The sequence below is a fragment of the Corynebacterium sp. NML140438 genome, assembly GCF_001875725.1.
Classification (GTDB): Bacteria; Actinomycetota; Actinomycetes; order Mycobacteriales; family Mycobacteriaceae; genus Corynebacterium.
Genome location: NZ_MLCQ01000019.1, coordinates 112,882 through 170,552 on the forward strand (window position 1 = coordinate 112,882; position 57,671 = coordinate 170,552).

Below are 57,671 nucleotides of genomic sequence, written 5' to 3' on the forward strand. Positions count from 1 at the left end.
GCATCAAAGTTGTAGTCGAAGGCTCCGAGGAGCTCGGTGGCGACGACGGCCTCGGCAAACTTATCGACGCCCACCCCGACCTGTTCAGCGCCGACGCCATCATGATCGCCGACTCGGGCAACGCCGCCGTCGGCGTCCCAACGCTCACCACCTCCCTGCGCGGCGGCGCCCAGATCAACGTGACCGTCGAAACGCTGGAAGGCGCCGTCCACTCCGGCTCCTTCGGCGGCGCAGCCCCCGACGCCGCCCACGCCCTGGTCCGCATCACCGACTCCCTCTTCGACGACACCGGCCGCACCACCATCGACGGCATCGACTGCACCGCCACCTGGAACGGCCAACCCTACCCAGCCGACACCTTCGCCACCGACGCCGGCGTCCTCGACGGCGTCACCCTCAACGGCACCCCCGACGACAACCCCGCCGACATGGTCTGGGCCCGCCCCGCCATCACCATGATCGGCTTCACCTCCACCCCCGTCGCCGACGCCGTCAACGCCGTCAACCACCGCGCCGAAGCCCAATACAACCTCCGCGTCCCCGCAGGCACCGACGCCGCCGCCATCGCCAACGCCGTCAAGGAGCACATCCACGCCCACACCCCCAACGGCGCCCACGTCACCGTCGAAATCTCCGGCGTCAACGAACCATTCGCCACCGACCCCAACCACCCCGCCATCGCCCTATTCGGCGACTGCCTCCAAACCGCCTACGACGGCGCCGACCTCGCCCTCATCGGCTCCGGCGGCTCCATCCCACTCACCATCACGCTGCAGAACCACTTCCCCGACGCCGCCATCGCCCTCTACGGCGTCGAAGAACCGCAGTGCGGCATCCACGGCGTCGACGAATCCGTCGACCCCACCGAAATCGAACGCATCGCGGTGGCCGAAGCGCTCTTCCTGCAGCAGTACGGGAAGTAGCCGGCGTTTCGGCTGGGTTTCGGCTGGGTTTCGGCTGGCTGGGGCGGAGAGGGCGTCGAAAAGCTAGTGCGTCTAAAGCTCCGACGGGTCAATACCGAACTCAGCCAGGACATCCTGGAGGCTGATGCGCTTGCCGCTGTCGGCCAGCATTCGTGTGAGCGCGAGCGCCAGGTCCAGGGCGTCCTGCCGCTCCGCTTCGAGCCGCTCAAACTCGCCCGCAGACATGATGACGGCTACCGGCTCGCCGTCGTCGATGATCACCTTGCGCTCATGCAGCCCCAAGCCGAACACATGGTGCGAAGTGTTTCGCGCAAGATCCGCGAGATCCACGTTGGAAGCAATCAATTCGGTACCCCTAACTGCAATCTATCCTTTTGACCAGGTCATTACCCCAACGGATAGCGTCATCTAAGTCTAATATTTCGACTCCAGGAAGCGTCATGTTCTCCACCGCGGCCGTATAAACACCGTCCCAGTCCTCGCCCCTAACAAATTCGGGCGGCCATGAGTGATCGCCTCTGTACTTGAACGTTTGCTCGCACAGCTCTTTTGTTCTGCTGTAGTCAATTTCTTCATTAGCCACGAGTATCTGCAGATCTACGAGATCATGCGCTCGCTGACTATTAGGAAATGTAGCCGCATGTATTTTCTGTGCAATTTGGTGTTCAGGCTTCATAACCGGTACAGGGTCCGGTGCGTCAAACCCCAGGTCCGTGAACAACGACGAGAGCTCATCCGAAATCTGCTTATCCGCAGAGTCCGCAACGTGTAGCTCGTTATGCGCCACCTCAAACCTCACGGTCTTCCAGTCCTTCCCTTCGTACTGGAGCTTGATATCAAAAGGAGTCATCACATACTGTGGCGGAACCCCTGCGGGGCTGGGCTTCTTCACCTGCTTCACTCTCCCAGTAAAGCCTTGCCATCCCACTTCAAGTTTGCACTCCAGTTCATCCAAGAAGTGGGCTTCGTCCTGCTGTCGCGCGGCATCGAGATCCTTTGTGGCACGAGCTCCACTGCCGTAGCGAACAGCCATCGCACTTCCGCCTTTGATCACTCCCTGTGGAAGCATCTGTGCAACTACAACAAGCGCCATCACGTTCTGTCGCTGTGTCTCACGCGCCTGATCGTTTTCTATGTTTCTGATCTTCTGTCGCAGGGACACAATGTTTACCGGCCGACTCATCCCACCAGCCCCTTCAGCTCCCGATACTGCTTGCCCCGGATGAACCCTTCCTGGTAGGCGTCTTCCACCATCGCCTCCCAACGGTCAGCCATAACCGCCGGACGAACCTCCACGAGTGCCTCCGCGACGGGCTGCGACGGAATACCGTGATATTTCTTCACCTGAGCGTCCGCTGGAGCGGACCTGATCCGCCATGTTCGAGGCACTTTCCGGCGGTGTCGACGCGGCGAAGCTAGATAGACATTCTTAGGATTGAGCTCACCGATCCCGGTAACCTGCAATGTGGTTTCTCCACATGCATGCACGCCAGCACCTAGCGTGAGAATAATTTCGCGGAGAAAATCAAACTCGTCGGTGGCAGGATAGTACGGATCCCGATAAACGCCACGCTCCCGCTTTTCGACGGCCCCTCGCGCCGCAAGCTTCCGCAACTCAACATCAGGCACACCCCGTGCACGGGCAAGGGCCGGAGTGACATACCCATCGTTTTCTAAAGCGATTTGCCGTAGCTTCTCTCTATACGTTGCCATGGACAAACCATACCGTTTTTGGTGCTGTTTGTCCATCAAACTGCTCGCCTGGATCTTCACCGACCCAGCCCAGAGGGCTCAAAGCGTGGGATTGGAAGCGTCGCACTCCTTTAACACCTCGATACGAACAAGGATCACGTGAAGGCCACGGCGCACGAACCCGTCACCCCGAAAAAGTTCCCGCGATCTGCGTGAACCCGGGAACAATCTTCGTAGACAAACGTCGCGACCTGGGGAAACGAAAGCGACAGTCGACCGGAACCGGCCCCACTCGCAAAATCGTTCCCGGGCGTGGGAACTTTTTCAACGGCATGAGGGAAGGGGCGCGGGCGCACGCGGGGAGCCAGACAGGCAGGACGGCCAGGGCGAAAACCGTTCGCAAAATGTCGGGCCTGTGAGTACAGTGAAAATTTGTTGGTCGCGCCACTGATCATGACGCGCCTTGTTTCTAGTTTCGACGGTGCATGGTGGGCAGCTGCGTTGCTGTGGCGCGCCGAAGCTGAAGAAGCTGATGAAGCTGAACAAGGAGGGCCCGGGTTGTGTTGACGCTACTTGTCGCGCTATTCGTCGCGACGGCGGCGGCGCCGTTGTTGATCCGTACGATCGGTAGGTCGGCGTTTGCGCTGGTTGCGTTGGTGCCGCTGGGTGGGTTCGTGTGGATGGTGTACCTGTTCGCAAAGGGTGCCTTTGTGGATGGTGGGGAGATCGTTGCCCGGATTCCGTGGATGCCGTCGGCGGAGTTGAACCTGGATTTCAGGTTGGACGCCCTGGCGGGCTTGTTTAGTTTGATTATTTTGGGCGTCGGCTCCTTGGTCTTGTTGTACTGCTGGGGCTACTTCGATTCGAATCCGCGCAGGTTGGCCAAGTTTGGCGGGGAGCTGACCATGTTCGCCTCCGTGATGTACGGGTTGGTGATTTCGGACAGTTTCTTGCTGATGTACGTGTTTTGGGAGTTGACGTCGATACTCTCGTACATGCTGGTCAGCTATTACGGTGAGCGGGCGTCGTCGCGTCGGGCGGCGATTCAGGCGCTGATGATTACGACGTTTGGCGGGCTGGCGATGCTCGTCGGTATTAACTTGCTGGGCTACAAGACGGGCATTTGGCGGCTCAGCGAGGTCTCCCAGTTTGCGAATATTGAGAATACGCCTGCGATTTCGACGGCAATTGTGCTGATTATGTTGGGGGCGATGACGAAGTCGGCACAGGCGCCGTGGCATATTTGGTTGCCGGGGGCGATGGCGGCGCCGACGCCAGTGTCGGCGTATTTGCACTCGGCGGCGATGGTGAAGGCCGGGATTTACCTGGTGGCGCGCTTGGCGCCGGATTTGGCGGTGGTGAGTACGTGGCACCTGGTGGTGCTTTCGACGGGCGTGTTCACCATGATTCTGGGTGGCTGGTTGGCGCTGAAGCAGCGTGACTTGAAGCTGATTTTGGCGTACGGCACGGTGTCCCAGCTGGGCTTTATCACGACGGTGATCGGCATTGGGTCGCGTGAGGCGACGATGGCCGGCCTGGCGATCACGTTCGGGCACTCCATGTTCAAGGCCACCCTATTCATGATTGTCGGCGCGATTGACCACACGACGGGCACCCGCGACATCCACGAGCTTTCGGGGTTGGCGAAGCGGGAGCCGTTTGTGGCGTTTTTGGCGGCGGTGTCGGCGGCGTCGATGGCTGGTATTCCGCCGTTCTTCGGTTTTGTGGCGAAGGAGTCGGCGCTGGAGGCGGTGCTCAACGAGGAGATGCTGCACGGCATGCCGGGCTACATGACGCTGGTGGCGATCGTCGCCGGTTCCATCTTGACCATGGCGTATTCGCTGTACTTCTGGTGGTCCGCCTTTGCGACGAAGCCAGCACACAACAACGGCGAGTCGGAGGCGGTGCGCGAGATGCACCCGATCGGCCCGACCTTGTGGATTTCGCCGACGGTGCTAACCACGCTGACGGTGGTGTGCGGCATCTTCCCGGTGCTGCTGTCGACGGCGTTCAACGAGTACCTGGACGTGCGCTTCCCCGGCAGCGAGCAGGAGGAGTTGGCGCTGTGGCACGGGATCACGATCCCGCTGGTGCTGACGGCTGTGATTGTGGGTGGGGGCGTCGTCATGTTCTGGCAGCGTGCGGTGCTGAAGCCGCTGCAGACGGGCAAGCCGGCGCTCGGCGACGGTGACGACCTGTGGGACGCCCTGTTGGCGCAGCTGCGGACGGCGTCGCTGCGGTTGACGGCGTCGACGCAGCGCGGTTCCCTGGTGATCAATCTGGGTGTCATTTTTGCGGTGTTGGCCGTGGTGCCGTTGGCGGCGCTGGTGCTGGGCCGCTCGAACGATATTCGGATGATCGTGTGGGATTCGCCATGGCAGGGCTTGGTGGTGTTCATCATGGTCTGCATGGCAGTCTTTGCGACGGTCCAACGCAACCGCCTGTCCGCCGTGGTGATGGTGGGGCTGACCGGCTACGCCATGGCGACGATCTTCGCTCTGCACGGCGCGCCGGATCTGGCGCTGACGCAGGCGCTGGTGGAGACCATCGTGATGGTGGTGTTCATGCTGATCCTTCGCAAGATGCCGACGGAGGTCGAACCCCGCAACGAGGACAACCGGGCGCGTGCCTGGCTGTCCATCGGCACGGGTGTGTCGGTCGTGGTGGTGGCCATGTTCGCGATGAGTGCGCGCACCGCCGACCCGATCTCGGTGTTCATGCCGGACTTGGCGCACGACATCGGCCACGGCCGCAACACGGTGAACGTGCTGCTTGTGGACCTGCGCGCGGCCGATACGTTCGGCGAGATCATCGTGTTGGTCATCGCGGCGACGGGTGTGGCCAGCTTGATCTTCGGCACTGGCAAGTTCGGACGCGCCTCCCGGCGCCCGACGCTGTCTACTACGAAGGCGCGCTGGTTGGCCAGCGGCGTGGACTCGGAGACGGCGCAGAACCGTTCGCTGATGGTGGACGTCGCAACGCGGATCCTGTTCCCGTCGATGATCCTGCTGTCCCTGTACTTCTTCTTCGGCGGCCACAACGCGCCAGGCGGCGGCTTCGCCGGCGGGCTGGTGGCGGCGCTGGCGTTCACGCTGCGCTACCTCGCGGGCGGGCGCCAGGAAATCGAGGAGGCCCTACCTGTGGACCCGGCGAAGCTGCTGGGCACCGGCATGTTGTTCTCCTTCGCCGCGGCGGTGGTCCCGATGTTGTTCGGCAACCCGCCACTCACGTCCGGCTACACCACGGTCACGCTGCCGCTCATCGGCTCCTTTGACGTCACCTCGGCGCTCGTGTTCGACGCCGGTGTGTACCTCATCGTGGTCGGCCTGACCCTGCACATCCTGACCTCCATGGGCGGCTACCTCGACCAAGAGGAAGACAACCGCAAGCAGTACGCCCGCCAGCGCGCGCGTGAGCTGCAGGAGAAGAATAAACGACGCCGCGCTGAGCAGGCGGCGAAACGGTTGGAGCGAGAGAGCCGTCGAGAAGCGGTCACTGGTGACGGTGACGCGACGGCGGGGCGGGGCCGGGCGTCGACAATTGGGGCGCCGGTGCACACCACCGCGCGTGGCCGCGAAAGGAGCGAGTAATGGAAGCGAACCTGTTCCTGCTCATTGGGTCGGGTGTGCTCGTGGCCACCGGCGTGTACCTGATGCTCGATAGGGCGCTGACCCGCATGATCATGGGTGTGCTGCTGCTCGGCAACGGCGCGAACCTGCTGCTGCTGCAATCCGGCGGACAGGCCGGCTCCCCACCGATCATTGGGCGCATGTCCACCCTGTTCGGCGAGCGCACCGCCGACCCGCTCGCGCAGGCGATGATCCTCACCGCGATTGTCATTTCGATGGCGATGGTCGCGTTCATGCTGGCCCTGGCCTACCGCCAGTACCGCTACCGCACCGACGACATCATCGAGCGCGACGAGGAAGACCGCGCGATCGCCGCCCGCCCGAAGACCCCGGCGGCGGCCCCCGACCACGACGCCTCCGACGACCCAGAGACCGGACGCATGAGCTCCGAAGGCGACGCCTTCGGCCCACGCTCCTTCGAAGACCCCGTCAAGGAGGCCGACGATGACGAATAACCTGTTCGAGTTCGCCCACTGGGCACTGCCCGCCATGCCGATCCTCACCGTCATGCCGCTGCTGCTGCCAGCGCTGGCGGCGGCGCTGATCCTGGTCACCGGGCGCGCCGTCACCCTGCAGCGCACCATCGCGCTGACGACTCTGTTCGCGCTGGCCGTCATCTCGGGTGCGATGATCATCATCGCGGACGTCCACGGCATCCAGACCGTCCAGATGGGCGGCTGGGAAGCACCCATCGGCATCACGCTGGTGGCGGACCGGCTGTCCACCATCATGGTGTTCGTCTCCTCCATCGTGCTGTTCGCCGTCATGTGGTACGGCATCTCCCAAGGGCTTCGCGACGGCGGCGACGACGACCCAGTCGCCGTCTTCCTCCCCGTCTACATGCTGCTATGCATGGGTGTGAACCTGTCCTTCCTCGCCGGCGACCTGTTCAACCTGTACGTCGGCTTCGAAGTCTTCCTCGTGGCCTCATACGTACTGCTCACCCTGGGTGCCTCGCCGGGGCGTGTGCGCGCAGGCATCGGCTACGTGATGGTGTCCATGGCGTCCTCCATGGTGTTCCTCTTCGCGCTGGCGCTGATCTACTCCTCCACCGGCACAGTGAACATGGCGCAGGTCGGCCAGCGCATGGCCGAAGTTCCCGACGGCACCCGCGCCGCCATCTTCGCCACGCTGCTCATCGCGTTCGGTATCAAAGCGGCCGTCTTCCCCCTCGACGCCTGGCTCCCCGACTCCTACCCCACCGCCGCCTCCCTGGTCACCGCGGTGTTCGCCGGGCTGTTGACCAAGGTCGGCGTCTACGCCATCATTCGCGTGCGCACCACCATATTTACCGACGGCTCCCTCGACACCCTCCTCATGTGGGTCGCACTGCTGACCATGGTCATCGGAGTGATGGGAGCGCTCGCGCAGAACGACATCAAGCGTCTCCTCTCCTTCACCCTCGTCAGCCACATCGGCTACATGATCTTCGGCATCGCGCTCGGCACCATCGCCGGGCTGTCCGGCGCCATCTTCTACGCCGTCCACCACATCCTGGTGCAGACCTCCCTCTTCCTGGTCGTCGGCCTCATCGAACGCCAGGCCGGGTCCGCGCAGCTGCGCCGCCTCGGCTCCCTGCTCTACACCGCGCCACTGATCGCGCTGCTCTACTTCATCCCAGCCCTCAACCTGGGCGGCATCCCGCCGTTCTCCGGGTTCCTCGGCAAAGTCATGCTCATCCAAGCCGGCGCAGCCGACGGCTCCTGGCTCGCCTGGGTGCTCATCGCAGGGGCCGTCGTCACCTCCTTATTGACGCTCTACGCTATGATCCTCGTCTGGTCCAAAGGCTTCCTCCGCGACCGCGCCGACGCCCCCGAATCCGTCGCTATGGCCCGGCCCGCCTCCCTCGCCGAACGCCACGACACCATCGCCGTCGACGACCGCGCCGACGTCGGCCGCATCCCCGCCGGCATGCTCCTGTCCACCGCACTACTCGTAGCAACGTCCGTATCCATCACCTTCCTCGCCGGCCCGATCTCCGCCATCACCGATCGCGCCGCCGAATCCTCCAGCGACCAACGCATCTACCAACACGCCGTCCTCTCCGGCGACCCCACCAGCCCAACCCGGGACCTCGACGCCTTCCGCCAACCCACCGACTCCGGCGGCGGCAAAGACGCGCTCGCCCGCAAATCTTCTGCGCGGTCGGATGACGGAGAGGACGTCGTCACGACAGAACGAGTCCCCCTCCCCGCCAGCGCAACCGCCGAACCGACAGGAGCAAACCGATGAACCACCTCCTCACCGGCATCCGAAACCGCTTCCGCGGCGGCTTCGTCCTCTGGCTCGCATTCATGTGGGTCCTCATGCAAGGCGACCTGACCTGGGGTAACGTCGCCGCCGGGCTCGCACTCGGCGTACTGATCGTGCTCGTGCTGCCCCTCCCGGCGATCCCACGCAGCGGCAACAAAATCCACTGGGGCAAACTGCTCCTGTTCGTGCTGCAGTGGTTCGCCGACCTCATCGTCGCCTCCGCCAAAGTCTCCTGGCTCGCGCTGCGGCCCGCCGCCCCACCCAAAAACGCCATCCTTCGTGTGCCCATGCGCGTCTCCGACGACCTGGTCCTCTACCTCGCCACCTGCGCCTACAACCTGCAGCCAGGCGGCAGCGTCTCGGACATCGACATCACCAACCGCGAATGGACCATCCACGTCCTCCACGCCGACAACCAAACCGACATCGACCGCGAAATCGCCAACGTAGCCAAACTGGAGCGCCAAATGATCGACATCTTCGAAAGCAGGCGATAACCCATGAACCCCCAGGTATACAACGCATTCCTCATCGTCGCCGGCATCTTCCTCGCCATCGGCTTCCTCGTGCTGGCCTGGCGAGTCATCGTCGGCCCCGACTCCATGGACCGCGTCCTCGGCAACGACGCCATCACCGCATCACTCCAATGCGTCCTCGCCCTCTACATCTGCTGGACGCTCGACACCACCGTCGTCAACGTCATGATGGTGATCGCGCTCCTCGGCTTCATCGCCTCCCTGTCCGTCGCCCGCTTCCGCAAACGCGACAACTCTTAGGAAGGACCCACCAATGACACTCGCATTCTTCCTCGACGCCGCCTCCCTCATCTTCATCCTCCCCGGCGCCTTCATGGTGTTCTCCGCCGCCATCGGCACCGCCCGATTCCAATCCACCATGGCGCGCATCCACGCCATCACCAAACCCCAAACCACCGGGTTGGTCCTCATGATCATCGGCACCATCATCCGGCTACTGAACCCCTCCGCAGGCGGCCTCGCCGGCACCGGCGAGGCTGTCGGCACCCACGAACTTCACGACATCGGCGTCATCCTCATCCTCCTCATCTTCGCCCTGATGACCAACCCCGTCACCGCCCAGCGCCTCGGCCGCGTCGCCCGACGCGAAGGCCTCTACGGCGGGCCCGACACCCTCAGTCGCAACGACCGCCCCGCCGCCTACCACCCCAAGCGCGTCGACCCCACCAAGAAGTAGGGTCTGCTGCCGCTGCCGCCTCGAGTGACAAAAGACGCAACCCCATTTGACATAGCCATTCATAGTAGCTGGTAGAGAAAGTGCTAGATCTATTCGGGTGCGTCTTTTGTCACTGCCAGCTCAGCTCGCGTTGGGCGCGCACACAAAATCCCAGGTCACGCGAATTTCCGCAGGAATGTCGTGCGCAAGTTCCAGACCCGATACAGACCCACTAGGTATTTCGCTTCTCTACAGGGCAAACAGCGTGGTCGGGGTCGTACCACAATACCCGGAATAGGTCACCGGATCGGAAACCCCATAATCGGGTCTCACCAGATAGGCGGAATCGAAACACGCGCTCCTCCGCAGAGGGCAGCGCTTGGATGCGCTTTTGGGCGTCGACACTTAGGGTCGAAACGTGTTGGTCATGGTTCCGGGGTCGTTTCTTCCGGCCGGACATGACGGTCTCAGCAAGGCACTCTTTCCATGTCTTTCGTGAAATGCTCTCCAAAAATGTCAAGAGCTCTTTCGTCTCTTTGGCCTCCAGCGACCATCGGCACAAGCTCTCACCAGGAGGGATGTCCAATTCAGCGACAGTCCACCGAACAGGCATTTCCCGCCAGGCACTTTGTGTCGCCTCACTGGGCACGCTTTTATCGTCTGCCACCGGCGACAAGTGCGGAACGCGCTTACCCCCGAAGTTGTTTTGCTGACGCGCAAGCTTCTTCCTACTACGCTTTCCCCCACCCACGCGAACTACACCGCAGACGCCGACTGCATCGAACTGTAGAAATCCTGCATGACTTCCTGACTCACTTCATGTGTGGAAGGTGCCCCCACTGCAACGCCTTCGCGGGCTTCCCGCCAGGGCCGCTCGCCATGCGCGAGGTCGCTCAACTGTTGGCCAGTGAGATGCCCATAGGCGTCGAGCACAGTGTCGATCGTCTCCCGCTCATCGTTTGTGAGCCGGTGAGCATCGCCGGGAAACATTGCAGGGGTCGCAGTGAAGTGCCCACGGTGTTGGTTGTATAGTTCGCGGCACACTGGGCCGTTCGCCCAGGCCTCGAAACGGGAGCTAAACAGCGGCTTCTCGTCCCAGACCAAGCTCCAAGCCTGTGCGTAGTAAACAAGTTTTTGCAGCTTCATAGTGCTCAGGCTTTCCCCCTGACGCTCCAAAATGTATCTCGCCACATCATTCACGTTTGCCATGCTGTTCCCCTCTCAACACTTATCGACGCCAACTCTACCCCATCAAGCATCAACCAGCCCCTACTTGCACCAAAAGCCCAAGCAGCCTACTCCCAGGTCATTTCCTGCATCTCGGCGCAGGTGGTGGCGACGACGTCGTGCCAGGAGCCGGTCATCTCGTAGATGCGGCGTTGCCGCTGGTAGCCGGCGCCGCGCTGCATGATTTCGAGGACCAGGTTCAGCTCGCGCTCACACTCAAGTTGCGCAGCCACAGGCTGCAGGGTATCCACCAACGTGACGAGCTCGTCGCGGAGCCAGCGTTCGTCGGTGTCGCGGCTGGTGATCACTAATGCGTCGAGGCCGTAGCGGGCCCCGCGCCACTTGTTTTCGGCGACGTGCCAGGGCTGGAGCGTGGGGAGGGCTTCGTCGGCGTCGAGAAGTTGGTCGTAGTAGACGACCAAGCAGTGAGTGAGCGCGACGACCGCGGCGAGTTCGCGAAGGTTGGAGGTGGCGTCGCTGATGCGGACTTCGATGGTGCCCCATTTGGCGGCGGGGCGGACGTCGAAGTGCATGGAACCGGTGTGGTTGATGACGCCGGAGGTGCGCTGATCGTCCATGAATTGGACCCATTCGGCCCAGCTTTGAAACTGGTACGGCATCCCGGCGGTGGGAAGCTGCTGGTAGAGCATGGTGCGGTTGGAGGCGTACCCCGTGTCGAGCCCGTCCCAGCCCGGACTCGAGGCGGAGATGGCCAGCAGGTGCGGGTAGTGCGTCATCACCGCGTTGATGATTGGCCAGACGCGGTCTTCGTGGCTGATACCGACGTGGCAGTGGATGCCCCACAGCAGCATTTGCTGGCCCCAGTATTGGGTGCGGTTGATCATTTCCTTGTAGGAAATTTTGGGGCTGAGGGTTTGCTCGCGGAAGTCGGAAAATGGGTGGCCGCCGCTGGCCCACAGGTCGAGGTCGCGGGCGTCGGCTTCGGCGCGCACGACGGCCAGGCTCTCCGCCAGCTTATCGACGGCCTCCTTTGTATTCTTACACACCGGCGTAACCAGCTCGACCGTGTTTTGGAGGAATTCCCGCTCGAGGTGGACGTTGGGGTTGGTGGCGGAGATGGCGTCGATAATTTCGGGGGCGCGGGGTACCAGGTCCCGCGTCTCCTTATCAACGACGCAGATCTCCCACTCCACTCCCAGTGTCGGCTCGGGGGAACGGGCGAACTCGCGGTATGGATCCATAGGTAGCCAGTCTAAACGTCACGCGCGAGCCTCGCGGGGGTTTTATTCTCCCGCAAGGACGACAGTGATCGCCTCCGGCTTCTCGACGGCCTCCCTCGGCAAACTCGTATTCGCCGGCACATCCGTCGTCGCCCGAGGCGTACCTCCGATGCGCTGCGCCAACTCTGCAGCGATGGCGTCCGCGCCCGGGGTGTTCGGGTTGAAGAACACGAAGGTTTGCGGGAACGCGCCGTAGGTCTGCTCCGGCATGTTCATGACGGCGGCGTCGTTGGAACGGTTCGCCACGTTGTACTGGGTGGCGAGGTCGCCGGCGGTGCGGTTGGCCAGGTCCGGGACGCCCGAGTTGTTGTAGACGTACACCTGCGCCTGCTCACGTGCCAGGCCGCCCGGGGCGGGGGCTGACTGTTCCTGCTCGGCTGGCTTGGTGGCTGGAGCTGGCTGTTGCTCGGTGGCCTGGGTTTCTTCCGGCTTCGCCTGCTCGGATGGGCTCGCCGGGACGGTGATCGCCGTTGTCGCCTGGGTGGCCTGGGCGGTCGTGGCTTCGGTGGTGCCTGGCGCGGCTGCGTCCTGACCGTCGCCCTTGTTCATGGCGTAGATACCCCACAGCAAAAGAAGGGCTGCGACGGCCAGCAGGATCATCGCGACGCCCCGCTTCGGGAACGCCGCCGCCGGCGCCGCTGCCTCCTCGTAGTCGTCCTCGTCGGCGCGGCGGTGGGCGCCCTGGTACTCGTTCTCAGGATTCACATTAGTCACATGCGCCACTCTAAACGTTTTTACAGACGTTTACATCTTCCCACGCGCACCACATCCCTGGTTTCACACTAGGGTCGACAACCGAATTTGGTACTACTGAGCTTAGCGCAGTGACAAATCACGCAGCTAGAGAAAACTAGCCCATTTCTGACCAGCGGGCATGAATGGCTAGCCCAATAGGAGGTGCGTCTTTTGTCACTCGACCCAGCTGGGGTGACACCAAATTCCCTGCCACAGTCCTTGCGACCTGGGGAAACGCCACGGCGCCATACTGGGAAAACAACGAATGTGGTGCCCCTTGCGGTCGGCGGGGAACTTTTTCAGCCGGGGTGGCCGACGACCTGGGAAAACGGGTGCGTTGGTCGACGAGAACCGGCCTCAAACCCAAAGTAGTTCCCGGGCCGGGGAACTATCTCAACGAGAGGGCGAGACGAACTGGGGAAACGTGTATTGAGGGTCGTCGAAGCCTCCGAAAACGCAAAATGGTTCCCGGGCCGGGGAACTTTTTCAGCCGGGGTGGTCCGCGACCTGGGGAAACGAAACCGTTGGCCAAACGGGCGGCCAGCTCACCGGTCGCGGAGGCGCTGCAGGCGGCGTACGAGTTGGGGGAATTCGGAGAGGGCGGAGGGGTCGTCGAGAAGGAGGTTGAGTTTTTGGTAGTAGCGAACCGGTGTGAGCCCGAGCTGCGTGGTGATGGCTTCTTCTTTGGCGCCGATGGCGCGCGGGGCGTGGGCCTCGAAGGTGAGGATGGCGCGGTCCGAATCTGAAAGCTGCTCAGGCATGCCTATTATGGTAGCCATGACCATTCGACCGATCGTTATTTATGGCGACCCTGTCCTGCACAACCCGACGAAGCCGGTGGAACAGCCGGTCGAGGAGCTGCAGGAACTCATTGCGGACATGCACGAAACCATGGATGCCGCGAACGGCGTGGGCCTGGCTGCGAACCAGATTGGTGTGCCGTTGCGCCTGTTCGTGTACCACTGCCCGGACGGCGACACGATGCGCCGCGGCACCGTGATCAATCCGGTGCTGGAGACGAGCGAGATCCCGAAGACCATGCCTCGCGATGACGGCGAGGACGACGAAGGCTGCCTGTCCGTTCCCGGCGAGGGCTTCCCCACCGGGCGTGCGGACTGGGCGAAGGTCACGGGTTTGGATGAGCACGGCAACGAGATTGAGATTGAGGGCACTGGGTTCTTCGCGCGTTGCCTGCAGCATGAGGTCGGCCACTTGGACGGCTTCGTGTACACGGACGTGCTGACCGGCCGCTATAAGCGGGAGGCGAAGCGCGCGATTAAGGCGAATGGGTGGACGGAGCCGGGCAACACGTGGCTGCCGGGCACGGACGAAGACCCGTTCGGACACTAAGGCACCAAAAGACGCAAGATGTTTCGCCAGGAAGCGCCCGCTGTTGGGGGCCGGGTGACGGTCCGCTACCGCACGGAGTCCGGGGTCAATGAGGCGCTCGGGGAGGTCGTGGGCCTGGACCCGTTGCGGGTGCGCCGCCGCGATGGGCGCGAGGTGACCATCACGGAGCCGGTGGCGGTGCGTTCGTTGGCGCCGAGAACGGTTCGGAATTCGGAGATTCGTCGAAAAGAGGTGGAGCTCGCGGAGGCGAACCCGGCGCCGGTGCAGGAGTGGGTTGAGGGGTGGCTGGCCCGTGCGGGCGCCGCTGACCCGCGGGAGAATACGGCGGTGCCGTTGGGCCCGTCGGCAGCACTCGCGCCGCTGCCACTCACCGAGCTCAAGGAGTTTTACGACGCCCACTCGCTGCCCGTGCGCCTGTTGGTGCCGGAGCGCATCGGTAAGGCGGCGGAGAAGCACGCGGCGCGACATCCGGACATGTGGGAGGTCGGCCCGGAGGAGATCGTGGGCGATGACCACCATCGGCGGCGTGTCCTGCGTCTGCGCTAGGGTATTGGCATGCGCATCGCCACTTGGAACGTGAATTCTGTACGTACGCGGGCGGAGCGGATCGCCGCTTTCCTCGACCGCAACGACGTTGATGTGTTGGCCATGCAGGAAACGAAGACGAAGGACGCCACCTTCCCCTACTCCACGTTTGAGGCGGCGGGCTACGACGTCGCGCACGTGGGCTACAACCAGTGGAACGGCGTGGCTATCGCGTCGCGGGTGGGTCTGGAGAACGTGCGCACGCACTTTGAGCGCCAGCCCGCCTTTGCGAAGAAGGGCGAGCCGGTTGTGGAGGCCCGGGCGGTCGGGGCGAGCTGTGGGGGCGTCGATATCTGGAGTTTGTACGTGCCGAACGGTCGCGCAATCGGCGACCCGCACTACAACTACAAGCTGGAGTTCCTCTACTCCCTGCGCGAGACCGTGGACCCGCAGGCGTTGCAGCTGTTCACCGGCGATTTCAACATCGCGCCGCGCGATGAGGACGTGTGGGACATCGCCTGGTTCGAGGGCAAAACGCACGTCACGGAGCCGGAGCGCGCAGCGTTCCAGATGCTGCTGGAGGCCGGTCTGGAGGAGATCCGACACGCGGACCCGTACTCGTTCTGGGACTACAAGTCCATGCGCTTCCCGAAGAACGAAGGCATGCTCATCGACTTCCACTTAGCGACGCCCCCTCTCGCCCACCGCCTGCAGCAGGCCTGGGTGGACGTGACGGAACGCGACGGCAAGGGCGCATCGGATCATGCGCCCGTCATCGCTGATTACGACACCACCGACATCGCACTCGACCAGGTACGGTAGCCATGTTGTCCCTGTTCAGTGGCCTCTCCCTGTGGCAGCTCATCGCCATGGGCATCGACTACGCCATCAAGTTCGTCATGATCGGCGTGGTGCCGTCGAACCGCAAGCCGTCGAGCGCGAACGCTTGGCTGCTGCTCATTCTGTTGCTCCCATTTGTGGGCCTGCCGTTGTACTTGCTGATGGGGTCCAAGTACGTCTCGCAGCGGCGCCACCGCATCCAGAAGGAAGCGCGCACCGTCCTCAACGACGTCTACTCCGACATCCCCGACATCCCCGCCACCGAGGAAACGGTGCCGGAGGTGACCTCGATGATCACGCTGAACCGCACCCTGACCGGCTTCCCCGCCGTACACGGCAGCGCGGTCGCCATGTGGGCGGATTACGAAAAGACGATGGTGCGGATCGCGGAGCTCGTCGATAAGGCGGAAGACTACGTCGACATCGAGATCTACGCGGTGGCCTGGGACAACACTACCGCCGTCGTCTTCGAAGCCCTCGAGCGCGCTGTGGCCCGAGGCGTCCACGTCCGCCTCCTGTTCGACCACATCGGCTCCATGAAATACCCCGGCTTCCGAGCGCTGAAACGCCGACTGACCGACGCCGGCGTCCACTGGCACCTCATGCTTCCGCTGAGCCTGCTTAGGGGCCGATTCCGCCGCCCCGACCTGCGCAACCACCGCAAACTCATCATTATCGACGGCCACACCGCCATGATGGGCTCCATGAACCTCATCGACCGCACCTACCTCACCCGCCAACACCGCGCCGCCGGACGCCAATGGGTCGACGCCTTCGTGGAGCTCCAAGGGCCCATCGTCACTTCCATCGAGGCGCTCTTCGCCGTGGACTGGTACTCCGAATCCGGCGAACCCATCGAGCTCACCGCCCCCTTGGACCTCGGCGCCGCCGCAAACGCGAACCTGGTCCAGCTCATCCCCTCGGGACCGGGCTACCAGGCCGAACCGAACCTGCGGATGTTTAACACCCTCATCCACCACGCCAAAGAACACCTCGTGCTCTGCTCCCCCTACTTCGTCCCCGAGGACTCACTGCTCGCGGCCATCACGACCGCCTGCTACCGCGGCGTCCGCGTGGACCTGCTCGTCGGTGAAAAGGCGGACCAGTTCATGGTGCAGCACGCCCAATCCTCGTACTACCAACAACTTCTCGAAGCCGGCGTGCGCATCTGGGAGTTCCCAGCCCCCTACGTCCTGCACACCAAGTTCCTGCTCGTCGACCCCGCATCACAGGAGCCCGGCGCCGCCGTCGGCGTCCTCGGGTCCTCCAACATGGATATTCGTAGTTTCTCACTCAACTACGAAAGCTCACTCTTAATTTGCGACGGCCCCCTCCTCCGCAACCTCAACCAACTCGCAGACACGTACCTGTCGGTGACGCGGGAGCTCACGCTGGAGCGCTGGAACACGCGGCCGTGGTACCGCCGCTACATCGACAACGTGATGAAGCTGACCTCGGCGCTGCAATAGTTCACTGGCAGTGACAAAGGACGCAATCCCCATCTGAAAACCCGGCAAAAGCCCAGGTCGCGCAAAATCGACTGCGTCTTTTGTCACTCGAACCTTCCGGCGCCCTACATGTTCGCCATCACGGCGGCAGCCGCGCCGCCTAGACCAATGAGGCCGAGCAGCACGCCGACGACAATCAGGATCGTGTTGCGGGTCTTCTCGTCGAGGCCCTTGTCGCCAGTGACTTTGGGGTCCTGCGTGGTTGGGGCCGCCGGTGCCGAGGTAGTTGTCGGCGCTGGTGCCTTGGAGGTCGGCGAGGGAGCTGGGGAAGTCGACGGGCGGGTGGGCTTCTTCAGTTCCTTGGTGTCGGCGACGTCGCGACGGTTGGCGTCCTGGTAGTTGCCGAGCTTACCTTGGGAGAGCAGCGCCGATGCGCGCTGCCCCAACACGGAGTCACCGAGCTGGTTGCTGACTTGGCGGAGTTCTTCTTCGGTGTAGTCGAGGAGGCTGATGTCGAAGAGTTCGCTGAAGACGACTTCGCCGGACTCGTTTTCGATCTGGATGAAGACCGGCACGTAGGAGCCGTAGAGGCGTTGGGTGTCCAGGATTGGGATCTGGATTTCCTTGCGGGACTGCGGCCCGGCTTCCTTGGCGTCGCCGATGCCCTTGACCTTCACTTTTTGGACGGGGGCGAGACGGGAGAGATCTTTGCCGTAGAAGGTTCGTACGGTGAATTCGTGGTCGTTGTATCCACGGTTGCCGATGGTGCCGACCACCTTATTGTCGGTGCGCACGGTGGCGATGCTGTTGACGTCGGCCATGTAGAAGTCGGCTTTGCCGTCGTTTTTGTGCGCGGCGGCGGCGTCGAGTTCGCGGGCATCGCGTTCGATGTCGTGCTTTTGCTCGGTGTCCTTGTCCTCGTTGTTGTCGGGGTCGACGGGTTTGACGGAGACGTCGCCGATGCCGCCGGCTTTGACGTTGAGGTTGTCCCATTCGGATGGGACGGTCCATTCACCGACGTAGCAGTCAGGGTCACCTGCACAGCCTGGGTGTGGCTCCTTTTGGACGCCGCTCATTTCCTTATCGGTGTAGCTGAAAGTAACGAACTGGTAGGCGTAGTTCATTGGGCTTGGTCGGCCGTCGAGCCAGTCGCCGTACTTGGTCCATTCGTAAACGGATTGACGTTTGCCGTCGACCCACAGCATGCCGTTGTGGTTGAGGCCAAGGTTATGGCCGAGTTCGTGCATGATGGTGTTGCGCACTTTATCTTCGGCACCCATGCGCGCGTTTTTGGACACGTAGAAGCTGGTGCCGCCGATGAGGGCGCGGCCGGTAGCGTAGTTGACGGAGCCGTTGGCGGAAGGGGCGTCCATAAGGTCGCCGATGACGCCGGAGCGGAAAATACCTTCGCGCTCTTTGAGCAGCTCAACTGACGACGTGATCAGCTCCGACCCGGACGTTTCGGGCGAGTTGAAGTAGTGGTCCTTGTAGTCCAGTACTGGGCCGCCGCGGTATTCGTCGTCGCGGGCGTCGAAGTTCTTGGAGTAGCCTTTGCCTGCGTCGATGTGCAGGTTGTAGCCGTGCTCGGCGAACTTTTTCACCATTTGGTCGAGGATGAGCCCTGATGGGCGGTACACGTTGGTGTTCATCTTCGAGCAGGCGTCGTAGCGGGCGAAGCCTTCGGGGTCTACGGCGAAGCGGGCTGCTTCTTGGCAGCCTTTGGTTTCCCATTCGGACTTCATCCAGTTCATCTGGAGGAAGATGTCCTTCTTGTTGGGGTCGGCGCCCCAGCGGTGCAACGGCATATCGACGCCGTTCACATTCGCACCCTGCATTTCCCAGATGTCGAGCAGGCCGTCGCCGTCCGAGTCCAAGGCGGCGAACTGGGTGGTGACCTTGAGATTCATTTCGGCGGTCAGTGTCGCACCAAGCTCAACGTTCTGGAGCCAGGTACCGCTGAGAACCTCACCACGCCCGGGGAGCGAAAGTGTTTCAGAGGCGTCCCACGCCGGGAGCTGGCCCGGTTCCTGGGCGGCGGCGAGCGCGGTCGCACCAGGGAAGGTGGCGTCCACGATGTAGGTGGACTTGTCCTCGCCGCGTAGACCGTCCCCGAACTGCGCGGCGCTCATGGTGCCCTTCAGCGGCTTGGCGTAGTTGTACATGCGGATCGCGAGCTCGCGGGCCTCATCGGCGTTGTTGGTCAGCTCGGTAACAACGTGGATTTCGTCGCCCTTGACCGTGAAGGTGCGCTTCATGGTGACCTTGCGCTGCGGGTCGGTGTGCTCGAGGACAGTCACGCCGTCCTCGGGGGACGTCTCAGTCGTGTTCTTCGCGATCGGGGCCACCACTCGGCCGCCGGCCCAACCGATCACACCAAGCTGGCTCTCCAGCTTGCCCGCGATGGATTTCGGGTTCAGGTAGGTCAGTGTTGCCTCGTGGTAGCTCTTCCGGATGTGGACTTGGGTGAAGCTGGCGTCGCCAAGCGAGGTGGTTGGGGACGCTACGGCGGGCACCGCCGTCACTGCGCTCAGCCCGAGCGCGAGCGTCACAGCGCCTGCAATTGCCTTGTTGTGGAAACGCACCCTTTACCTCCTCAAGCCCAGGTCACGCATGAACTTATGGACATTCGATTGAATAACTGGAAATTCTTGTAAAGCGAGCAACGCGCCACCTACCAAGAACCCAAGCGAACCGAGTATGACGATAACCCACCCGGCCGCCGAAGTCCTAGTCTCAGGGGTAGGTGCCGGCGCCGGTTTCGGTGCCGGGGTGCTCGGGGCTGGTGTCGGTGTGGACGTCGGGGCCTCGGTCGTCGGTGGCGCCGGGGTGTGCCGCGGCGCACGCACAACGGCAGGCACCTTCACCGTGCGCTGCGAGCCGTCCTTGAACGTCACCACAACAGGCACCTCAATCCTCGACTTCGGCTGCACCGAAGCATCCGGCAACACCTGCAACGTCCCCGAATACTTGTCGACGTGCACCTGCCACCCCTTGGGGGCGAAGCTGGCGTCGACACCAAACGTGGTCTCAGGGGGAAGCTTCTGGCCCTGCGGCGTGGAGGCGAGCTCGCCGGCCATGACGTAGATGTCGCTCCAACGGGGGCGCTCGTCGTCGGCCGTGGCCTTCTTGCGCAGTTCCGCGGTGATGACCTCGTCGGAGCCGTCGGGGTACTTCACACGCACACGCACGTTGTAGGTGGCGCCGCCCGGCGCGTCCTTCGGCAGCACCGCTGTAATGCGGCCCGTCTTCGTATCGACGCTCACATCCACCCCAGCGTTCTCCTCAATCGAGAACGTCGTGTTTGGTGGCACCGGGGTCAGCATCTCGTAGGACGTGCGGGAACCACCGATGAGTGTTTCGGGCACATATTTCGGCTCGTACACGTCAACGTCCGGATTGCTGTGCTTCACGCCGACGTGGAACGGCACGTCGGTGGAGCTTCCGTCCGGGTAGGACACCGTCACCACGGCGTCCAGCGGCCGTGCACCGTTCTGGGGCGCGCGCACCACCAAGTTGCCGGTATCGCGGTTGACGGTCACGTTCCAGCCCGCAAGGTTTTGGTTCTTCTTCTTGTCTTCGAAAAACAGGAAGTCGGTACCTTCAGGCACATTGCCGACGTCCGTCCGGTGCAGCACAATCGGCGTCCCCGGCAGCACTTCGCGGCCGGTCTCGTAGGTGTGGTTGTAGCGCCCTGCAATCTTGCGGTCAAGAATGTTGAAGTACACCGGGACGTACTGGGTGGACTTATCAGCCCCAAACGTCGCCTTCACCATGACACGTACGACGTCCCCGGCCTTCAGGTTGTCGCCAGTAGCACTGAACGTGACCATGCCTGGCTGTTCGCCGTCCTTAGCCGTTCCCGCCTGCTCCACGACGCTCGCGTTCTCACCCTCGTGAATAGCAAACGATACTTGCGCATCTTCCGGGACCGGCTGGTTGTAGAACTCCGCGGTGCCCTGCGTCACCGTTGCGAGCGGGATGTGGCTGCGCGCCGACTCACCCAAACGCACGAAAACATCCGGATACTGCAGCTTGTACTCCTCGGCGTACGGCGTCGGATCGAGCACGTTGACCCTGATCACTCGCCGCTTCCCCGTCGACAGGGTGACCCAGTAGGTGCGTGTCCCCTTCGTAGCGCTCTCGGAGCGCGGAGGGTTCAGAAACACCTCACCATCCGGGCCGATCTTCATCCACTCAGGGACGGCGTCCTCCACGGAGGCGATCGTCACGCCGTCTTCGACGTCCTCTTTGGTCATCACGTTCGTCTCAAACGATGACCCTGCCCGCACGCTGATCGGCGTCCAGTCCTCCGTGAAATCCGATTCCACGTGGAGCGTTGCCACGTCGCCGTAGAGCGGATCCTTCACCGTGATCTCGAACTTGTGGTTCCGCTTGTCACTGCTACCAACAACCCGAACGTTGCCATCCGGTGTCAGCGACACCTGGTAATCCCCTTCGAAGACAAACTTCGTGTCCGGGTCGAGCGGCTCGGACGGCACAAACTCATACGCCTCGCCAGGCTTCACGCTCTTCGACGTCACCGAGAACCTCGGCTTCTCGTGAGGCTTACTACCCGGCGAAAATGGGTTCGTCCCAAATCGCAACTCGTCCGCGTTGCTGACGCCGTCCTCATCAAAATCGGCAGAGGCGATAGCAAACGCACGCCCGTCCATGCCCACAATCCCGATGAAGAATTCCACCACGTCAGTCGAATTGTCGTCGTAATCAACTTCCACACGCTGCGACGTGATGAACGTATCCTGGAACCACTTCGCCGCCTTCTCAAACTCCGGCTTCGAGTTCCCAAACTCGCGATCATAGGCCTCAGCGAACGTGTCCAGGCCCTTCGCTTTCACTACAAACCGGTTTGCATCCGACACATCAATGAAGGCGTGCTCCACCGCCGCGCCCGGCTTGCCCGTATACCGAATCGTGCTCCCGCTGACCGCAGTGCCACCAAACGGCTTCCCCGTCCGGTACTCCTCGCCCGGCTTCAGCCGGATCAGCAGCTCACCTGGGTACGGGTCGTACTTGTCCGCCTTGTACGACACCGTTGGCTTTGCGCTCGTCGAGGTCGGGACTGCCGGCGGCTTCGGCTGCTCGCTGCTCACCGTAGGAGCGGGAGCCTGTGTCGGCGATGGCGCCGGGGACGGTGCTGGTGTTGGCGTCGTGGTCTGCGGAAGCTTCGGCAACGGCTTCTTCGCTTTGCCCTTATCCCTGGCGTCGAACGGGTTCGCCCCCGACCTCGCCTCCTCGCCGTTCGTCACACCGTCGCCATCAAAATCCCCACCCAGATCATTGGCGAGGCGGCCGTCGAGACCCACCAACCTTAGCGGCAACACCGCATTTTTCTGCACCGAGCCGTCCTTAAACCCGATGCTGTACGTCAGTTCATGGACCTTCGACTGCGCATCCAAAAACTTTTGAGGATTGAACTTATAAATCGAATCCTCCCCCGACAACACCGCATCCTCATAGAAGGTGGAGATAAACCCAATCTCCGGTGCCCTCACACTCACCTGATGGCGCTCACCCTCCCTCTTCTTTTCGCCGCCACCAACAAAATTATTATGCGACGGGTACCACCAACGCCCATTAAACGTAATCGCGTTAGGAAGCTCGCGGATTTCAGCAACCGTCGACAGGTCCCCCGACTCCAACTCACTGCGGGAAACCTTCCCCGGCTGCACCCTCAGTTCCTTGTACTTGAGCGGATTCGTCGACGCAATACCCGCTTCCTCAGCATGCGCCTCCGACGACAAGCCCACCGAGCCCCCCACCCCCGCGACCTGCACCAACGGCGCCACAAGCAACGCCGCCGTAGCGACAACAACGCCCCTCCGCAACCGAGCCCGCGCACACGAACCCGCCCGACGAGCCTCACCTGCCGCCCAGCCGCACTTTTCCGCCACAACGCATCCTTTCTGCAGCAAAAGCCAATCTCACTCCCAGAGTAGTCGCCATCAACTGTTTTGCATAAACCTTCGGAACGTTCTGCTCATTTTCTTATGTGACGGGTGTGGCTAGTGGGGTGAAAAAGTTCCCCACCAAACTCTGCGAGTGACAAAGGACGCACCTTCAAAAATGGCCACCTCCATACCCCCAGGTCACAAGAGTACTAGCCCTTCAAGGTTGCGTCCTTTGTCACTAGCTCTCAAGAATTTGAGCAAACCAGGAAACCAAAAGCTTTCCCAACACGTCTAACCGCTATGGATTACAGATCAACACCACAGCCACACACACTCCAGCAAATCCTCGACTATGCAGAGCAGTGGCCCCACCACATCGCGAGCGGCTACTCTGCACTCGCGCTTTACCGGCTGCCCTACCTCACAGACACGGCCCCCATCACTTTCATCGCCCCCACCAGTAGGAATCGCGCTCCCACCCCCACAACGCCCGGGCTCAAACGCAGAGGAGCCGCAGGAATCGCGCTCACAACAGTGCACCACTTCGGGCAGACCATCTACGCTGCGGCTCCCGCGCACGCTACAGTTCAGGCACTCCAAATGCTGAAGAACGGTGAGCATTCACCCGCCGTCACCACGCCCGAGGGGTTCGCCCCTCTCCTTGCACAAGCAGTGCAGCTAGTGGATTGCGTTCGCAGGCACCTCAACGTTTCGACATCATCCCTGCGCCAAGCCGCACAATGGCGAGTGGAAAAGCGGTGGCTCAACAGGATAATTCGCCTGTCTAGCAAGCTCGCCGACTCTCCTCGCGAGACTGAGCTACGCCTACTGCTCCACACAATGACCAAGAGGCGTCGGCTGAAGCTGAGTGAGCAAGTTCCGGTATATAGAGGTCGCCGCCTCGTGACGACGTGCGACTTCGCCATCGAACCGCTCAAAATCGGGATCATGTACGACGGCCAGCATCATTGGGAGTATGACCAACGCCAGAAGGATGCACGGATCAACTTGGATCTGGCGTTGGAGGGCTGGACCGTGGTCAGGTTTGCCGCCGCTACGTTCCATGAGGTGGTGCCGCGGATGGAAGAATTACTTGACCAGATGTAAGCAGTGACAAAAGACGCAACCTTATAAACATAGCCCTTTTCTGACCAGCTGGAATAAAGGTATACTTTTACAAGATTGCGTCTTTTGTCACTGGCAGCGAAACTAGGCGTCCCGCGCCTCGGTCAGGATGACGCCGATGACCCACAGCGCCACGGCCCAGACGGCGAAGATGCCGAGGGAGGCGCCCAGTTCCCAGTGTTGGGTGGGTTGGTTCATCATGAAGGCGATGAGGTTGTTGAAGGGCAGAAACTTGGCTACGTCTTGGCCGTATTTGGGGATGAAGCCGACGATGGTTTCCAGGAGGAGCATCATGGACAGGCCGATGACGATGGCGGCGGAGGTGTTGCGGACGATCCAGCCGACCCCCTGAGTGAACAGGGTAAGCAGGGCCATGCCGAGCGGTACTGCCCACAGGGCTCGCTGGGTGGCTGAGTTGGTGGTCCATCCGGCGGGGATGGCGGTGGTGAGGTCGGCGAGGACGAACGCGACAACTACGGCCACCAAGGTCCCGATCATCACCCCGACCACGCCGACGCACAGTTTCGCCAGGGCGACTTGCCAGCGTTGCGGTGTGAGTCGGAAGTTGGTGGCGGGGATGCCGAATCGGTATTCGGTGGTGACGGTCATGGCGGCCTGCACGATGACGACGATCCCGATGGTCATGGAGACGGTCGAGACGACGGTCAGGGGTGCGTAGGGCATGCCGGAGGAGTTGGCGAGCCAGCCGAAGAGTGCGCCGTAGATGCCGGCGACGATGGTCATGGCGGCGCTGGTCCACCAGAAGGAGCGGGTGCTGCGGAGTTTGGTCCACTCGGAAAGTATGAGGTTCATGGTTACTTGCCCTCCTGCACTGAGTGTTCGAAGCGGGATGCGAACTGTTCGGTGCCTTCGGTGGATTGGATGTAGGCGTCCTCGAGGGATGCGTGGTGTTCGCTGAGTTCGGTGAGGATGACGCCGGCTTCGAAGGCGATGCGCCCGATGGTTTCGGGGGTGGCGTCGTTGATGGTGAGGTTGGGTCGGCCGTCGGTGTCGGTGCCTGGGCGGATGGTGGCGCCCGGCGCGCCTGCTTCTACGGCCGCCCGCAACGCCCCTAGCCCGTCCCCCAAAGCGCGCACTACGACGCTGGAGCCAGAGTGGGCTTTGATGAAGTCGTGGACGGAGGTGTCGGCGACGAGTTTGCCTTTGCCGATCACGATGAGGTGGTCGGCGGTCTGTGCCATTTCGGCCAGCAGGTGGGAGGACACCAGGATGGTGCGGCCTTCCTGCGCGAGCGCGCGCAGGAGGGAGCGGACCCAGCGGATGCCTTCGGGGTCGAGGCCGTTGACGGGTTCGTCGAGGATGAGGTATTCGGGGTCGCCGAGCAGCGCGGCGGCGATGCCGAGGCGTTGCCCCATGCCGAGGGAGAACCCGCCGACCTTCTTGCCGGCGACGTCGGTGAGGCCGACGAGGGAGAGGACTTCGTCGACGCGGGAGGCGGGGATGCCGGAGGCCTGTGCCTGCCACAGCAGCGACACGCGGGCGGAGCGGTTGGGGTGGACTCCTTTGGCGTCGAGGAGGGCGCCGACTTTTCGGGCGGGCTGTTTGAGGTTGCGGTAGCTGGTGCCGTCGATAAGGCAGCTGCCTGACGTGGGCTTATCCAGGCCGACGATCATGCGCATGGTGGTGGATTTGCCGGCGCCGTTGGGGCCGAGGAATCCGGTGACAACTCCCGGTTTGACGCGGAAGCTGATGTCGTCGACGGCGCGGACGGGGCCGTAGGCCTTCGACAGGTTTTGGACTTCAATCATGCGAAACAGTATGCCTGAGAATGTTTGGCAGTGCGGCACGCAGCCCCGGGTGCAGGGGGAGTTCTTCGAGTTTTTTCAGGGGAACCCAACGCAGTTCGACGCTTTCTTCGTTGGCGGTGGTCTCCAGTGGCTCGCCGGAGCGCACGCGGGCGAGGACGGTGGTGTAGGTCCAGCCGCTGGGTGCGGGGCCGGACGTCACTAATTCCTTTTCGACGTCCACTTCGCCCCCATCGATGCCGCATTCTTCTGCTGTTTCCCTGAGTGCTGCTTGGGAGGCTGTTTCGTGTGAGTCGCGGGCGCCGCCGGGGATGCCCCATGTGTCGCCTTGGGCGGTCCAGGGGGCGCGGTGTTGCATGAGCACGACGGTCTCGCCGTTGTGTGTGGCCTGCAGGAAGAGTCCTGCGGCGCCGTGTTTGCCCCACATTTTTTGTCCGTTGGGGCCTTCGACCCATCCGTTGCCGTCTCCTTGCATGTGTTCCACTGTAGGTCGTTTCCTAGAAATAGGCAGGGCATGGTGGTTATGGTTGAGGAATGACTGTCACGACGCCACCGCCCAGCGACGCCTGGTTGGATGATCTTGCGCTGCATCCGCAGCAGCGCGCGTCGAGTGGTCCGATCCGTGCGCTGCGCAGGTTGGCGGACTTCGCGATCACCACGCCGGGCAAGATGCTGGCGATGATGCTGGTGTTGACGGTGGCGGTGGGCGCGATTGGGTTCGCGCAGAGCCAGTCGATGAGTAAGCGCCAGCACGCGCTGGACGTGCTGGTACAGACGACGGAGCCGATGAGTCACTCCGCCCACGTCCTGCTCACGTCGTTGTCGCAGGCGGACACGGTGGCCACGACGGGCTTCGTGCAAACAGGGTTGATGACGCCGAATGAGGTGAAGGCGTATTTGGCGTCGATAGATCAGGCGGTGATCGCGGCGAGCGACATTTACGAGGGCGCCTCGGAGTTGACGCGGCCGGAGGACCAAGAGCGCATCCAATCCCTGGTGCGATCCATCCAGCGCGACCTGCCGCTGTACGTGGCGTTTATGGAGCGTGCGAAGGTGAACCAGCGCCTCGGCAACCCGGTGGGCGTGTCCTACATGTCGGAGGCGTCCGGCATGATGCGCGAGCGGATGATTACGTCGGCGAATACGTTGTTCGCGCTGACGCAGCGCCAGGTGGCGGTGGAGATGGTGCGCCTGAACGCGCCGCAGTGGGTGCCGCTTTCGGGCCTGGTGGCGGCGCTGTTGCTGCTGGCGGGTGCGCAGTGGTGGCTGTGGCGCACGTTCCGCCGCCGCTGGAACAAGGGGTTCGTGGCGGCGACGGCGGCGATGGTGGTGGCGCTCGCGTGGGTCGCGGGTTCGAATTTTGTGTCGTGGCGCTCAGGCGTCGTCGGGTTTGAGCAGGCAGCCGCGCCGTGGCGCCAGCTTACCGACGCCCGCATCCGCGCCCAGGAGACCCGCACCGATGAGACGATGACGTTGTTGCGCCGCCAGTCCATTGCGGAGTCGACGGAGTCATTCGAGTCCACGTACAAGACGGTGGGCTCCGCGTTGGATAGGGCGTCGGAGGCTCCGGAGGTGACGTCGGCAAGAATGGCGCTGGAGCAGTGGTCGCAGGCGCACGGCGAGCTGGTCTCGACGCTGGACGCCGGCCGCTTTGAGCGCGCCGTTGACGTGCTGATGGTCGATAGTCCCGACCACCCGAGCGCTTCTACCGCGTACATGGAGCTGGACGCGAACATGGTGACCCTGATCGAGGGGTCGCGGGCCGAGATGCGCAACTACATCCACACCTCCCTGGACGCGACACGGCTGGTGTCGACGGTGGTGGCGCTGCTGTCGCTGCTGGCCGTGATCTGCATGTGGTTCGGGGTGCAACGTCGATTCAGGGAGTACGTATGATGCGCAGGGCTGGGTCGTTGTTGGTGGCGCTCGCGGTGGCGGCGGGCCTGGCTGGGTGTGCTCCGAGGTCCTCGCTGGAAGAGCTGCCGACCGGTACGGCGTCCACGGCGCACGAGCCGATCCCGCTGCCGCCCGGCGCGCTGTTGGACGGGGCTGGCAAGCCGCCCTCGGCGAAATTTGTGCCGCACGGCCTGGACTGGGAGGGCTCGCTGCGCCCGCGCGAGGCCGCACCGGAAGATGATCCGGCCCTGGGGCGGATCCGGGAGCGCGGCCGCCTGATCGTGGGCGTGGAGCAGTCCCAGTACCTGCTGTCCTACCGCGATATGGTGCGCGGCGAGCTGCGCGGGTTTGAGGTTGAGCTGGCGCAGGAGATCGCTCGCGACCTGTTGGGGGACCCCGAGGCGGTGGACTTCCGCTTCGTGGACTCGGCATCCCGCGCGGAGCTGCTGCAGGAGGGCCGGGTGGACATTGTGATCAGGACGATGTCGATTACCCCGGAGCGCGCCGCCAAGGTGGCGTTCTCCACCCCGTACTTGAAGTCGCAGGTCAGGATGCTGGCCCCGAACGATCGGGGGATCACCAGCATGGATGATCTGCCCGAGCGCACCGTGTGCGTCGTCGACGGCACCACCCTGCTCAACATCGTGCGCACGCTCGCGCCGCAGTCGCCGGTGCTGCGCACCCGCTCCTGGTCCGACTGCCTCATGGCCACCCAGCAGTTCCAGGCCGACGCCATCATCGCCGACGACGCCATCCTCGCCGGCATGATCGCCCAGGACCCCCACACCGACATCCTGCCGGACGCGCTGGCGACCCAGTACTACGCCGTCGGCATCCCGCTCGGCAACGATTCGGTGGTGCGCCAGGTCAACGCGACCATCGAACGCATCCGCACCGACGGCACCTGGCACCGCATGTTCCAGGAGTGGCTGTCGGATTCCACCACAGACCCCTACCCCCCACCGCTGATGTACCGGGAGGAACCCAATGAGCACGAATGACCCAGGCACCGAAGCCGTCGCCTTCGACCCCTTCGCCGACGACGACGATGACGACCTCTTCGAATACGACGACTCCATGTCCGCCCTCCTCGACGACCTCGAGGCGCTGAGGAAGGAGAAGCAGCAGGAGGATACCTCGCAACGCTCGCGACGCCGCGCCCTCGACCGTTTCCGCGAGCTGCGCGGCACGAAGCGCGAAACCCGCACCGTCGCCGACGGCATGGTCGAACTGCCCTGGGTCCACCCCACCAACCCCACCGACGCCCTTCGGGACCCCTCCACCTTCGAGGGCGTGCCCGCCCCCGCCCTCAAGCCCGGCGACATGGTCGCCGAGCAGTACGAAGTCCTCGGCACCATCGCACACGGCGGCATGGGCTGGATTTACCTCGCCACCGACCACTTCGTCTCCGGACGCCATGTCGTGCTCAAGGGGCTACACTCGGCCCGCAACAAGGACGAGGAGGCCGCCGCCGTCGCCGAGCGCGAGTTCCTCGCCGACATCACCCACCCCGGCATCGTCAAGATTTTCAACTTCATCGACGACCCGCGCGTGCCCGGCGGGTTCATCGTCATGGAGTACGTTGGTGGGCCGTCGATAAGCAGGTGTGAGGTTGACATCGCGATCGCCTACATCCTCGAAGTGCTGCCAGCCCTCGACTACCTGCACTCGCGCGGCGTCGTCTACAACGACCTGAAGCCCGACAACATCATCGTCACCGAAGACCAGGTCAAACTCATCGACCTCGGCGCGGTCTCAGGCATCGGCTCCTACGGCTTCATCTACGGCACCAAAGGCTACCAAGCCCCCGAAGTATCTACCGACGGCCCCTCCGTCCAATCCGACATCTACACCATCGGCCGCACCCTCGCCGCCCTCATCATCAACCTCCCCCATGACGCCGACATCCCCACCCCCACCACCGAACCCCTCTTCCGCCGCTACATCTCCCTCTACCGCCTCATCGCCCGCTGCTGCGCCCCCAACCGCGACGACCGCTTCGACTCCATCCCCCAACTCGAAGCCCAACTCCTCGGCGTCCTGCGCGAAATACTCGCCATCCGCGACGGCCGCACCTTCCCCGCCCAACACTCACTCTTCTCCCCGCAACGACGCACCTTCGGCACCAAACACGTCGTCTTCCGCACCGACCAACTCATCGACGGCATCACCCGCACCGTCACCATCACACCCCAAGAAGTCAACATCGCCCTCCCCGTCCCACTTGTCGACGCCACCGACCCCGGCGCCGCCACCCTCCAAAGCACCACCTACTCCGAACCCTCCGAAACCCTCGCCGCGCTGCGCCAAGCCCTCGCCGAAGACCGCCACCCCGACTCCATCGAAATCCCCTTCGCCGTCGCCCGCACCCTCCTCGACCTCGGCTTCACCACCCAGGCGGGCACCTGGCTCAACTCCCTTGACGAGCGACTGCGGAAGAACTGGCGCTACCACTGGTACACCGCCATCACCAACCTCCTGACCAGCAATTTCACCGACGCCCAAGTCGCCTTCTCCCGCGTCCTGCAAATCCTGCCCGGCGAATCCGCCTCCAAACTCGCACTCGCCGCCGTCGCCGAACTCCTTCTCCAATCCGCCGACCTCCACGACACCGCGCTATTGGAACCCAGCGTGGCCCGCGGCGCCGCCGGCATGGACCGCCACCTCGATGAACTCCCCAACTCCGTCTTCGAGCACCTCGTTGACGGCGGGCTGCTCGCCGCCGACTGGTCCATGGTCACCACCAACCCCGCCATGCTCCGCTTCCACGCCATCCGCCTCTACGCCCTCGTCTGGAGCACCAACCCCACCACTGTTTCCTCCGCCTTCGGCCTGGCCCGCCAACTCATGCACGAAAACCAACCGGAACTTGCCGCCGCCGCCCTGGACCGCGTCCCCGTCGCCTCTCGACACAACCGGCTCGCCCAACTCACATCCATCCTCAGCCTCGTCACCGACCCCACCGAAGACCGCATCCGCAACGCTGCCCTGCGCCTCCAGCGCATCCCCAACACCGAACCCCGCTACCTCCAAATCAAAGTCTTCATCCTCCGCGCCGCCCTCACCTACACCCTCGACGGCCACCAACCCGACCCCTCCCCCATCCTCGACACGAAGTTCACCGCCCACGAACTCCAAAACGAACTCGCCAGGACCCTGCGCGCTCTGGCTAGGGTGGCGCCCTACCTCCAACACCGCTTTGACTTGGTCGACATGGCCAACAAGATCCGCCCCGTGACGTGGTTCTAGGTTTACCTCGAGGAACGCGCACCAGATTCCAGGGTTTCGGCGGGCGGGTTTTGCATTCCTCTAGGTCGCCGGGCTTGAGTGGCGAAATGTGGTGCGCTCACTCAAGGCGCCAGTGACAAAAGACGCACCCCTATTCCTATAGCCCTTTTACGAACTGCGCTTTTGAATGTCCAGCACTTTTAGCGTTGCGTCTTTTGTCACTGCCCACTCCCGACCCACAAAGAAATTCCCCCAGGTCGCGGGCTGGGATCCCTAAGACCTGGGGGAATTGCAGGTAGGAGCTTAGAATCCTCCCATGCCAACTGCGGCAGCGCCCAGAATACCGATCAAGGCGAGCAGGCCAACGACGATGCCGGCGATCGCGCCGCCGGACAGGCCGCCGGTTTCCCCACCCTTACCTGGGTTCTGCTGCTGGGCTGTCGAAGGAGCTGGGTGGGCGGTTGGGCGCCCCGACGGTTCGCTAGGGCGCGAGGTTGCCGGCGAAGGTGCGTCGTAGGTCCCGCTTGGCGCGGCGTTCAGTGAGGTCACTGGTGCTTGGCCGGCGCGGGTCGGGATGACGGCGTTGGCTTGGGTGGCTAGCGGCTTGGTTGGGCGTGGCCCGGCGCCGCCTTCCGCCTTGCCTACGGTCTGTTCTGCCCGGTTGAGCAGGTCGGAGTTCTTTTTGCGGAGCTCCTTGATGAGCTTCGCGGTGTCTTCGCCGTTGTAGTTGAGGACGGAGAACTCGATGGTGTCGTCGGCGACGATGTCGTTGTCTTGGTTGAACACCCGGAAGGTGACCGGCATGGTGGAGCCTGTGTAGCCGGCGGTGTTGGTGATGGGGACGGTGATCGGCAGTTTGGATTCGTCGCTGAGGGCGCCTTCGATGGTGTATTCCTGCTCGTATCGGCCTCCGGGGTAGGTGGCTTGGAGACGGAATTTGTGGATGTCGATGCCAAGGTTAGCGATCTCCATGCTGACCTTGGAGTCGGTCCGGTTGGCGATGATCATGTTGTCGGCGCCTTCTTCGGTGCGGACGCGCAGGCCGGCTTTGCCGTTGTTGAATTCGGCGGAGTAGACCTCGAGTTCGCGGACGGTTGGTTCGTCGTTGGCGTGTTCGTGCTCGTGGTCATGGTCGTGGCCGGGGGTGCCAGTGGTGCCGTGGGCGCGTCCGATTTGGCCGCCGATGAAGGCGAGGTTGGGCCAGTCGGGTTCGATGTCGTAGTCGCCGGTGTAGCACTGGACGGTTTTGCAGGCTTCGGGCAGCTTGCCCTGCGGGCGAGAGCGCTCGTTGGAGTAGCGGAAGTCGGTGAACTGGTAGAGGTAGTTCATGACTGAGAGGTAGCCGGGGACGTAGTCGGAGATGGGTCGGCTGGTGTCGGCGAGTGGCCCGGAGTGGGTGAGGCCGAGGTTGTGACCGAATTCGTGCAGGATGGTGTTTCGCAGTTGGTCTTGCGAGGTCATCATGCGGTTCTTTGCGACGTAGAATGCGCCGTCCCCGATCAGTGCGTTGCCTGAGGAGAAGTTGCTTCGGGTTTGTTGGTCGCCGATGAGGCCGACGCGGAAGACGGTTTGACGGCCTTTGAGGAGGCGGTCGCGGTCTTCGAGCAGTTTGATACCGGGGACTTTGCCTTCGAAGTAGTACGGCGTGAAGTCCTCAGTTGGGCCGCCTTGTGGGTTGGTGAGGCGCATTGGGTTGTAGTATTCGCCGGCGTCGATGTGCAGGTTGATGTTTTGTTCGGCGAAGGCGTCAACGAGGTCGTTGAGGGTTTGGCGGGATGGCCGGTACACGTTGGTGTTGGCTTCGGAGCAGTCGAGGAATTTGCGGAAATCTTCCTCGGTGGGCGCGTATTTGCGCTGTTCGGAGCACTTTTTGGTTTCCCATTCGGATTTCATCCAGTTGAGTTGGAGGAAGAGGTCGACCTTTTTGGGGTCGGCGCCCCATTGGTTGAGTGGGAAGCTGTTGCCGTTTTCGTCGGTGAAGCCGTTTTCTTCCCATTCGTCGGGGAATCCGTCGCCGTCGGTGTCGATAGTGCCTTGGGCGACGTCGAGGGTCATGGCGGTGGTGGCGCGTAGGGTGCCGTTGGCGGGTACTTCTTGTTCCCAGACGCCGGCGACGAAGTGGGCGTCGTCACTTGTGCCGCCGTTGATGGCGTCGTAGCGTTGGGGGCCTTTGCCGGTGCGGGTGGCGCCCATGAAGTCGATGTTGAGTTTGTAGCTGTTGCTGACGTCGACGTGGTAGCCGTCGCCGCGGGGGACGCCGGTGACTTGGAAGTCGCGGTCAATGATGCCGCTGGCCATTTCGACGCGCATGTTGGCGGCTTGGCCTGTGGTGTTGCGGAGTTGGACGGTGACTTGGATGGAGTCGTTGCCGACGAGGAAGGTGCGGGTCATTTCGACACCGGAGTTGGGGTCGGTGTGGCGCAGGACGACGCGGTCATGGTTGCCGACTGGACGTGCTTCGACGACTTCGGTGGCGTTGCCGACGTAGTTCATGGTTGACCCGTTGACGGCGCCGTCGATGTAGAAGGCGTTCTGCAGCAGGCGCGTGGTGCTTTCTGGGTGGTTGAAGTACATCCAGGACACGCGTGCTTTGTTGACGTCGACGCGGAGGTTGCCGCTGTCGGAGTCGCGGTTGACGCCGATGGCGAAGCTGCCTTCGGTGATTGCGGCGTCTGCGTGGGGGGCCACGACGAGGCCCGCTGCGACGCTGACGCTTGCGAGTACCGCTGCGATGCGTAGTTTGTTATTGGTGCCGGTCACTGTCGTTATCCTCTCAGCGCTGCTGGTTGATTGGGAATGCTAGGAAGGTGCGGAAGAAGTCGCGGTGTTCGTACAGGGAGTAGCCTAGCCCGCCGAGGAAGGCGAGGAGGCCGAGCACGAATCCAGCAATTTTCGCCCCAGTCGGGATTTCACTACTTGTCGACGACCCCTTCGCCACATCCTGCGGCCTGTTTGCGACCTCGACTCGGAGGAGCCTGTCGGCTTGGGAGCCGTCCGCGAAGCTGACCACGACTGGCACTGGCACGAGGCCAGGTTTCGCGCCAGCGGGTGGCGTGATGGTGAGTGCGCCGGTGGCGGCGTCGATGTCGATCTTCCAGTCGGCGAGGCCTTTCGGCAGCTGGCCGAGGGCGAACGCGTTGTCGGCGGCGCCGGCTGGCTTCGGCACCACGTAGGTGGTGACCTTGCCTGGGTGCGCCTTGATGGTGTCGGTGAAGGCGGGGGTGGCCTCGGCAAGGGACGGTTTGCCGTCGCTGGTCAGCACCGAGATGCGCGCGTTCGCGATGGTCGTGGAGCCGTCCGGGAAGCTGATGCGGACCGGGACTTCGCGTACGCCAGGCACCGCGTTCGGGCGGGCGCCGACGGTAAGCGTGCCGGTGGTGGCGTCGATACGGGTGTCGAGCCCGCCGACTGGGTTGAGCAGCGAGTAGTGCGCGCCCTTCAGGGTTGGGGTGAGCGTGGTGGTTTCGCCTGCGCGAACTTGTGTCGGCTCGTATGCGTGGGAGACCGCGCCGCCCATTGATGTGACGGCTGTGGCCTGCGCTTCCACGATCTTTTGGGAGCCATCCGCGAAGCTGACCACGATTGGGATGATGACGCGGTCCCCTACCTGCGCGTTTGCGGGTGCCGCGACGGTGAGGTCGCCGGTGGTGGCGTCGATGGCGGCTTTCCAACCCTCTGCGGCGAAGTCGGCGGAGATGGCGTAGGTGGCGCCCTTCGGCGCGACCTTCGGTGCGTGCGTGACGGCGTCCGCGCCGACGGGGACGCCGATTGGGGTCCAGGATGCTTCCTCGCGGTGGGCTTGCGAGTCGCGTGCGACGTTGAGCCGCACTACTTTCGAGCCGCCGTCGGGGAAGTTGATGCGCACGCCGAGGTCGTAGCTTTGGCCGGGCTTGGCGTCCTTCGGCAGGGAGACTTTGATCTGTCCGGTTTTCTCGTCGACGTCCACGCGCAGGCCTGCAACGCCGCCGAGGGCTGCCGCGCCTTCCGGTTCGAAGGTGACGCCGGCTTGGAGGTCGCCGGTGGGGGTGATGGTGACGGAACCGTCCTCGCCGACGACGGCGTCCTCGAAGCCCAGGTTGGACGTGTATGCCTGCGGCTTCGCGTCACGCACGCCGAGTACGGCTACGACTGTTTTGTGGGAGCCGTCCGAGTAGCGCGCCACGACCTCGACGTTGAGCGGCTTCGCGTCCTGCGCTGGCGCGGTGGCGGTGATGGTGCCGGTGGTGGGGTCGATAAAGAGGTCCCAGCCCTGGTACTTCGAGGCCTTCGTCGCGATAGCAAACTCCGGATCGGAGGCCGGGTCGAAAGGCTCGGTGAGGTGCACCGTGATGGTTTCGCCTGCGAAGGCTTCGCGGCGTTCGTACTCGAACTTCTGCGTCTCGGCGAATTGTGGCGCGAGCACCTGGAAACGAGCGATGATGTCCTGCGTACTCTCGTCCGGGTAGGTGACGGTGACGGGTACTTCGATGGTGCTGCCTTCCTCCGCGGTCAGTTCCGGGGAGAGTGTGATTTGGCCCGTGTGGTGGTTCAGTTTCGCACCTTCGAACTGCGTGCTAAACGACGCCTCCTTCGGCAGCGGCTGGCGTTCAAAGACCATGCCGTTGTAGCCGAGGCGCGCGTACGGTGCCGGTGAGGTGGCGGTGCCGCCGGCGCGGACGTAGGTGTTCGCGTAGGAAGACTCGTAGCGCTCGGCGTCTTTGGCGGCAGCGGCGACCTCGACAGTGATGGTGTCTTGCTCACCCTGTTCGGAGCGCACCTTGACGGTGTAGGTGCCCGGCTCCACGTCGCGCGAAGGCGCCACGTAGATGGAGCCGTTGGCGAAGACGGTGACCCAGTCGGGGTTGCCCGGCTCCGCGACCACGCGGACGCCTTGGGCGGCGCGGGTTGGGGTGGCGCCGGTTTCTTCACCGGCGCGGATTTTGATGGGGGCCCACTCGAATTGGTCTGGGGTGGCGGGTCCTGCTGGGTCGGATGGGTTGGGCGTGCCGCCCGGGTTGTTCGGCTCGGGGGCGTTCTCGTCCACGGTGAGCGTGAAGGAGCTTCGCTTGCGCTTGCCGTCCTCCGCGATCGTATTCACGACCACCTCGGAGGTGCCTTCCTTCGTCGGGGTGCCAACGATTGCGCGCTGCTCACCGTCGTATTCCAGGCCGTTCGGCAAGCCTTCAACTTCCACGGAGGAAGCGCCCTCGACGTCGAGTGGGATGTTGACGTCGCTGCCGGGGCGCACGGCCGGGACCTCGGAAGGGGCGATGTTGGATTCTTCGGGTTCGCCGAGTCCTTCGGTGTCGGCGACGGTGATGGTGAAGGTCTCCTGGAGGATCTCGCCGGCGCCGGTGACGCGCACGGTCACGTCGAAGGTGCCGGTCTCCGTGGGGCGACCGTTGATAAAGAAGTAGGAACCGATGCCGCGGCGGGTTTGCTCGGAGGCCCCCAGGCCTGCTGGCAGGCCCTTTACCTCAAGCACCGCGTCGTCTGGCACATTCCACGCCATGACGCGACGTGGCAGGATCAGGTGGTCCTTCCAGTACTTTTGGTCCTTGATCGGTTCGAGCGTTGGGCCGTCAGCGAGGGTGACGTTGGCTTCGACGTTTTTGGTGGAGTTGTCGGCGAAGGTGATGGTCACCGGCACCTTGAACGTGGTGGTTTCGATGTTCTCGTCGGCGGTGGCGTTGAGCGTGCCATCTTCGGAAAACGTGAGGTGCCAACCGGTGGGCGTCGAAAAGCCCTCCGAGAGTTCCCACTTCACGGGGGTGCCGATTTTGTTCCAGACGGCGGTCCAAAAGTTGCGCTTCAGCTCAGGCCTCGACGTGGCGGTCTCACCGGGCGCGACGACGAGGTCCGGGAACGTGACGTCCGTACGGCTCGCCTCGGTGCGTGGCGTTTTCCATGACGTGGACTCGGCAGAGGCCTCCTGCGCCGTGGCGGTGCCCGCCACTGCCGGAACGCCACTAATTACTAACGATGCCCCAAGCGCGCAGGCCGCCACCGACACCCCACTACGCCGATTCGCCCCTTTGCGACCGCTCATGTTTCCCATCATCGTTCCTTCTTAAACCTGTCCGTACATTACTAAACGCTACTCAGTGTACTCACTGTGCAGACATTTGCTTTTACGGCTGTTGACATGCCGTTCTAAAGTCTAACGAATAGAGGCTGCACAATAAAGGTGTTGAACAATGACGGGGCGCAGCTCACAGCACCGCCAATAGGCTAGGCCCGACGTGCCAGCGCCGCCGCCTTTTGCGCGATGGCGAGCTCCTCGTTCGTGGGCACGACGAGGACTTTCACCTTGGAGTCGTCGGCGGAGATGATCCGGGGGCCGTCGTTGGGCAGGGAGTTGCGCTCGGGGTCGATCTTCACTCCGAATTCCTCCATATTGTCCAGGGCGTCCGCGCGCACGTACTTGTCGTTTTCGCCGACGCCCGCGGTGAACGTGATCGCGTCCACCCTGCCCAGCGCCACCATGTAGCTTCCGATGAAGCTGCGCAGCCGGTTGATGTAGACGTTGTAGGCGAGCCAGGCGTCGCCGTCCTCGTTTTCGATCATGGCGCGCAGCTCGCGGAAGTCGTTCACGCCGGCCAGCCCCTTGACGCCGGAGCGCTTGTTCAGCAGCTCGTCGATCTCGTCGATGCTCATGCCAGCGTGACGCGCCAGGTGGAAGATGACACCCGGATCGACATCCCCCGAGCGCGTCCCCATCACCAGCCCGGCGAGCGGGGTCAACCCCATCGACGTATCAATCGCGTGCCCGTTCGCCACCGCCGAGCACGACGCACCGTTGCCCAAGTGCAGCACGATCTGGCGAGTGTGGTTCGGGTCCGTCCCAATCAACGCCGGTACCTGGCTGGAGACGAACTCGTGGGAGGTGCCGTGGAAGCCGTAGCGGCGGATCTGGTTCTGACTGGCCACCTCGGCGTTGATGGCGTACAGCGCCGCGGCCGGCGGCAGGGAGTGGAAGAAGCCCGTGTCGAACACCGCGACGTGCGGGATGTCCGGCAGCAGCTCCCGGGCCACCTCGATGCCGTCAATGTTCGCCGGGTTGTGCAGCGGCGCGAGCGGCACTTGCGCCCGTATCATGTCCACAACCGGGTCCACGATGATTTCGGGCCCACTGAACACCATGCCGCCGTGGACCACGCGATGCCCCACCGCCACCACGTCGAGCTCCTTCGGACTCACGCCGCGTAGCGCCAGGCGCTCGAACGCCTCCTCAAGCCCGGCCTTGTGCGAAGGGATGGATTTTTGCAGCACCCAGCGGTCCTCGCCGTGTGTGATGGTGATGCGGCCTTGGGGTTCCCCGATCTGCTCCACAAGCCCGGCAACAAACGGCGCGTCGGAAGCGTCCGAATTCGGGTCGACGATCTGGAACTTCACCGAGGAGGAACCGGAGTTAATCACCAGTACGTAGCTCATTTACTTCACCCCTGCCTGAATCGCGGTCACGGCCACAGTGTTCACAATGTCGTCAACCGTCGCGCCGCGCGAAAGGTCGTTGACCGGCTTGTTCAGCCCTTGCAGGATCGGGCCGACGGCCAGCGCGCGACCGGTGCGCTGCGCGATCTTATACCCGGCGTTGCCCGCCTCAAGGTCGGGGAAGATAAACACATTCGCCTGCCCAGCCACGGGTGAGTCCGGCGCCTTCTGCTTCGCGACGCCACCATCGCACGCAGCGTCGAACTGAAGGGGGCCGTCGATAATTAAGTCGGAATTAATAGTACGGGCGGCGGCGACAGCCTCGACCGCGCGCTCCACGTCGGGGCCCGCACCGGAGGTGCCCGTGGCGTAGGAGAGCACCGCAACCTTCGGGTGGATACCGAATTGAGCGGCGGTCAACGCCGAGCTCACAGCGATTTCGCCGAGCTGCTGCGCGGATGGGTTGGGGTTTACGGCGCAGTCGCCAAACACCCAGAGGCGGCCCTGCATCACCATCAGGAAGATCGACGACACCACCGAAGCCTCCGGGCGCGTCTTGATGATCTGAAACGCCGGCTTAATGGTCTCCGCCGTCGTGTGCACCGCACCCGAGACCATGCCGTCCGCGCGCCCGGTGTGCACCAACATGGTGGCGAAGTAGGAGACGTCCTGCATCGTCTCGCGGGCCTGCTCCAGGGTCACACCTTTGGACTTGCGCAGCTCGGCGAAGGTCTGCGCGAACTCCTCGGCAAGGTCGCAGGTGCGGTGATCCAGCAGCGTCGCCGCCGAGACGTCCAGCCCAAGCTCTTGCGCCTTCGCGGCGATCGCGTCCACGTCCCCCAGCAGCGTCAGCTTCGCGACGCCCTCCTCCAACAATCTATGCGCCGCCTCCAGCACGCGGGGATCCTCACCCTCCGGCAGAACGATGTGCGCGCCGACCTCGCGGGACTGGCCCAACAGGCGCGACCCGAAAACCAGCGGGGACATCACCGGCGCAACCTCCGGGATAGTGAGGTCGGCCGCCTCCGAGACATACGTGACCGTGGCGAGCAGCGTCGCACCGTAGCGTTCCACCGTCCGCCGCGCGAGGGTGGCGCGCTGCGGGGCGTCGATAAGCACGATGACCGCCGCGCCGAGTGCCGCGGCGAGCTCCGCATCGAAGGAGCACTCCCCCTGGCCCACAAACAACGTGTCCTGGTCCTGGCCCGCGCAGGCGGCGTAGGCATCAGCGAGCGTCTCCCCCGTGACGTGGACGGTGCGCAGGCCGTGCTGCGCCGCGAGCGCGTCAGCATCAGCACTGCCGAGGTTCGTGTTCGTGCAGGTAAGCAGTAGATGATGAGCCATAACCCAACCTTTAGAATCGTGGCGGACATAAATGCGTATCATTCTACAGCCCCACCACAACACGCGGTCTGACAATTGGGTCCCAGTTCACATTTCTTTGATTTCTGGCGTTGAGTCTCACTTTCGGCGGTGGGTGGCCGCTGGCTCGGTGGCGCGCGGGCCGCCGGCTCGCCTTTCCAAAAAAGTTCCCGCGCCCGGGAACCATTTTGCATTTCGGGCCGGTTCCGGTCGACCAACGCTTCTTTTCCCCAGGTCGCGACGCATGTCCACGAAGAATGTTCCCGGTTTTCAAAATGACCGGGGAACAATCCCTATCTCCCGCAGCCGAGACGTAATACAGACCGCGGGAACCGGTCCTACTTACACCGGCTCGCCCGATCTTCTTGCATCAACGTAGAAAGCTGCCGCCCGCCAGAAACGGCGGACAGCAGCTTTCCCTCTCAAACGGCGCTCAAAGAGCGGTCAGTAAGCGTTGAGCTCACGGCCTCCCCGCAGCGGGGCGGCCCTATAGAGCGTCGTTCTTACTTCTGTTCCTTCACCGGCTTTGCTGGAGAAGGAGCAGCGGTGCCCTTCTTGGAGGACAGCTTCGTCGTCTTGCCGGAGGAACCCTGCAGCTCGAGGTCCTTCACCGAAGACTTCGGACCATTCGGGTTGCAGTTGTCGTAGATGATCGTGCCAGCCAGGATACCGGCAGCGATCAGCACGATGCCCGCGGCGACCATGCCCAGGTCAGCGCCAACGGTGCCCAGCTGTGCGTTGATGCGCTCAACCTGAACAGCCATCTCTGGGTTGAAGATGCCAGCCTGCTGCTGGATGCGGGTGTTCGCGTCCTGTAGCTGAGCGCTTGCCTGCACCGCAACATCGCTCAGGACCGGAATCTGCACCTGGGTAGCCAGGCCCAGTGGCAACAACGCGATCAGCGGCAGGCCAAAGCCCACTGCGCTAGCAATGCAGCGGTTGCGCTGGTCGTCGCTCAGGCCAGGGTTAGCAATCTGGACGTCAACTTCGCCGACCTTGTTGCCGTCCTTGTCGCTGATGATCGCCTTAGCGCCACCGAGCGGGGTGCCTGCGGGGACGGAGACGGTGATCTCGCCGGTCTTCGGGTCGACGTGGACCTTGGAGCCCTTGATCTCGTTGCCGTCCTTATCAACCAGCTTGCCGTCCTTATTCACGGCGCCCGGGTTGTTCACCTTGCCAACGACGTGGCCCTTACCATCTGCAGGAATCTTGCCGTCGCCCTCGGCTACGACGCCGATCGAGTCGAACGGGTTGCCACCCTTCGTGACTTCGTCCTTGTTGCTGACGCCGTCACCGTCGAAGTCGCCGTTCGGGTCAAGGATGGACTTGCCGTCCTGGCCTACGAGCTGGAACTGCGCAGTTGCGCTGTCCGTGGACTTGTCGGCGTAGTTGAAGTCGACGCCTACCTTCGGCTCTGCAACCGGGGTGAGGGCCTCAACAACCTTATCCCAGTCCTGCGTTCCGAGCTTGGCGAACTGCTTAGCCAGATCGTCGTTGCTTGGGGCCTGCGCGGTGACGACGCCGTGCTCGTCGCCGGTGAACGTCCAGTCGGTAGCGTCCTTCGGCTGCGTAACGGTGATGGTTGTGCCTTCAGGTGCTTCCTTCTCGCCGAATGGCTTCTTCGACTGTGCGGACTCACCCGGCTTCACCGTTGTCGACTCACCGTAAGTCGGGTTTTCGACGTTCGCGGTGGTTTCCTTGCCGTTGTCGTCACGGCCAGCCTTGTGGCCGTCGACCGGGACCTCAACCTCAATCTTGCCACCTGGTAGATCGGAGTCCTCGATGACCAGCGTGATCGGACCATCAACATCGGTGCCTGGGGTGACCTTGATCTCGCCAGTCTCCGGGTCGATCGTCGCCGGGACGGTGTTACCGTCTTCGTCCTTCGCAGAGACCTTGGTGTCGTCGCCAGGGTTGGTGACCTTGACACCAGTGGACTGCTCTTCACCAGTCGGCTTGACCGTCTTCGGGTTATCAGCGCCCTCGACGGTGGTCTTGTTGGAGGCGTCGGAGCCGTTGTCGTCGCGACCGGCCTGGTGGCCTTCAACGTCTACGTCGGTGACCAGTGGGCTGTCCAGCGATGGGTCATCAACGGTGACCGTGATCGGACCATCGACGTCCTCACCCGGGGTGACAACAACGTTGCCGTTTTCGTCCAGCTTCGCCGGGATATCCTTCCCGTCCTCATCCTTGGCAGAAACCTTCGTATCCTTGGTCGGGTTCTTCACCTTGATGCCGGTGGACTGCTCGTCGTTCGTCGGCTTCACTGGTTGCTTGCCAGCTTCGTCCAGCCCCACAGCATCGTCTGCAGGTTTGGTGTCGCCGCCAGGCTTGCTGTTCGGGTCGTTCGGGTCAGTGCCGGCGTCGATTTCGTCCTTATCGGAGACACCGTCGCCGTCGGTGTCCGACTTGTTCGGGTCTGTTGGCTCGCCGTTGTTCTTCGATCCGTCGAGCTCTTCCTTGTCGGTTAGGCCGTCGCCGTCGGAGTCACGGGAGGAATCCTTGACGATCAACGGGAACGTCTTCGTGCCGACGGAATCACCGTCGGTGACTTTGACCGTGACGTTGAAGACGGCGTCGCCGTCCTTCGTCACAAAGTCAGCGCCGTTCTTATCGAACTTTGGCGTGCCCGTGATCTCACCGGTCTCCGGGTTGATGGTCAGGCCTTCCGGCGCACCGGACAGCTCGTACTTCGGAGCCTTCAGCGGTTCGTCAGTCTCGACCTTGATTGGGTCGATCTCGTCGTCGGACCAGATTTCCTGCCCCTTGATCGGCTTCACCGTCAGGTTCTCCGCAGCGGGAGTCTCTTCACCGGCTGGAACCTGTACAACAATGGTGTCGGTGATTTCCTCGCCGTCGATGATGGCGGTCACCGGCAGCTCGAAGTTGTAGGCAGGCGCGCCTGCCTCCTGCTTCGGGACGCTGACGGTAGCGACACCCTTCTCATCGAAGGAAACAGTAGTTCCCTCCGGCGCCTTCGACAGATCGCCCTTAAACTCGGTGCCCTCTGGCAGCGCGTCAACCGACTTGCCGTTCAGCGTAAACGCTGGCGTAGCCGTCGCTGTATCCTGCTCTGCAGTGACCAAGGCTGGGTAGTCAACGCCGTAGTTTTCGCTGGCAGACTGCGCAACCACCTTCGTCGTTACTGGTTTCGACGGCTCCTTGCCGGACTCCGTAGCAACCGCCGTGATCTCATCCCCCTTGTTCAGAGGAAGCGCCGACCGCGGCACCGCGGCGGTAAACGTACCAGGGTTTTCCGGATCCTCGCTTGCAACAACAACCGCACCCGTCGGCATCGTGACGGCAACATCGCTACCTGCTGGGGCCTTCACAGTCACCACACGATCAGCGGTGGTTACCGGATCAATCGTCGGAGCGACAGAGTCTTCCAGCGTCTCCGTCGTTGCCGTGAAGTTATCGCCCTTGGTGATCTCCCCGTTCGGGGACACAGCCAGCAGCGTGTAGTTCTGGCCATCTACAAGGCCCTCAAGGTTCGGAATGTGCACCGCGCCGTTCTCGTAGGAACGACGGTCACTCATTGAGTTACGGCCAACAGCATCAGCCTGATCAAAGGTCGGCTTGCCGGTAGCTTCATCTGCGGTGACCTTGTCAGTTGGCACAACCCACACCGTCATCGGCGCAACACCGTTGGTGGTCACCGCAATTAAGCGACCATCTTTCGAATCCACATATTCGGTACGCAGCGCACGCACATCAATATCTGAATCGTTGATGTTGACCTTGTCCTGCGCAATAGTCGGCTCAGCCGGCTTGTAGGAACCCGGTTTCTTCGGGTCCGTACCATCCTTGAGCACTTCCTGACCGTCAGGAATACCATCACCATCGGTATCCGCCTGCGCGGAGTCGGTTCCGATCTGACGCTCGTACTGGTCAGTCAGGCCATCCCCGTCGGTATCGACGACGTTGATGTAGCTGGCCGCAACGGAGTTCTTCAGCAACCGTGGTGGTTTGCCTTCATCAACAGCACCAATATTGACCTTGCGATCCTGGAGGTCGACCTCAATCCAAGAAAGCGCCTCGAGGTACTCACCTTCGGGCTGGTTGGTCAGCTCAAGGAAATTCTCATCCAGTTTGTACTCGATCGTCCACGAGCGGTTCTGCCCCAGCGTCCCCCACAGGATATCGTTCACATTGCCACGCACCTCATCGAAGCGCTTGTTGTCGAACTTCTCACCGTCGTAAAGGAACGAGATCTCAGGGTTGGTTTTGGACGTAGCAAGGCCGGTGTCCTTGTCAAAGCCCATCGCAAACGTCTTGCGGCGATTCGACTTATTTCCATTCACATCGGAGTTATAAATCGTCACTTCTTTGACGTACGGCGCGATCTTCGGATCGAGTTGCTCACTGAACAGCCAAGAGCCTGAGTACAGTGACTGCAGGAAGTTTTCTGTCAGCTTTGCGGTGGTCGTCGACTTGAGGGTGTTATTTTCCTGGTCGTAGTAGAGGTAGTTTGCCACACCGCTCGGGATATTGTTGGCGCCAGCGCCGTCGTAGAGTTCGCGACTCTCAGCTTCAAGTCCGGCCTTCTCTAGCGCCTGCTCCGGGCTGAGCATCAGCGTGCTCTGCACCGAGTTCTTCATCACACGGCCGTCATTGCGCAGCCAGTAGTAGTCGACCGCAAAGCCGCTTTCCGGCACGCCGATGTCGGAGAGCTGCTTACCATCGTTTAAGTAAATCTGGATGTAGGACGCATAGTCCTTACCGGCAGCCCCCGGGAAGCTCTTCGATTCATTCAACGGGAGTGTCCACTCGGACCCCTTCGGGTCACGCTTCTTAAAGGTTCCCTGGGCGTCGCTATTGGTGCCCACCAGCTCAATGCGGGCAATTTGGGAGTAGAGCTCTTTGTCGCGGAACCGAATGAACTGTGCATTCGAGTCCGGATCACTTTCAGATACTCCACCGCTCATGTAGCCCTTAGATTGGCTCCAGTGTGGGACCTTAAACACAAACGCAGTACCGGTTGACTGGCCGTCGACATACTCGGGAATAAGCCCCGCATAGCGGAGGCCATCGGCCGCGCCATTGTCGTACACGCGGCCGGAGTCCGCGGGCACGTACCTACCGGCAGAGTCGGTGATCTGCCCTGGGGCCGCCTGGGCAACATTGGACAGGTTCGGTGCAGCGATCGGCTGAGCGAACGGGGCAACGAGCGCAAACGACAGCGCCGCAGCAGCAATCGACGTGCCGCGACGAGACCTCTGTGGGTTTTGCACAATAAATCCTTTCATTGGCTTTGAAGAACGTGCACCAGCAGCACTGCCAGCCTTCACACCGCTTTTCCGGCGCAAATACAGGCACCACTTGGCTTACAGTTATCCAATAGTAACGATGAAAGGTATGCATACCCACTAGATAATTAGTGCTAGCCCATTGGCGAGGATTACTACCCCCCCCCCCCCCGCACGCAATAACCTAAGAATCCCTAGTAAACCCTTATCGGCACAATATTCAGCCGACGGCGCTAGACCACCCCGTACAAGAACTATCCCCCTACGTGGACCGATGCCCACATCCAGGCCCAGAAACCGCCGCACGCTTCCAGCAACACAAAAGCCGCCACCCGCCATATTCGGCGGGCGGCGGCTTTGCCACTCTCAGCTGCCATTCAGCAGGTGTTTAGCGCTCAGTCTCCCCCCGACAAGGGGGAGACATCGAGGGTGCGAGTGCTTACTTGGTGGATGGAGCTTCCTTCATTGGCTTCGTGGCCTTTTCGCCCTTTTCACCAGAGGACAGCTTCACCTTGCTGCCGGAGGAACCCTGCAGCTCCAGGTCCTTCACAGAGGAGCTTGGGCCACCTGGCTTGCAGTTGTCGTAGATGACCGTGCCAGCCAGGATGCCAGCAGCGATCAGCACGATCCCCGCGGCAACCATACCGAGGTCCGCACCAACGGTGCGCAGCTGAGCGTTGATACGCTCCGCCTGGGCAGCCATCTCCGGGTTGAAGATGCCAGCCTGCTGCTGGATACGAGTGTTCACAGCCTTCAGCTGAGCATCAACCTGTGCAGCGACGTCGCTCAGAACCGGGATTTGAATCTGGGAAGCCAGCCCCAATGGCAGCAGCGCGATCAGCGGCAGACCGAAGCCCACAGCGGATGCGGCACAGCGGCCAGCGTCGAAACCGTTTTCCTTCGGATCGAACGGGTTGAGGCCCTTTTCGATTTCCTTGCCGTTTGGAACACCGTCACCGTCGAAGTCACCGCTCGGATCCAAGATGGACTTGCCGTCCTGACCAACCAGGCGGAACTGTGCCTCGCCCGGCTTGGTGGTCTTACCATCGGTGACGCCGAACTTCGCCAGTGGGTTTGCCACGTTGCCGAAGTCCTTCGTGAACTGCTCGAAGGTCAGCTTACGGCGAGCATCATCCGGCTGGCCGTACTTGCCAGTGAACTGCTTCGTCAACTGGTCCATGGACGGTGCCTGGCCGGTCACGACTGGGCCATTCGTGCCGAACTGCCAGTCGGTAGCACCCTCAGCCTTCGGGTCCTGTGCGTTGATGCCCTTTGGCGTGTAGTCCTTGCCGTCCTTGGTGAAGGACGGGGTAGCCTCACCCTTCGTGCCAGGCTTGACATTCGTCTCGGCTGGGTACTTAAAGTCCAGGGAGTCCAGGCTGTCACCAGGAGCCGGTGCAGGTTTGTCACCTGGGGTCTTCTGGTCTTCACCTTCGCCGTCCTTCGGCTTCGGCTGAACCTCAGCCGTCGACGGGTTACCTGCCTCATCGGTGACCTTGATCTTGCCACCAGGCTTCAGCTCCATACCAGCCGGAACATCAACAGTCCAGTTACCGTTCTCATCGGTAGGCACCGTCTTCTTCGTGCCATCCGGGAACTCAACCGTGACACTCGAGTTCGGACGATCGTCCTTACCCTTGACCTGCTTGTCGCCCTCCGTCACATTGTCAATGGTCGGAGCGGTCTCATCCGGCGTGGAGGTTTCATCGGCAGGGTTAGATCCCTTCTCGATCTCCTCGCGGTTCTTCTTACCGTCACCATCAAAGTCACCGTCCGGATCCAGCAAGGACTTACCATCCTTACCAACCAGATCGAAACCAGCCTTGGCAGAGTTCGACGTACCATCCTCGTACTCAAACTCAACAGAGACGTCCGGCTTCACAAACGGAGTGAACTCCTTCACGAACTGATCCCAACGCTGCTTCTTCGGCGTCTTCTGCAGCTCAGGCATCTTCTCAGCAATCTTCTCGCCAACCTTCTCGTAGGTCGGCGAAGTCGCCGTCACAACACCATCCGTCTGCGAAGTCTCAAACTTCCAGTCCTCCGAGCCTTCAGACGGCGTGCTCTTCGCAGCCTTCACAGGCGCATCAGCTTCACCAAACGGCTTCTTCGACTGCTCAGTCTTACCAGCCTCAACCTTCGTGGCATCGCCGTAGTTCGGGACAAACTTCGCAGCATCGGAGCGCGGGTCAACGATCTTAATGTCGATCTCGCCGACCTTGTTGCCGCCCTTGTCCTTAACAACAACCTTGCCATCCTGAGGCTTCGTACCCTCCGGCACCGTCACCTTGATCTCACCAGTGTTCGGATCAACCTCAACCTTGGCATCCTCAATCGGATTACCGTCCTTATCCAGGACCTCACCCGTCATACCCTCAGTCGGGTTCTTCACCTTGTCATCAAGCGACTTCGGCTTGTTATCAGCCGGAACCACGTCAGTTGCGGTACCCGGAACAATCGACGGAGCAGGCTCAATGATCTTAATGTCGATCTCGCCGACCTTGTTGCCGCCCTTGTCCTTAACAACAACCTTGCCATCCTGAGGCTTCGTACCCTCCGGCACCGTCACCTTGATCTCACCAGTGTTCGGATCAACCTCAACCTTGGCATCCTCAATCGGATTACCGTCCTTATCCAGGACCTCACCCGTCATACCCTCAGTCGGGTTCTTCACCTTGTCATCAAGCGACTTCGGCTTGTTATCAGCCGGAACCACGTCAGTTGCGGTACCCGGAACAATCGACGGAGCAGGCTCCTCAACCGTCACCGTAACGTCGACGTTGTCCTTCGAACCATCCGGGTAGGTCACCTCAACAGGAACCGTGATCTTGTCCCCAGGCTTCTTGTCCTCAGGAACAGGAACCGTGATCTTACCGGTCTCTTTATCAACCTCCACACCGTCAGGTGCGTTCTCACCAGGAGTGAACTTCGTGCCTGCAGGAGGCGTCACTTCCTTACCATTTTTGTCCGTGAACTTCGGAGCAGGAACCGTGGCATTCTCGCCAGGCTTCCCCTTGCCTTCCTCATATTTCGGATCAAAAAAGTCAGCTTGCTTGCCAATCACGATCGGCGCGTAAACACCGTTTGTGGAGCCGTCGGCATACTTCACGCGAACTGGCAAGTTGACTTTGTCCCCTGGCTTCAGCTCTTCGCCGTCGATGCCGTTCGGGCCAGGAGTGACTGTAATCACGCCAGTCGCCGAATCAATCTCCGCCGTCCATCCATCTGGCAAGGCACTCTTGTGCAGTTGGTACTCTGCCCCCTGGAGGCGCTCATCCGACGGGTCAATCGGCTCACCTGTCTTCGAATCAGTGAAGTGTGGCTTGCCAGTAGGTGTCTCCTTGCCGATTTCAGCGAAAGTAGGGTCGTACTCAGGAGTTACCTCAGATGCAGTCTTCACCAGCGCTGTGAAAGAGTCCGCTGCAAGGCGCTTGCGGTTTCCATCGGCATCGATGCCATACAGCGTCGCCGTGTACGTCATCATCTTGTCAAGGTCCTTCGGAACCGTAATTTCACAATTCGGCAACGAACCATCCGACTTCGCTGGCATGCCCAGCGAGTCTTCCTTGTCAACCAGGTTGCCTTCTGCGTCAACCGCCTTGCACGTGTTAATCACGTTGCCGTCTTGATCGGTCCACTCGACCTGGTATAGGGCGCCCGATTCGAAAGCAGGCAACCCCTGCGTAAACGCGTGGGTAGAATCGCCTGGTCGAGCAAAGTTCGTCAACGAATCATATTTATCCACCGCAAAGTTGATCTTGTTCGGCATGAGGACCATGTCCCACGAGCTCAGGTTATAGTTCGCATTCAGTAGGACAGCCTGTGTAGCACGCATGTCGAATTGGTCTGCGGCAGCAGCAGTAGCGATGTTGCTAACACCCCAGGCAGCTGCAGTCAGGCCCTGCCAAACATTGCCGCGCCACGCACCCATATTCGACACACCGTGAGGCAAGTCCGGCGTGTCTACAAACATCCAGTCCCAGTTGACGTGCTTCACGTCTCCGCGAAGTGAAGCCTGGTTTTGGGAGAAGTAACCATCGGAGAATTCGGCGGCAACCGTGCCTGCAAGCTCAGGGGCTACCTTGCCAGGCTTATTCGGGCCGATGCCATACGTACCCTTGAACTGCACCAAGTAATCACCGTTACCGTCAGTTTCAGTAACGACACGCTCAGCGATCCAATCCGGATGCTGTGCAATCTGCTCGTTAATCCATTCCTGTAGCTTCAGCTCATCATTAACATCCCAGCTCGTGCCACGCAAGCTGTGATTCTGGTACAGCGTGCCCTTATTTTCCTCGACGTGCTTTTGGATCTCACGTATGGCCGCATCCGAAAGGTAGGCGGCTACTACCTTCATCCCCTCGACACGACGATCACCAGATGCACTGGCCATAGATTTCACAAAAGTGCTCGTTGTGCCAGTGTTGTAGTTCCAATACGCCTTGCCATAGAGAGAACCACCGTCCTTGCCATTGGCAGCCTTCTCAACGTCGGTCATCTTATGCCACTGGGACTCATCACCGAGCATCTTTTCAGCGTTGGAGCGCTTCACAAACAGCTGGTGAACGTTGAAAACGTTCTGATCAAGCCCGCCCGAACGCCAGTCGGCGCTAAGGCTAAGGTCCGTGACCGTACCATCCGGCGCTGGGCGCGCACCATAGCCAACGAGCATTTCATACTCATTGCGGTCATACCCATCAACCCAGATCTTTACTTTCTGGCCTCGACCGCCCGCAGCGATGTTGTACTGGCCATAAAACTCACGGTAATTGCCTTCAGAGTCGATGAATGGGCGCATGTTGATTGCGAACTCACCATTCTCATCGACCGTGGTCTTGTAGATTGGAGAGGCAACTGCTGGGTTGTCCCCAGAGGTTCCGGGGCTCGGCTTTTCAAACCATTGCGCGTATACAGTCGCGCCCTTGAAATTCTCGCCGATTCCCGAACCAGCTGCTGGCAACGCCTTTCCGTAACCTGCGGACTGCCCTCCTGCACTGCCAGTTGTAGGGTCCGACGTGCCCGGGTACTGGTCGTAAACCATTGCGGTACCCGAAACTGTTTTCTTGCCCCTTATTACACCCGGGGAGTAGATCGCGCCGTAAGGATCGGCACTATCGTTCATCGCGTTAGCTTGCGCATCAGCAGGAGCTTCCGCACCAACAACGGCAGCAGGCTTGTCCTGCGCAAACGCTACCGGCTGCGCAAGTGGCGCAACGAGCGCAAAGGACAGTGCTGCAGCAGCGATCGAAGTTCCACGACGAGCCTTGAATTGACTTCGCATAAACATTCCTTCCATTGGTCTAGTCATCGTAACCACGCCGTACACCCTGAATCCGCGAAATCCCCGCAAAACTCGAGGTCGCGCGGACGGGCAGTAGTCAGATAGTGGTCACCTGCAGGAAATTGTATCAACCGTTGAGGAGTGCGGAAATTTCACGAATCTGCCTTATAACCCCCCGCCAAGGAAGCTACACATCGTAAGCAAGGGACAAAAGAAGTCCTTAGACTTCACTCTCGATACTATTAAGTAGCTCTGTTGAACAATTACCCCCCCCCCCGCGTTTTAGACAAGCGAACACTCTTAAAGTGCAAATGTAAAACACTCGCTAACAGTTATTGAAACAAAAAAGTTGCCACCCGCTACTCTTAACGTAACGAATGGCAACTTTTCTGTTTTCTTACAGTAAGTTTAGGAAAGGCTTACGGTGGACAGTCCCCCTCTTGGGGGGAGTCCGTCGCCGTAGCGTTACCTCGCTTACTTGTCCCCCTTCGGCTTAGCCGGCGTTGGCTTCTTGCCTGCATCGCCCTTCTCACCAGAGGACAGTTTCACCTTGCTGCCGGAGGAACCCTGCAGCTCCAGGTCCTTCACAGAGGACTTTGGGCCACCCGGGTTGCAGTTGTCGTAGATGACCGTACCAGCCAGGATGCCGGCTGCGATCAGCACGATACCCGCGGCAACCATACCGAGGTCCGCACCAACAGTGCGCAGCTGGGCATTGATCTGCTCAATCTGGCGTGCCATCTCCGGGTTGAAGACACCAGCCTGCTGCTGGATACGAGTGTTCACAGCCTTCAGCTGCGCATCAACCTGCCCAGCCAAATCGCTGAGCACCGGAATCTGAATCTGAGAAGCCAGACCCAGCGGCAGCAGCGCAATCAGCGGCAGACCGAAGCCCACAGCAGACGCCACACACTTACCGGTATCAATCGAGACCCTTGCTTCAGCCTTGTTACCAGCACCATCAGTTGCGGTAATGGTGTCGCCAGTCTTCAGGTCAACACCAGCCGGAACCTCAACCTTCCACTTGCCGTCCTTATCGGTCGTGGCCGGGATCTCGATAACCTTGCCATCCTTGCCAGGAATCGTCACCGTAATGTCCTCGCCCGGACGGTCGCCCTTGCCTTCAATGACCTTCGCGCCCGGCTCGATCTTGTTGATCGTCGGCGGCGTGGTGTCACTGTCGGCTGGGTGCGTGCCTTCCTTGACCTCCTGTTCGTTGGTCTTGCCGTCGCCGTCGAAGTCGCCTTCCGGATCCAGCAGGGACTTGCCGTCCTTGCCAACGAGGTCGAACCCGGCGGTCGCCGTGTCTTTCGAGCCACCGTCGTACGTGAACTCAACCTCGACCTTCGGCTTCACGAAGGACTCGAATTGCTTCACGAACTCGTCCCAACGCTTGCCAGCCTCGTGGCTCTTGATCTCCGGGAGCTTCTCGGAGATCTTCTCGTTGACCGTCTTGTAGCTCGGAGCCGTCGCCGTAACGACGCCATCCTTACCAGGCTTAACGACGTCCCCATCCTTCGGACCGAACGCCCAGTCTTCAGAGCCGTTGGACGGCGTACCCGTGGCCTTCTCAACTGGTGCCTTGCCGTCCTTGCCGAACGGGTTGTTCGAGGACTCGGTCTTGCCAGCCTCGACCTTGGTCGGATCGCCGTAGTTCGGGTTCACGATCTTGACGTCGATCTCACCGATCGGGTTCTTGCCTGTGCCGTCGGTGATGATGACCTTGGCATCCTGCGGATCAGTACCTTCCGGCACCGTCACCTTAACGTTGCCGTCCTTACCAATCTCGACCTTCGATCCTGGGATCTCATTGCCGTCCTTATCGACAAGCTTGCCCTTCTCATCACCCTTCGGGTTCTCGATCTTGCCAACGGTGTGTTCGCCACCGTTAGCCGGAACCGTGGAGTTAGCACCGTCCGTGTTAATCGACGGCGCCGGAGGCGTAGCATCCGGATCCTTGATCTCAACCTCAATGGTGTCGATCACGTTGCCATCCTTATCCTTGACAACAACTGTGATCTTGTCACCCGGCTTCGCATCCTTAGACGGAGTGACCTTGATATCACCGTTCGGCAAGATCTCAGCAGTACCAGGACCCTGTCTCAACGGTTGCACCAGCCGGAACCTCACCGGAACCATCCTTCTTCGGAACAGTCACATCCTTACCCGGCGTGGTAGAAGCACCATCCCAATCAGGATTCGTCGGAACAGGAGTCTCCCCCTTGACCGTAACCTTTGCGGTAATCGTCTCACGAGACCCATCCGGATACGTCACCAAGACCGGAATGGTGTACTCGCCGACCTCTGCATCCTCAGGTGGCGTGACCTCAATCTTTCCGTCCGGCGCCACCGTGACCCAGTCAGGTGTATCAATCTGCTTGCCATTCGGATCAGTCAGCTGTGTGACCTGATTGAACGAAGTGCCATCGGGAAGCTGCTTACCATCCTTATCCTTTGGTGCTTCCACCGTCGTGGTCTCTCCCACCTTCGCCTCAGTATCCTTGTACTTCGGCTCAAATTCACCATTCTGGCGAACCTTGTCAACAGCAATGAAGGAGTCCTGAGCAATCACGACGCCGTAAGCGTTGACCAGTTGCGCTACGTAAGTACCTGGAGTTGCAAAGTCCGCGGGAGCCAAGGCACACTTCCCAGCGTCTGCCAGGGTGTTGACTGGGCAGTCTTTACCGATCTGCTTACCGTCCGGACCATTCCAAACGATCTTGTTGTCACCAGAGAACGGCAGTGCACCCGTCAACTTAATCTTCGCAGGCTCGAGGTTGTTGATGCCTTCTGGAAGATCCGCCGGGTTGAGGTAGGAATCGTAATTTACGATATCCAAGGTCGCGATGTCGGCTTGGACCTCAGCGAAGTTAATATTATACCAACGGTTACCGATGAAGCTAGGGATACCGATATTGCCGCCCCAGTTCGGGTTCTCACCTGCATTACCATTGACCTTCTGGAACACAGGGGTCGGGAAGCCACTGAAGGAGTTCAGGACCTTGCCGTCCTTCTCAGCCCAAAGGTAGGTGTAGTCGTTCATGCGGTCGCCGACATCCTCACCCATACGGATGGTGTAACGGCCTTCCGCATCGGTTTCAGCACCAACGGTCTTCAGGATTGGCTCCTTGCCGTTCGCACGCATGTTTTCAATCATGCTCTTGGTCGCAGCAGCCTGCTCACGGTATGGTTTGTCGCCAATGGCCAGTCGCTTGTACTCCGCAATACCTTCATCGGAAAGAACAGAGGCATAGACCTTAGCCCCTTCCATCGGCTGATCGCCATCCCACTGGTACAGCGGACCGATCTCGTTACGGTCTGGACCGCCTTGCGCATCTTTCCAAACATTTCCGTAGTAGGAATAACGTGGCGCCTCCGTTCCTGTAGGCTTGTGCCAGCCCTCATTGTCCATGGAGAAGTTCGGGCTCACCATGTAGGAGTTCGCCTCAGCGCTCGGAGCACGCTCTTCCAAGAAAATGCCGGTTCGCTGCATATTGTTAGCCTCGAGGTAGAACGCTCCGTTTGCGGTACCCTGCGTGACAGGTGCCCACGCACCCGGGACACCGCCACCCGCCTGGCGCACATAGGCCAGGTTATTACCGGTTTCCTCGTTCTTCAACGGGGAATCAACCCAAATACGGTACTCCTGTCCCCTAACGGCGCGGAAGAGGTGCGGCTTACCGTTCACATCGACGAAGGAGTACTCACCACCCGGCACTTCACTATCCGGATGGGAAAGTACATTGCCCTCCCCGTCCCGAGCGCGAAGATCAAAGACATAGTTACCTGAATCGTCACCGAGCTGGTGTGACTTCGTGGTAAAGATCGGGGAAATCGTGCCGTCGCGGTCCTTGAACTGCATGTAAATCGTGGCGTCGTTGATACCCATGGTCCCCTTCAAGGACGACGACCCAGTCGTCTCTTTGAGACCAATAAGACCCGACAGCGTTGCGAAAGCGTTCGTCATTCCGGTCCTGTTCGTGACGTAGCCATTCGCGATGCCGTCCGCTTCAATCAGCTTTGTTGGGTCTGTCGGCGGGGTGACCACAACAGTTCCCGACGTTTCAGCATGCGCAGCCGGACCAGCCTGCGGTACTACAGCTGCCTGAACCGTCGGTGCTACCAACGCAAACGACAACGCTGCCGCGGCAATAGAGGTGCCTCGGCGCGCCTTATATGAGTTTCGCATAGAAATTCCTTCCATAGATGCAAGCAAATTGACTTTCAGTTCACGCGCTAAAAGCCATTCGTTATAAATTGTATCAATCTATAAAGACCGAAGGTTCCGCACAGCAGATTTCTAATTTTCCTGGTCACAGCTTTACAAACGTCACTTTTCCGTCACTATACAGACCTTTCGGCACGCCTTGACTACGATTTGGTACACATACTCATCCCCCCCCTCCCGCAAAAACTGCCACCACCAAGCCCTACACACTAAACAACACTTGTAGCTTTCCCCAGCCTATTGAGACCCATTTCAACGCAGAGAAAAAAGCTGTTGCCCGCCACACACAGTGTGACGGGCAACAGCTTTAAAATTCTTAACTGAGTATTAGCCGGGCGTTATGCAACCCGCCCCCTACACGGGGGTGCAGGGGCCACGGTTCGCCACGTTACTTCTTCGACGTTTCAGCCTTGGAAGGTTTCGCTGGCTGGCCCTCATCATTTGAGGAGAGCTTCAGCTTCTTGCCAGACGAGCCTTTAATCTCCAGGTCCTCGACCGAGGAGAGTGGGCCGTTCGGGTTGCAGTTGCTGTAGACGAGCGTTCCGGCCAGGACGCCTGCGGCGATCAGCGCGATCGCTGCGGCAACCATGCCAAGGTCGGCACCGACCTTGCCCAGTTGGTCGTTGATGCGCTCAGCTTGAACTGCCAGTTGCGGGTCAAACACGCCGATCTGTTGCTGGATTCGTGTGTTCACGTCCTTCAGCTGCGCATTGACTTGTGCTGCCAGGTCGCTGAGCACTGGGATCTGTACTTGCGTAGCCAGACCCAGTGGCAGCAGTGCAATCAGCGGCAGACCGAAGCCCATTGCGGAGGCAATGCACTTGTTCTGGTCAATACCCACCTTCGTCTTCGCCTCGAGACCAGCACCATCCTTGGCGAAGATGTCCTGACCCGGCAGCAGTTGGACGTCCGACGGGACCTTCACCGTCCAGTTGCCGTTCGCGTCGGTCTTCGTCTTGACAACCTTGTTGCCCGGGAGGGTAACCGTGATGTCTTCGCCCGGACGGTCGCCCTTGCCCTTGATCTCCGTGTCGCCTGGGTTGACTGGGAAGATCTCAGGATTGGTGGTGTCCTTGACCGTGACTGTTGTGCCATTCCCGGCCTTGTCCTTCACGGTGATCTTGTCGCCGTGGTTGAGCTGAACATCGCCCGGAACGTTGACAGACCAGTTACCGTTCTCGTCGGTGTCGGTCTCAACCGGCTTCTCGACGCCCGGGATGGTGACGAAGATCCTCGAGTTCTTACGGTCGTCCGTACCGGAGATCGTCGTATCGCCAGGCTTGACCGGGTTCACCTTCGGCGCCTCGGTGTCAGGCACCTCGTCGCCGTTGGCCGGGTTGGAACCGCCCTTGATCTCGTCCTCGTTGGAAATACCGTCACCGTCGAAGTCGCCCTTCGGGTTGAGCAGGGACTTGCCGTCCTTGCCAACCAGTTCGAAGCCTGCGGTAGCAGCGTTCTTCGAGCCGTCGTTGTACTCGAAGTTCACGCTCACCGTTGGGCGAACATAAGGAGTGAAGATCTCCTTGAACTTCGCCCAGCTGCTGTTGATGTTCGGCAGCTCAGCGGCGATCCGCTCGCCGACCTTCTCGTAGCTCGGAGCCTCCGCCGTTACGACGCCACTATCCTTGCCAGTCTCGAAGGACCAGTCGTCGGCACCCTCAGAAGGCGTACCCACAGCATCCTTCACTGGGACGCCGGCCTGACCCTCGAACGGATCGACTACCTCGACCTTGCCAGCCTCAACATTCTTGCGATCACCGTAGTTCGGGGTGTACTTCGCAGCATCCTCGCGCGGATCCACGATCGTCACGTTGATCTCGCCGACGGTTTCGTCGCCACTGTTGGTGATAACGACCTTGGCGGCCTTCGGATCAGTACCCTCAGGCACCGTCACCTTGATGGTGCCGTCCTCGCCGATCTCAACGGTGGAGCCTGGGATCTCGTCGCCGTTGCCGTCGACAAGCTTGCCCTTCTCATCACCCTGCTTATTCTCAACCGTGCCCACAACATGCGGCGTGTTGTCCGCCGGTACGTTGGTGTTCTCAGCAGGGGTGACCTCCGGCTTCGGGGCAACCGTGAAAGTAAAGCTCTGCTTCACTTCCTGGCCATCAGCACCCTTGACCGGCTTGCCATCCTTACCCAGCACAGCCACGGTCACGGTGAACGTGCCGTCCTTCTGCGGGGTACCAGTAATTGTGCCGGTCGCCGGGTCGTACTCCACGCCCTCAGGCAGACCATCAACAGTGACCTTGCCCTCGGTCGGAACGTTGGTCACCTTCACATCAACAGGCGTGATCTTCTTACCAACCACACCCGACTGGTCCTCAATCTTCCCGATCGTCGACGGCGCCGAGTTCGGGTCCTTCGGATCCGTACCAGCGTTCTTCTCGTCCTCGTCAGGGATGCCGTCGTTATCGTCATCCGGGTCAGTGACATCCGGGATGCCGTCGCCATCGGAGTCACGCTGAACCGTGATTACCTTCGTGCCCTCGACGTCCTCCTTATCCTTGGCAGTGATGGTGACCGTGACTTCAACGTCACGCTCTTCCTCATCCTTGCCCCAGTCGCCCAGCTTGTCTGGGGTTCCGGTGACCTTGCCAGTTTCAGGATCAACGCTCAGGCCACCAGGCAGCTTATCGACGCCCACCTTGCCACCAGCCGGCACATTCTTCGCCGTGTCAAACGGGTCAGTCTTCTGGCCCTCAACCACGACCTTCTTGTCCTGGTTCACCAGCGGGTTCGGGATGGTGATGCTGCCGTCCAGCTTGGCCCATGGGCGTGAACCCTTGTCCTTCGGGTTCGAACCCTTCTCGAGCTCTTCCTTATCAAGGATGCCATCGTTGTCGTCGTCATCATCATCAACATCCGGCGTGCCATCACCATCAGTATCCAGCTTGAAATTCGCGTTGACGTCATCCGTGGACTTATCCGGATACGTCACCACAACCGGAACATCAAAGACTTCCTTGGTGTCCTTGTTCAACTTGGACGTATCCGGGAACGTCACCGTAATCTCACCAGTCGACGGATCAATCACAACAACGTAGCCCTCAGGAGCCGTAAAGCCATCCGCAATCGCGAACTCCGAACCCGCAGGAGCCTTCGCGTCCTGACCAGTAAACTTCGGCGCAGACTCCACCGGCGTACCAGGAACCACCAA

General features: G+C 61.5%; 36 protein-coding genes (2 of these 36 only partly in view). 15 read left to right on the top strand and 21 right to left on the bottom strand.

Annotated features, from left to right (window positions below; genetic code table 11):
* Positions 1 to 923 carry the 3' portion of a dipeptidase gene (locus tag BJP08_RS06530; RefSeq protein ID WP_071568841.1) on the top strand. It extends 421 nt beyond the left edge of the window, so the window shows 923 of its 1,344 coding nt (coding positions 422–1,344); the start codon falls outside the window, past its left edge; its stop codon occupies positions 921 to 923.
* A gap of 72 nt (positions 924 to 995) precedes the next feature.
* Here the strand turns inward: BJP08_RS06530 and BJP08_RS06535 are convergent, their stop codons facing one another.
* The 3 genes from BJP08_RS06535 to BJP08_RS06545 are packed head-to-tail and all read right to left on the bottom strand — an operon-like array spanning position 996 to position 2,636.
* Positions 996 to 1,268, bottom strand: a complete 273-nt coding sequence (locus tag BJP08_RS06535) for a type II toxin-antitoxin system Phd/YefM family antitoxin (RefSeq protein ID WP_071568842.1) — start codon at positions 1,266 to 1,268, stop codon at positions 996 to 998.
* A 10-nt stretch (positions 1,269 to 1,278) separates the two neighbouring features.
* A complete protein-coding gene (locus BJP08_RS06540) occupies positions 1,279 to 2,106 on the bottom strand; it encodes a nucleotidyl transferase AbiEii/AbiGii toxin family protein (RefSeq protein ID WP_071568843.1) in 828 nt (275 codons plus the stop codon).
* On the bottom strand, positions 2,103 to 2,636 hold the full coding sequence (locus BJP08_RS06545) for a type IV toxin-antitoxin system AbiEi family antitoxin domain-containing protein (RefSeq protein ID WP_143110034.1): 534 nt from the start codon (positions 2,634 to 2,636) through the stop codon (positions 2,103 to 2,105). Before BJP08_RS06545 ends, BJP08_RS06540 begins: the two co-directional genes overlap by 4 nt.
* 539 nt (positions 2,637 to 3,175) lie before the next feature.
* Here BJP08_RS06545 and BJP08_RS06550 point away from each other — a divergent pair.
* From BJP08_RS06550 to BJP08_RS06575, 6 genes are read left to right on the top strand one after another with little or no spacing between them, the layout of a single operon-like run.
* Positions 3,176 to 6,205, top strand: coding sequence for a Na+/H+ antiporter subunit A (locus BJP08_RS06550; protein WP_071568845.1), 3,030 nt, complete (start codon positions 3,176 to 3,178; stop codon positions 6,203 to 6,205).
* Positions 6,205 to 6,699 (top strand): Na(+)/H(+) antiporter subunit C, encoded by a 495-nt coding sequence (locus tag BJP08_RS06555; RefSeq protein WP_070361859.1) that lies wholly within the window; start codon positions 6,205 to 6,207, stop codon positions 6,697 to 6,699. Before BJP08_RS06550 ends, BJP08_RS06555 begins: the two co-directional genes overlap by 1 nt.
* A complete protein-coding gene (locus BJP08_RS06560) occupies positions 6,689 to 8,476 on the top strand; it encodes a Na+/H+ antiporter subunit D (RefSeq protein ID WP_071568846.1) in 1,788 nt (595 codons plus the stop codon). Before BJP08_RS06555 ends, BJP08_RS06560 begins: the two co-directional genes overlap by 11 nt.
* The gene (locus BJP08_RS06565) at positions 8,473 to 8,994 is read left to right on the top strand and encodes a Na+/H+ antiporter subunit E (protein ID WP_071568847.1); all 522 of its coding nucleotides are present in this window, start codon (positions 8,473 to 8,475) and stop codon (positions 8,992 to 8,994) included. Before BJP08_RS06560 ends, BJP08_RS06565 begins: the two co-directional genes overlap by 4 nt.
* A 3-nt stretch (positions 8,995 to 8,997) precedes the next feature.
* A complete protein-coding gene (locus BJP08_RS06570; protein WP_070361856.1) occupies positions 8,998 to 9,273 on the top strand; it encodes a monovalent cation/H+ antiporter complex subunit F in 276 nt (91 codons plus the stop codon).
* A 13-nt stretch (positions 9,274 to 9,286) separates the two neighbouring features.
* Positions 9,287 to 9,709, top strand: coding sequence for a monovalent cation/H(+) antiporter subunit G (locus tag BJP08_RS06575; RefSeq protein ID WP_071568848.1), 423 nt, complete (start codon positions 9,287 to 9,289; stop codon positions 9,707 to 9,709).
* Between the two features lie 735 nt (positions 9,710 to 10,444).
* Here BJP08_RS06575 and BJP08_RS06580 read toward each other — a convergent pair.
* From BJP08_RS06580 to BJP08_RS06595, 4 genes are all read right to left on the bottom strand, one after another.
* Positions 10,445 to 10,897 (bottom strand): Panacea domain-containing protein, encoded by a 453-nt coding sequence (locus BJP08_RS06580; protein ID WP_071568849.1) that lies wholly within the window; start codon positions 10,895 to 10,897, stop codon positions 10,445 to 10,447.
* Between the two features lie 86 nt (positions 10,898 to 10,983).
* Positions 10,984 to 12,117: a glutamate--cysteine ligase gene (locus tag BJP08_RS06585; RefSeq protein ID WP_071568850.1), complete on the bottom strand. Its 1,134-nt coding sequence runs from the start codon at positions 12,115 to 12,117 to the stop codon at positions 10,984 to 10,986.
* A 42-nt stretch (positions 12,118 to 12,159) separates the two neighbouring features.
* On the bottom strand, positions 12,160 to 12,870 hold the full coding sequence (locus BJP08_RS06590; RefSeq protein WP_143110035.1) for a LytR C-terminal domain-containing protein: 711 nt from the start codon (positions 12,868 to 12,870) through the stop codon (positions 12,160 to 12,162).
* Between the two features lie 566 nt (positions 12,871 to 13,436).
* Positions 13,437 to 13,652, bottom strand: coding sequence for a DUF3263 domain-containing protein (locus tag BJP08_RS06595; protein WP_070361851.1), 216 nt, complete (start codon positions 13,650 to 13,652; stop codon positions 13,437 to 13,439).
* A 16-nt stretch (positions 13,653 to 13,668) separates the two neighbouring features.
* On the opposite strand from BJP08_RS06595, the gene BJP08_RS06600 reads away from it, so the two are divergent.
* From BJP08_RS06600 to cls, 4 genes are read left to right on the top strand one after another with little or no spacing between them, the layout of a single operon-like run.
* Entirely contained in the window at positions 13,669 to 14,241 is a 573-nt protein-coding gene (locus BJP08_RS06600) for a peptide deformylase (protein ID WP_071567098.1), read from the top strand.
* An 18-nt stretch (positions 14,242 to 14,259) separates the two neighbouring features.
* Positions 14,260 to 14,787, top strand: a complete 528-nt coding sequence (locus tag BJP08_RS06605) for a hypothetical protein (protein WP_071568852.1) — start codon at positions 14,260 to 14,262, stop codon at positions 14,785 to 14,787.
* A 9-nt stretch (positions 14,788 to 14,796) separates the two neighbouring features.
* Entirely contained in the window at positions 14,797 to 15,588 is a 792-nt protein-coding gene (locus BJP08_RS06610) for an exodeoxyribonuclease III (protein ID WP_071568853.1), read from the top strand.
* A 5-nt stretch (positions 15,589 to 15,593) separates the two neighbouring features.
* A complete protein-coding gene (gene cls / locus BJP08_RS06615) occupies positions 15,594 to 17,075 on the top strand; it encodes a cardiolipin synthase (RefSeq protein ID WP_071568889.1) in 1,482 nt (493 codons plus the stop codon).
* A gap of 104 nt (positions 17,076 to 17,179) precedes the next feature.
* Here cls and BJP08_RS06620 read toward each other — a convergent pair whose 3' ends face one another.
* Together BJP08_RS06620 and BJP08_RS06625 are read right to left on the bottom strand one after the other, a co-directional pair.
* Complete coding sequence (locus BJP08_RS06620) at positions 17,180 to 19,636, bottom strand: hypothetical protein (RefSeq protein WP_071568854.1); 2,457 nt, start codon at positions 19,634 to 19,636, stop codon at positions 17,180 to 17,182.
* A 3-nt stretch (positions 19,637 to 19,639) separates the two neighbouring features.
* Entirely contained in the window at positions 19,640 to 22,966 is a 3,327-nt protein-coding gene (locus BJP08_RS06625) for a Rib/alpha-like domain-containing protein (protein ID WP_143110036.1), read from the bottom strand.
* Between the two features lie 297 nt (positions 22,967 to 23,263).
* On the opposite strand from BJP08_RS06625, the gene BJP08_RS06630 reads away from it, so the two are divergent.
* A complete protein-coding gene (locus BJP08_RS06630) occupies positions 23,264 to 24,070 on the top strand; it encodes a hypothetical protein (RefSeq protein ID WP_071568856.1) in 807 nt (268 codons plus the stop codon).
* 102 nt (positions 24,071 to 24,172) lie between these two features.
* On the opposite strand, the gene BJP08_RS06635 is transcribed toward BJP08_RS06630, so the two are convergent.
* From BJP08_RS06635 to BJP08_RS06645, 3 genes are read right to left on the bottom strand one after another with little or no spacing between them, the layout of a single operon-like run.
* Positions 24,173 to 24,901 carry an ABC transporter permease gene (locus BJP08_RS06635; RefSeq protein WP_071568857.1) on the bottom strand — a complete coding sequence of 243 codons (729 nt, stop codon included), beginning with the start codon at positions 24,899 to 24,901 and terminating at the stop codon, positions 24,173 to 24,175.
* 2 nt (positions 24,902 to 24,903) lie between these two features.
* On the bottom strand, positions 24,904 to 25,857 hold the full coding sequence (locus tag BJP08_RS06640) for an ABC transporter ATP-binding protein (protein WP_071568858.1): 954 nt from the start codon (positions 25,855 to 25,857) through the stop codon (positions 24,904 to 24,906).
* Positions 25,850 to 26,329 (bottom strand): NUDIX hydrolase, encoded by a 480-nt coding sequence (locus tag BJP08_RS06645; protein ID WP_071568890.1) that lies wholly within the window; start codon positions 26,327 to 26,329, stop codon positions 25,850 to 25,852. Before BJP08_RS06645 ends, BJP08_RS06640 begins: the two co-directional genes overlap by 8 nt.
* 59 nt (positions 26,330 to 26,388) lie before the next feature.
* On the opposite strand from BJP08_RS06645, the gene BJP08_RS06650 reads away from it, so the two are divergent.
* From BJP08_RS06650 to BJP08_RS06660, 3 genes are read left to right on the top strand one after another with little or no spacing between them, the layout of a single operon-like run.
* A complete protein-coding gene (locus tag BJP08_RS06650) occupies positions 26,389 to 27,750 on the top strand; it encodes a hypothetical protein (RefSeq protein WP_071568859.1) in 1,362 nt (453 codons plus the stop codon).
* A complete protein-coding gene (locus BJP08_RS06655) occupies positions 27,747 to 28,751 on the top strand; it encodes a glutamate ABC transporter substrate-binding protein (protein WP_255364788.1) in 1,005 nt (334 codons plus the stop codon). The genes BJP08_RS06650 and BJP08_RS06655 overlap by 4 nt, the downstream gene beginning before the upstream one ends.
* Positions 28,738 to 30,999, top strand: coding sequence for a serine/threonine protein kinase (locus BJP08_RS06660; RefSeq protein ID WP_071568860.1), 2,262 nt, complete (start codon positions 28,738 to 28,740; stop codon positions 30,997 to 30,999). Before BJP08_RS06655 ends, BJP08_RS06660 begins: the two co-directional genes overlap by 14 nt.
* A 282-nt stretch (positions 31,000 to 31,281) precedes the next feature.
* Here BJP08_RS06660 and BJP08_RS06665 read toward each other — a convergent pair whose 3' ends face one another.
* From BJP08_RS06665 to BJP08_RS06705, 9 genes are all read right to left on the bottom strand, one after another.
* Positions 31,282 to 33,738: a hypothetical protein gene (locus BJP08_RS06665; RefSeq protein WP_071568861.1), complete on the bottom strand. Its 2,457-nt coding sequence runs from the start codon at positions 33,736 to 33,738 to the stop codon at positions 31,282 to 31,284.
* A gap of 13 nt (positions 33,739 to 33,751) precedes the next feature.
* Positions 33,752 to 37,006, bottom strand: a complete 3,255-nt coding sequence (locus BJP08_RS06670) for a YPDG domain-containing protein (RefSeq protein ID WP_143110037.1) — start codon at positions 37,004 to 37,006, stop codon at positions 33,752 to 33,754.
* Between the two features lie 182 nt (positions 37,007 to 37,188).
* Positions 37,189 to 38,391: an acetate kinase gene (locus tag BJP08_RS06675; RefSeq protein ID WP_071568863.1), complete on the bottom strand. Its 1,203-nt coding sequence runs from the start codon at positions 38,389 to 38,391 to the stop codon at positions 37,189 to 37,191.
* Complete coding sequence (gene pta, locus BJP08_RS06680) at positions 38,392 to 39,735, bottom strand: phosphate acetyltransferase (protein ID WP_071568864.1); 1,344 nt, start codon at positions 39,733 to 39,735, stop codon at positions 38,392 to 38,394. It abuts the gene before it with no gap.
* 521 nt (positions 39,736 to 40,256) lie between these two features.
* On the bottom strand, positions 40,257 to 44,987 hold the full coding sequence (locus tag BJP08_RS06685) for a putative Ig domain-containing protein (RefSeq protein ID WP_071568865.1): 4,731 nt from the start codon (positions 44,985 to 44,987) through the stop codon (positions 40,257 to 40,259).
* A 454-nt stretch (positions 44,988 to 45,441) separates the two neighbouring features.
* A complete protein-coding gene (locus BJP08_RS06690) occupies positions 45,442 to 50,283 on the bottom strand; it encodes a YPDG domain-containing protein (protein WP_071568866.1) in 4,842 nt (1,613 codons plus the stop codon).
* Positions 50,284 to 50,757: 474 nt separating this feature from the next.
* Positions 50,758 to 52,398: a hypothetical protein gene (locus tag BJP08_RS06695; RefSeq protein WP_143110039.1), complete on the bottom strand. Its 1,641-nt coding sequence runs from the start codon at positions 52,396 to 52,398 to the stop codon at positions 50,758 to 50,760.
* Positions 52,364 to 54,472 (bottom strand): Rib/alpha-like domain-containing protein, encoded by a 2,109-nt coding sequence (locus tag BJP08_RS06700; protein WP_071568868.1) that lies wholly within the window; start codon positions 54,470 to 54,472, stop codon positions 52,364 to 52,366. The genes BJP08_RS06695 and BJP08_RS06700 overlap by 35 nt, the downstream gene beginning before the upstream one ends.
* Before the next feature lie 427 nt (positions 54,473 to 54,899).
* Positions 54,900 to 57,671 carry the 3' portion of a YPDG domain-containing protein gene (locus BJP08_RS06705; RefSeq protein ID WP_071568869.1) on the bottom strand. It continues 3,228 nt past the right edge of the window, so the window shows 2,772 of its 6,000 coding nt (coding positions 3,229–6,000); the start codon falls outside the window, past its right edge; the stop codon is at positions 54,900 to 54,902.

Bases quoted from the DNA above. Each gene is read 5' to 3' on its own strand.
- BJP08_RS06540 (WP_071568843.1), bottom strand. From the start codon at position 2,106: ATGAGTCGGCCGGTAAACATTGTGTCCCTGCGACAGAAGATCAGAAAC.
- BJP08_RS06545 (WP_143110034.1), bottom strand. From the start codon at position 2,636: ATGGCAACGTATAGAGAGAAGCTACGGCAAATCGCTTTAGAAAACGAT.
- BJP08_RS06555 (WP_070361859.1), top strand. From the start codon at position 6,205: ATGGAAGCGAACCTGTTCCTGCTCATTGGGTCGGGTGTGCTCGTGGCC.
- BJP08_RS06560 (WP_071568846.1), top strand. From the start codon at position 6,689: ATGACGAATAACCTGTTCGAGTTCGCCCACTGGGCACTGCCCGCCATG.
- BJP08_RS06565 (WP_071568847.1), top strand. From the start codon at position 8,473: ATGAACCACCTCCTCACCGGCATCCGAAACCGCTTCCGCGGCGGCTTC.
- BJP08_RS06570 (WP_070361856.1), top strand. From the start codon at position 8,998: ATGAACCCCCAGGTATACAACGCATTCCTCATCGTCGCCGGCATCTTC.
- BJP08_RS06575 (WP_071568848.1), top strand. From the start codon at position 9,287: ATGACACTCGCATTCTTCCTCGACGCCGCCTCCCTCATCTTCATCCTC.
- BJP08_RS06580 (WP_071568849.1), bottom strand. From the start codon at position 10,897: ATGGCAAACGTGAATGATGTGGCGAGATACATTTTGGAGCGTCAGGGG.
- BJP08_RS06585 (WP_071568850.1), bottom strand. From the start codon at position 12,117: ATGGATCCATACCGCGAGTTCGCCCGTTCCCCCGAGCCGACACTGGGA.
- BJP08_RS06595 (WP_070361851.1), bottom strand. From the start codon at position 13,652: ATGCCTGAGCAGCTTTCAGATTCGGACCGCGCCATCCTCACCTTCGAG.
- BJP08_RS06600 (WP_071567098.1), top strand. From the start codon at position 13,669: ATGACCATTCGACCGATCGTTATTTATGGCGACCCTGTCCTGCACAAC.
- BJP08_RS06605 (WP_071568852.1), top strand. From the start codon at position 14,260: ATGTTTCGCCAGGAAGCGCCCGCTGTTGGGGGCCGGGTGACGGTCCGC.
- BJP08_RS06610 (WP_071568853.1), top strand. From the start codon at position 14,797: ATGCGCATCGCCACTTGGAACGTGAATTCTGTACGTACGCGGGCGGAG.
- BJP08_RS06630 (WP_071568856.1), top strand. From the start codon at position 23,264: ATGGATTACAGATCAACACCACAGCCACACACACTCCAGCAAATCCTC.
- BJP08_RS06635 (WP_071568857.1), bottom strand. From the start codon at position 24,901: ATGAACCTCATACTTTCCGAGTGGACCAAACTCCGCAGCACCCGCTCC.
- BJP08_RS06640 (WP_071568858.1), bottom strand. From the start codon at position 25,857: ATGATTGAAGTCCAAAACCTGTCGAAGGCCTACGGCCCCGTCCGCGCC.
- BJP08_RS06645 (WP_071568890.1), bottom strand. From the start codon at position 26,329: ATGCAAGGAGACGGCAACGGATGGGTCGAAGGCCCCAACGGACAAAAA.
- BJP08_RS06650 (WP_071568859.1), top strand. From the start codon at position 26,389: ATGACTGTCACGACGCCACCGCCCAGCGACGCCTGGTTGGATGATCTT.
- BJP08_RS06655 (WP_255364788.1), top strand. From the start codon at position 27,747: ATGATGCGCAGGGCTGGGTCGTTGTTGGTGGCGCTCGCGGTGGCGGCG.
- BJP08_RS06660 (WP_071568860.1), top strand. From the start codon at position 28,738: ATGAGCACGAATGACCCAGGCACCGAAGCCGTCGCCTTCGACCCCTTC.
- BJP08_RS06670 (WP_143110037.1), bottom strand. From the start codon at position 37,006: ATGAGCGGTCGCAAAGGGGCGAATCGGCGTAGTGGGGTGTCGGTGGCG.
- BJP08_RS06675 (WP_071568863.1), bottom strand. From the start codon at position 38,391: ATGAGCTACGTACTGGTGATTAACTCCGGTTCCTCCTCGGTGAAGTTC.
- pta (WP_071568864.1), bottom strand. From the start codon at position 39,735: ATGGCTCATCATCTACTGCTTACCTGCACGAACACGAACCTCGGCAGT.
- BJP08_RS06690 (WP_071568866.1), bottom strand. From the start codon at position 50,283: ATGCGAAGTCAATTCAAGGCTCGTCGTGGAACTTCGATCGCTGCTGCA.
- BJP08_RS06700 (WP_071568868.1), bottom strand. From the start codon at position 54,472: ATGCGAAACTCATATAAGGCGCGCCGAGGCACCTCTATTGCCGCGGCA.